Source organism: Mesorhizobium sp. M0816, from assembly GCF_040320005.1.
GTDB lineage: Bacteria > Pseudomonadota > Alphaproteobacteria > Rhizobiales > Rhizobiaceae > Mesorhizobium.
This window is the reverse complement of sequence record NZ_JAMYOT010000008.1, coordinates 278,454-330,278: the sequence shown is the minus strand read 5'-3', so window position 1 is coordinate 330,278 and position 51,825 is coordinate 278,454. Positions and strand designations below refer to the sequence as shown.

Below are 51,825 nucleotides of genomic sequence, written 5' to 3'. Positions count from 1 at the left end.
GGGCCGCGGCAAGTGAATCCACCCCGCCGCTGATCCCCAGCACATAGGTGCTGAGCCCCGATGCACGCAGATACGTGCCGAGAAAGTCGATACGCCGGCGTGCTTCCAGCGCGACGTCAACACTGGGAGCGACGCCCAACGCGTTGATAATCATTTCCTGTTCGGTCATTGGCAGTGGGTGCTCCTGATATCACAGCATTCCGTCTAGTAGCTCTGCACAGAGGATTCGGCGGGTTCGATGGGTTGTAGCGTGGGTAGGATATTGGGTTCGACGAGCAGTTCAATGCTGCGCGCGAGGCCGGGTCGCCTGCGGATCAATCCGGCCCGCTCGAGGATGAGCACCATCTTATGGACAGAAGGCGCGGTGACACCGACCTTGCATAAGGTCAAGGTCACCGAGCGCGCAGCACAAGACTTTGCCACTGCATGCGCGACCTCCTCGATATTCATTACCCCCAGGCCGACCGCGTCAGGGTGGTGCTCGTTAGTCTGCCGACCCACACGCCGCGCTCTATCAGGCCCTGCCGGCGTCAGAGGCGCGACGCATCCTGCGACGGCTGGAGTTCCATGACAGGTCCAAACACGTGAGCCGGCTCAACATGGTCGAGATCGAGATCGGCATCCTGCGTAGCCGGTGCCTCGACCGCCGCATCGAAAGTCGCGACAGCCTGTTTGCCGAGATCGCCGCTTGGGAAAACCAGCGAGGCGCCAGCGGCGCCCGCATCAACGGGATGTTCTCGACCGAACAGGCCCGCCTCAAATTGGCCAAAGCCTATCCTATCCAAAGCCCACCGCCAACGAGTCATAATCCCTGTGCAGAGCCACTAGTAGTCGTCGCAAGCCGCGGTCCAGATGCGGCAGCGGCCGATCAGCATAGCGGGCAAGCTGTCGTTGCCTACCCCCGCACAGCCCGTAGCGCCGCCATGAACGCGGCTCCTTCGGCCGGAACGATGGAGACCGCATTAAGTGCAGTCACCTCAACGACGCGAACGGCCAACGGGGCCGAGCGGGACCGGCGGAAACCGGATCAGGCGGTGCGCAACCCGACGCCATGACAGCCGACATCAATCAGGATGGAAAGGAACGGTGACAAGAGCGGGCATGCATCACACCAGCCCGCGCTTGGCCATCATCGCTTCCGGGGAAGGCATCTTGCCGCGGAAGGCGGTGTAGAGTTCTTCCGGGTCCTTTGAACCGCCGGCGGCGTAGATGTTCTTGCGCAGCCGCTCGGCCAGCGCCGGATTGAAGGGATCGCCGGTTTCCTCGAAGGCGGCGAACGCGTCGGCGTCAAGCACTTCCGACCACATGTAGGAGTAATAGCCGGCAGAATAGCCATCGCCGGCAAAGATATGGCCGAAATGCGGGGTGCGGTGACGCATGGCGATGGTGTCGGGCATATTGAGCTTTTCGAGCGTTTCGGCTTCGAAACGAAGCGGCTGGTCCGGCGCATCCGGGCGTGCGTGATAGGCCATGTCGACCAACGCCGAGGCGGTGAACTCGACGGTGGCGAAGCCGGCGCCGAAGGTGCGCGCCGCCAGCATCTTGTCGACCAGCGCCTTTGGCATCGGCTTGCCGGTCTTGATATGCAGCGCATGCTTTTCCAGCACCGCCGGCACCGTCAGCCAGTGTTCATAGAGCTGCGACGGCAGCTCGACGAAATCGCGGCTGACCGAGGTGCCAGCGACCGACGGCCAAGTGACGTCGGTCAGCATGCCGTGCAGCGCGTGACCGAATTCGTGGAACAGGGTCTTGGCCTCATCGACCGACAGCAAGGCTGCCACGCCGGCCGGCGGCTTGGCGAAATTCATGATGTTGTAGATGACCGGCTTGGAGCCAGGGCCAAGCCTATAACCGGATTTCAGCGCGCTCATCCAGGCGCCGGAGCGCTTCGAGGGCCGCGCGAAATAGTCGGCGAGGAACAGGCCGCGCTCGCTGCCGTCGGCATTCTTCACGACGAAAACACGGGCGTCCGGATGCCAGGTGGCAATGCCCTTCTTTTCTTCGAAAGAAATGCCGAACAATCGTGTCGCCACGTCGAAACAGGCGTCGATGATGCGGTCGAGCTGCAGGTACGGCTTCAGCTCGGCCTCGTCGAAGGCGAATTTCTCTGCGCGCAGCTTCTCCTGATAGAAGCGCCAGTCCCAGGCAGCGAATTTCTCGTTGCTGCCGGCCTCGGCCGCCAGCCGCTGCAATTCGGCCTGGTCGCTTGCGGCCTTTTCCACCGCCTTTTCCCAGACCGGATCGAGCAGCGCGTGCACCGCCTCCGGCGTCTTGGCCATAGTATCGTCGAGCTTCAATGCGGCGTAGGAAGGATAGCCGAGCAGCTTCGCCTTCTCGGCGCGCAGGCGCAGCATATCGCGCACCACTTCGGTGTTGTCGGTGGCGCCGCCATTCTGGCCGCGCATGATGAAGGCGCGGAACGCCGTCTCGCGCAGATCGCGGCGTTCTGAGAAGGTCGAGAACGGCTCGTAGATCGAACGCGACAAAGTGACGGCGTAGCGGCCCTTCTGGCCGCGCATCTCGGCGGCTTCCGCCATCGAGCTTTTCAGGAATTCCGGCAGGCCGGCCAGGTCGGCCTCGTCGAGGAACAACGCCCAGTCGCGCTCGTCGGCAAGCACGTTCTGGCCGAAATTGGTGCCGAGCGACGACAACTCCTCGTTTATCGATGCAAGCCGCTTCTTGCCTTCGGCGTCGAGCCTGGCGCCGGAGCGGACGAAGTTTTTCCAGGTCTTTTCCAAAACCCGCAGCGTTTCGGCATCGAGCTTCAAAGCCTCGCGGCGCTGATAGAGATCGTCGATGCGGGCAAACAGTCGCTCATTCATCGAAATCGCCGAGTAATGCCGCGACATCTTTGGCGAGATGTCGCGCTCCAGCGCCTGGATCGCCTCATTGGTGTGGGCGCCGGCGCGGCACCAGAAGATCGAGGAGACATGGTCGAGCGCCTCGCCGGCAAACTCGAGCGAGGCAAGCGTGTTTTCGATCGTCGGTATCCCGGTGTTGCCGGCAATCGCCTCGATCTCGGCCTCATGCGCCTTCAGGGCCGCGTCGAAGACCGGAGAAAAATCGCCGTCGCCGATGCGCGTGAAATCGGGCAGGCCGAGCGGCCCTTGCCATGCGGTCAGCGGATGGGCGGCGAGGTCGACGGTTGACGGCATGGGCAAACTTTCGCTGGGTGGGCGGGAGAAGCGGATCGTCACCGATGTAAGGCGCCGGCCCGTTGCGCGCAACAGCACGCCTGGTTAACGCCGATGCGTGCCCACGACTCGTATGCGAACCAGGATGCCCACTCGCGCGCAGTGCAGCAAAAAGTGCACTGTAACGGTAATTCCCATCTATAATAATCTAAAATCCATGGTCTCGTTGTAAAATTCAGGCATCATTTCGTTTCCGAGATAGATGACGCTTCCGTGACTATTTCTAATTTTATTTAGGTTAGATTTAGACAACTTGAAAACACGACTAAAGTATGCGTCGTATGCTTTCCTCACATCGCCTTCCGCCCAGTCTAATTTATAGTACATTCTGCCAGGCAACATTACATCGCCGCGCCACAGATTTATATCATATTCAATTACCGGAGATAATCTTGAACTAACTTGCAAACATTTATTTTCAGCGTCACGCTCAAGGACTATGTTGTTTAAAAAATCCTTTGACGATATCAGAACTCTTCTGTTTTTAAAAGACCGTTCTTCTTCTCGGATGGGCTCCCAAAAAATGGGGGTATCGCCATCTTCGATGGACGGCTTGACGAATACTATATTCTCAACACCCTTGGACAAGGCATGGTTGAAAACGATTTCATCTCTGTGCGACAGGAAAAGATTGAATTGCTTGCCCATCATTGCCCTCCAACACATAAGATTTCGAATTCCGATAATAGTGCACTTTTGCAGGGCGCGACCGTCGTTGTGAGTGGATTGACCGCATGGCTTGTCGCATTGGCGTTCCCACCTGCGTAACCACGTGACGTGGACAGGTCCGAATTGACGCCGGCAATTCCAGCGCCTATCCCCCGAGAAGCTCAAGACCAAATTTCGTCAGTAGCCGTCGCAGTTTTCGGCGATCGCGGCTTGCGAACTGGCGGTGATCTGGTCGTTGGCGACTGCAAAGGTCTCCTGCATCAGCATGTCGTTGCTGGGAAAATCATAGCAGGCGATCACAGTGGTGACGCCGCCCTCCGTCTTCTCGATCCGGTGGCGGATTTCGGCCCCGGCGACGGCGCCCTGCCACTCGGCGATCGAGGCGATGAATTCCTGCTTGCTTTGCACGACGCCGAGGTCGTCGAGCTTGATGCGGACGTTGTCGGCGAGCAGGTCCGACAATTCGGTGCGGTCGGCGATCAGCAGGGCCGAATACCAGCGGTCGATGATCGCGCTATCATCGGCGCGGGCGACAGTTATCGGGCACAGCAGTGCCGCCGCCGCGAACGCGATCCGAGCTCGCACCATGCCTCGTCTCCTACTCCGTCTCCGGCCGCTCGAAATCGCCGGTTTCCTTGTTCATCACCCAAAGCTCGCCGGTCGAAATATCGAACCAGGCACCGTGCAGCGACAGTCGCCCCTTGCCTTCGAGGATCGAAACACAAGGGAAGGTACGCAGATTGGCGATGGAATAGCGGATCGAGATGCGCTCCAGCGCCGTCTGGCGCTCGGTCGCGGTCATGAAGGTGCTGGACGATACGGTCTCGGCCGCGGGCGCGATCAGGCTCATCCACTTGCCGATGAAATCGCCCGGCGATAACGGCGCGGCCGTGGTGTCGAGCGCCGCGCGGATGCCGCCGCAGCGGCCGTGGCCCATCACCACGATGTTCTTGACCTTGAGGCTCTGCACGGCAAATTCGAGCGCCGCCGATGTCGAGTGGAACTGATCGTCTGGCGCATAGGGCGGCACCAGATTGCCGACATTGCGCAGCACGAACAGCTCGCCCGGCCCGGCATCGAAGATCGCTTCGGGCGCGGCACGGGAATCGCAGCAGGCGACGATCATCGTTTCCGGTGCCTGGCCCTCTCGCGCCAGCGAGCGATAACGCCCGCTCTCGGTGAGATAGCGGCCATTCATGAAATTGCGGTAGCCGGTGAGAAGATGCTCGGGAAGATGGGGCATGGGCAGCGGTGGGAGCCTTTCCGGGTTAAAGGCACGGTTCAATCCCGAAAGGCTCTAGCGCATCGGCCTGAAAATCGGAACCGATTTTCGGAAGGCGGGATGGCGTGGTTTCGAGGTGGCAGCCCGTATTTTGACACAGGTGAACGAACGCCGCCATTAATCGGCCTCAGAACCGCAGATTGGCGCCGGCGCGCAGTAGGAGCCAGTAGAACAGGCCGGTCGCGCCAACCGCCAGCAGCATCGCCAGGAAGAAGCCGCTGGGACTCTCGGCAAATGGCAGTCCGCCTGTGTTCATGCCGAAAATGCCGACGATCAGGGTTCCTGGCAAAAGCAGCGCGCTCATCACCGCCAGCGCCTTGAGGCTACGGTTCGATTCGTCGGCAAGCTCAGCCGCAAGCTCCTCCTGCAGCAGCCTTGCCCGGTCGTTGATCATGACGACCTCGCGGTCGAGCCGTTCAAGGCGCGCAGCAAGCCGGCGCAGAACTTCATGTGCGCCGGCGGAAAGGTTCCAGGCGGAACGGTCTTCGTCCTGGAAAAGCGCTGCCAGGGCCGAGATCGGCCGATGCAGGGATACGGCAAGGCGGCGCACATCCTTCAGCTGCCGTTTTTCGTCGGCAAGCCGCTCGGTCACGAGATGATCCTCGACTGCATCCAGCCGCTTCGTTGCCGCGGCGAGCCGCAGGCTGGTGGTCTTGCAAAAAGCCATGACTAGCATTTCGAACAGCTCGAATGCCGTGGCCGGCCGCAGCCCCGCGGCAAGGGCCGTGTGCACTTCCTCCACTGCCGCCAGCGGATGCCGGCGGCCGGTGACCAGCAGCCGTTCCGAGACCGCAAAATGCAATCTGCCGATGGTCGTCGACTGATGGGTGATCTCGCCATGCAGATCGGCCGAAATGCCGTGGACGACGCCATTCTCATGCGCCAGCACTAGGCTGTCCTCATGTCCTTCGAGGATTGCATGAGCCGACGCCGGCAGCGCGCAGGCATGGCTGACCCAGGAATGGGCGCGCCGGTCGACAAGGTCGACATGCAGCCAGACCCAGCCGCCCGCTGAGGCCAGCGCGGCCTCTATGTCTCGGGGCGCCAGCGGTTCGGGAGCTTTGCCGGGAGCGGCATGATAGGCCCAGACCAGCCCGGGAGCATGATGCTGGTCGTCCGCGGCAAGCAATGTCAGATGCGATGCGTCATTCATGGCCGCCGCCGAAACGATGCACGTTCAGGTGATCAGGGCGGCGCCGGGGCCGGTGCCGCGACATTCTGGTCAAACCCTGCCCCCGCTCAGAACACCTGGCGGAAGATGACGAACAACACGAAGGCAAGACAGATGGAGACCGGAAGGGTCAGTATCCAGGCCATCAGCATGTTGCGCACCGTCGACCATTGCAGGCCCGAGCCGTTCACCGCCATGGTGCCGGCAACGCCCGAGGACAGCACATGGGTGGTTGAGACCGGCAGGCCGAGATAGTCGGCCGATGCGATCGTCGCCATCGCGACAAGCTCGGCGGACGCACCCTGACCGTAGGTCAAATGGCTTTTGCCGATCTTCTCGCCGACGGTGACGACGATGCGCTTCCAGCCGACCATGGTGCCGAGGCCGAGCGCCAGCGCGATGGCGACCTTGACCCAGAGCGGGATGAACTTCGTCGCGTTGTCGACCGCCTTATGGTAGGTCGTCACCGCCTTCAGGTCGTCTGCCTCCATCGGCAGCAGCTTCTTCTTGTCGATCAGCTTCAGCGCTTCACCGATAAGATAGATGTTGTTGCGGGCGTTGCTGACCAGCGTTGTCGGCAGCTTTTCCACGGACGGATAGGGCGACAACATGGCGCTGGTGTCGTGGATGAAGCTCTGCAGGGCAGGCGTGGTCTCGTCCTTCCAGGTCTTGGTGCGAACGGCGTCGCCGACCGCGGTCGCCGCGTCAGTCACGACGACGCCGGGCTTGACGTATTTGCCGAGTACCGTTTCGACTTGCGTCGCCGCCGATTTGTAAGCTTCGAGATAGTTCACGTCCGGTGTGCGGTTGAGCGCGAACGCGGTCGGCACGACGCCGATCAGGATGAGCATGATGAGGCCCATGCCCTTTTGCCCGTCATTGGAGCCGTGGGCAAAGCTGACGCCGGTGCAGGTGAAAATAAGCAGCGCCCGAATCCACAGCGGCGGCGGCGCGCTCGACTTGGGCGCCTCGTAGAGCTCGCGGTTCCTGACCAGCAGCTTCATCACCAGAAGCAGCAGTGCAGCCAGGCCAAAACCGACCAGCGGCGAGATCAGGAGCGACAGGCCGACATTGGACGCCTGCGACCAGTCGACGCCGCTGGTGACGGAGCCGGCCGGGGCCATGAACTGGTTGGCGAGACCGACGCCGATGATCGAACCGATCAGTGTGTGCGAGCTCGAGGCAGGCAGGCCGAGATACCAGGTTCCGAGATTCCACATGATCGCCGCGACCAGCAGCGCGAAGACCATGGCCAGCCCCGCGCTCGATCCGACCTGAAGGATCAACTCGACCGGCAACAGCGAAATGATGCCGAAGGCGACTGCTCCGCTGGCGGTGAGCACGCCGAGGAAATTGAAGAAGCCGGACCACATCACTGCAAGCTCGGCCGGCATGGAATGCGTGTAGATCACCGTTGCCACCGCATTGGCAGTGTCGTGAAAACCGTTGACGAATTCGAAGCCGAGCGCGATCAGCAGCGCCAGCCCAAGCAGGATCCACGGCACCGCGATGGTGCTGGTCAGGTCCTGGCTGAGCGCGTAGCCGACATAGGCAAGGCCGCCCAGAATGATGACGGCAAAGGCCGGCAGAAACCATTTACCGGTGTCGTTTGGCCGGTCAAGCGGATGCTCCGGCCTTGGAATTCCTGCCTCGCTTGAAACAATATCGACCACACCCCACTCCTCCTGCGTTGCAGCAAAGAATGGGAGGACGCTATGTCGGCACGATGAAGCCTGTGTGACGGCAGGCACTTTGGGTTGACGCAACGGGCGATCGACGCGACCGAGGCAGTTGAACCCGGCCAGCGCATTCCTAGACTATTCCGCGATCTCCAGCAGGGTCGATATCAGCAGCCGGCGCTCTTCGGCGGAGAGAATGTCCGAACCGAACAGGTTCATGCTGCGAAGCCCTTCGATGGCGAGATAGCAGACCAGCAGCGCCCTAAGGTTCGGCGTTTCCTGCTTCAGCCGCTCGAACAGCTGCCGCCTGAACGATTTTATCGGGGTCAGGAAATCGGGATCCTCGGCAATCGCCGAAAATATCCAGGATGCCGACGGTTTCGATTCCTCGGCATGCTCGGCCGACAGCTTGATATAAGTTGCAAGCGGGCTTTCGCCGTTGACGCCGGCCGTGCGGGCGGACTCCAGGGCCTGCTCGAAGGCGCGCAGGTAATCCTCTACCAGCGCCTGCATCAATTTCGCCTTGGTCGGGAAATTGTAGAGAAGACCACCCTTCGACACGCCGGCACGGCTGGCGACCGCATCCAGCGACAGGCTGCCAGGACCCGTCTCGCGCGCCACGGCGGCGGCGGCGGCGAGAATCTTCTCGCGCGAATTTGCTCTGCGGGCCTTCATCAAGCGTTCCCCATTCATTAGCTTAGGCGGAATTGACAAGACCGTCCAGACGGTACAGTAAGATCGCCGTCATTTGAAATTGGGACCAGTCACAGGTATGTGTTCCGGTCGTCCGACCGTTATGCTGGGCCGTGGCCGAGGGGACTGTTCGTGATCAAGCGCTTCATCATCGCCTTCATTCTGCTCGTGCTGGTGTGCGGCGGCATCGTCGGCTTCAACCTGTTTCACGACATGGCAACCAAACAGTTCTTCGCCAGCATGAAGCCGCCGGCCGCGACCGTGTCGACGGTCATCGTCAAACCGATGTCCTGGACGCCCGGCATCGAGGCGATCGGCACTGTCAGTGCCGTACGCGGCGTCGACCTCACCGTCGAAACCGCGGGCATCGTCAAGGACATCCTGTTCCATGCCAATCAGAAGGTCGCCGCCAACGCCGTGCTGCTTCAGCTCGACGATGAAGTCGAGCGAGCCGACCTCGTGGCATCGAAGGCGCAAGCCACATCCGACCAGACGACGCTGATGCGCGCTCTTGAGCTGCAGAAGCGCGGGGTCGGCACCGACGCTACGCTCGACACGGCGCAGGCAGCAGCATCGGTCTCCGCAGCGCAGGTAAACAAGCTGCAAGCGGTGCTCGACCAAAAGCAGTTGACGGCCCCTTTCAAGGGTACCGTCGGTATTCCGAAAATCGACCTTGGCCAGTATCTCACACCCGGCACCGCTGTGGTGACCTTGCAGGACATGGATACGATGCGTGTCGATTTCACCGTGCCGGAGCAGCAGCTTCCGCAGCTGAAGATCGGACAGACGGTGCGGTTGGGCGTCGGCGGCGGCGACATGCCGTTCACCGGCAGCATCCGCGGCATCGATCCGAAGATCGACCCGACCAGCCGGCTGGTGACCGTGAGGGCGGAGGTCGGCAATCCCGAAGGCAAGCTGACGCCCGGCCAGTTCGTCCAGGTGCGCGTCGAACTGCCCGAGGAGAACGACGTGCTGGCGCTGCCGCAGACGGCGCTGACTTCCAGCCTGTACGGCGACTTCGTCTTCGTGGTGCGCCCGGCCAAATCCGCCGAAGCCAACGGCGCGGCGCCCGAGGCAAAGCCGGAAGAAAAGCCGGCTGCAGATGCTGCCAAGCCCGCGGCCGAAGCACCCGCGGCAAAACCCGACGAAAAGCCGGCTGCTACCCCAGCCAAACCGGCAGAGGAGGCCAAGCCGGCAGCGGAAGAACAGAAGCCGCAGCTCGTGCTCGCCCAGGTGTTCGTCAAGCCAGGCCGCCGCAACGCCGGCCTGGTCGAGATCCTGGAGGGCATCGCGCCCGGCGACGAAGTCGTTACCGCCGGCCAGAACCGGCTCTCCAACGGCATGTCCGTTGCCGTCGACAACACGATCGATCCGAGCAAGCCGGGGAACCAGCAGGCAGCCCAGCAATGAGCTTTTCCGACCTCTTCATCCGCCGCCCGGTCCTTTCGACCGTGCTTGCCTGCATGATCCTGCTTCTGGGTTTCCAAGGCATCTTCAACCTTTCGATCCGGCAGTATCCAGAGGTTGAAGAAACGGCCATCACCATCACCACTGCCTATCCCGGCGCCAGCGCCGACCTGATCCAGGGGTTCATTTCCGCGCCGATCGCGCGTGCCGTCGCGTCGACCGAAAACATCGATTATGTCACGTCGGCGAGCCGGCCGTCATCCAGCACCGTGACAGTGCAGATGAAACTCGGCTCCGACCCTGACGTGGCGCTGAACGAAGTCTTGTCGAAGGTCCAGAGCGTGCGCGGCGATCTGCCGGACGAAACCAAAGACCCGGTGATCGTCAAGGGCACCGGCCAGCAGTTCGCGATGATGTACATCTCGATGCAGAACCCGAACATGACGCCGGAACAACTCACCGAATATATCGAGCGCGTCGTGCGGCCGCGTATCTCGACGGTCGAAGGTGTTGCCGACGTGCAGATTTTCGGCGCCGCCGAATACTCGATGCGTGTCTGGATCGACCCGATCAAACTGGCGGCGCGCGGCGTGACGGCGGCGGAAGTGCTGACCGCCATCAACGAATCGAATTTCCTCTCCGCGCCCGGCGATACCGAAAACGAATATGTGGCTTCCTCGATCACGGTTCGCTCGACCCTGCAGACGCCGGAGGCTTTCGCTGCCCTTCCGCTCCGCTCGAAGGACGGCAATGTGGTGAGACTGCGCGACGTGGCCCGCGTCGAGCTCGCCGCGGCGAACACCGACACCAGGGTCACCTTCAACGGCAAGCCCGGCATCTTTCTCGCCATCTTTCCGACGCCGGCCGCCAATCCGCTGACCACCGCGGCGGCAATCCACAAGATCGTGCCGACCATCCAGGAGACGCTGCCGCAAGGCATGACGATGGAGATCGTCTACGATTCAACCGAGCAGATCAGTGCGTCGATCGAGGAGGTGTTCAAGACCATCGGCGAGGCGGTCGCCATCGTCATCGTTGTTATCCTGCTCTTCCTCGGCTCGTTCCGCTCGGTGCTGATGCCGATCGTGACCATTCCGCTGTCGCTGATCGGCGTCTGTTTCCTGCTGTTTTCGGTGGGCTATTCGATCAATCTTTTGTCGTTGCTGGCCATGGTGCTGGCGATCGGCCTCGTCGTCGACGATGCCATCGTGGTGGTGGAAAACATCCACCGCCACATGGAGGAAGATGGCTTGTCACCGATGCAGGCAGCCTTCAACGGCATGCGGGAGATCTCTTCCGCCGTCGTCGCCATGACGATAACACTGGCCGCCGTGTTCGCGCCGCTGGCCTTCACCGGCGGCCTGACCGGCGCGCTGTTTCGCGAATTCGCGGTGACGCTTGCCGGCTCGGTGGTGCTTTCGGGTGTCGTCGCCCTCACCATCACACCGATGATGTCGGCACGTATCCTGAGGTCCGGGTCGCACAGCCGCTTCCAGCGCATTGTCGACAATACGTTCGGGCGCGTCGAACACATCTATGAGCGGCTCGTCACCGGTTCGTTGAACTATCGCCCGGTGACGCTGATGATCGTCCTCGCGCTGGTCGCCACGACCGGTTTCATGTTCACCAAGACCTCGAGCGAACTGGCGCCGGAAGAAGACCAGGGCTTCTTGCTATCTATTGTGAACGCGCCGCGCTATGCGACCTCGGACTACACCGAGACCTATGTGAACCAGATTCTCGGGCTGGTGAATGATATCCCCGAAACCAGGGCGCGGTTCTCCGCCGTCGCGTTCCAAGGCCCGACGAACAGCGCTTTCGTCGGCTTTGCGTTCAAGGACTGGGCCGAGCGCGCGCGCAGCTCGAAGGAACTTCAGGAAGACATCACTGCCCGCCTTGCCAAGGTGGCAGGCGTCGATGCTTTCGTCTTCGCGCCGCCGACGCTGCCCGGATCGGGCGGCGGCCTGCCAATCACAATGGTGGTGCGCTCGACCGGCGAGGCCTCCCGAGTGTACGAGGCGGCCGAGGACATCAAGAACAAGGCGCAGGCCTCCGGTCGCTTCCTCGCCGTGCAGAATTCAATGTCCTATGACGCGCCGCAAGTGACGGTGACGATCGACCGCGACCGCGCAGCCGCGCTCAACCTGCCGATCGCCGACATCGGCCGGACGCTGACGCTTCTGGTCGGTGGTGCCGAGGTGGCGCAGTTCGACCGCGAATCAAACAGCTACGACATCATCCCGCAGGTGCCGCAGAGCTTTCGCGACAACCCTGAAAAGCTGGGCGAGTATTTCGTGCGCAGTGTGTCTGGCGAGATGGTGCCGCTCTCGGCGGTGGTGAAGATCTCGACCAACGCGTCGCCTGCTGTGATCGAGCAGTTCAATCAGTTGAATTCCGCAACAATTTCCGCCCTGCCGCTGCCTGGTGTCACCACCGGCGACGGTTTGAAAGCAATCGAGGATATCGCCAAGGAGAGCCTGCCGGACACTTTCTTTATCGATTATTCCGGCCAATCGCGCCAAGAGAAGGAACAGGGCAACACCATCCTGATCGCCTTCGCGGCGGCGGTGCTGGTCATATACCTGGTGCTGGCCGCGCAGTTCGAAAGCTTCCGCGATCCGCTGATCATCATGATGTCGGTGCCGCTCTCGATCTTCGGCGCCATATTGCCGCTCAACATGATTCCGAATCTCAATTTGATTTTCATGATCAGCGGCTTGCAGTTCAGCATTCCACCCGCGACACTCAACATCTACACGCAGGTTGGCTTGATCACGCTGATCGGCCTCATCACCAAGCACGGCATCCTCCTGGTCGAGTTCGCCAACCAGCAGCGTGAAATGCACGGCATGCGGCGCCGCGATGCGATCATCGCGTCGGCGAGGGTGCGGCTGCGGCCGATCCTGATGACGACGGCGGCGATGGCGCTCGGCGTGGTGCCGCTGATCATCTCCAGCGGCGCGGGTGCCGCGGCACGCTATTCGATGGGCCTGGTGATCTTCACCGGCATCCTGGTCGGAACCATGTTCACGCTGTTCGTTGTGCCGATGTTCTACACCTTTATCGCCAGCAAGGACCTGCCGCATCACGCCGAAAAGCCGGATCCGAACCTGATGCCGGTGATGCCGGATTAGACTGCACTAATAAAGAGGGCCGGATTTCCGGCCTTTTTGTAAGTGATGAGAGCAGCATCGCTCACTTGACGATGACGATGCTGGTGTTGGCCGGGCCGAAGACCTCGACGAGCTGGTAGAAATCGGCGGCGTTGTCCGGATGCAGACGCACGCAGCCATGCGAGGCTGGCTGGCCGAGGCGCTTGATGGCGCTTGTCGCATGTACGGCGTAGCCGCCGCTGAAGAACACCGAATGCGGCATCGGGGCGTTGTCGTATTTCTTCGAATACCACATTTCATGCATGCGGGTCGGCTTGAACGAACCGGTCGGCGTGACGTGCGTCCTGTCGCCGGTCGAGACCTTCCAGGCGAATGTCGGCCGGCCGTCGACCAGGATTTCCATGGTCTGCTGCGATAGCGACACACGCGCGACGATCTTGTTGGCGGCGGCGTGGGCTGCGCCGTTGCCGGCACTGACAAGCAAGGCAGTACCGGTGATCACGGCGGCGGCGATGTTGATGAGCTTGGCGGAAATGGCAGTGTACATGATGTCTCCCCTATTCTGCCGGTCCGGGCCGGCTCAATTCGATGACCGGCTTATCGGGGCGTCATGTTTCAAGCCGATTTCGCTACGTGCTCGTTTGTGTTTCGATTCTGTTTCCTCTGGTTAACAGAAAAGGTCCGTGCAAAGCGGCTTGCAGTTGCACAACGTCGTCTTGGCGGTGGCGTGTTTGCCTAAGCAGATCGGCCAAACCGCGGCGCGAATACGCGATTGCCTTTCGTTTGATAGGAATTCACCTGACTGCGAAACCGAGCTGCAACAAAGCGCAGCCTCGGCGGCATGATCCGGATACAGCGAACAGGCAAAGTTGACCTAACGAAAACAGCGGTCAACGAACGATCGGAAGACAACACTGTTTTCGCTACGGTCTGGATTGGTCTGGACAGTTTCCAGCCTGCGCGTCGACCGGCTCAAGCCCCTCTGGCGGGGGCGGCTTAGGGCCGTTGAGGATGCGCGGCGCCTCCGGCAACTTGCAGCCGAGAGGACCGAAGGCCCGCGCCGCAACGGGGGGCTCCGCTGGCGGCGCGGGCGCTTCGGGGGTTCCCCTGAAGTGCCCGTAAATTCCAATTTTGAGGAACGAACAGGATGAAAACGAAATTCGCCGCTTCCGTGCTTTCCGCCCTGCTTTACGTCCAGGGCCTGCTCGGCATTGCCGGCCTCGCCACCGTGCTGCTGAAGGAACGTGCCCATGCCGGCGAGGTCAGTACGAACAGTGACATGCTGTCCGGCCCGTCGCTTCTCGTGGTGCGCTGAAGAGCATCGGACCCCAAAGTGGAAACCGGTTTTGGGAAAACCCGATGCTCAAGACAAAAGGGTGGCCGTCCTGCCTTCAATCGGCGAATTGCGTGGGCGGATCGAACCGGTAGCCCGCACCCCGTATGGTGGTGATGGTTTCGGTATCGAGCTTGCGGCGCAGCCTCACGATGCGCGAATCGATCGACCGATCGAAGGCTTCGGCATTTTCGGCGGGCGCGGCGGCGATGATGTCGTCCCGCGTCAGCACCTTGCGCGGGCTGGCCAGGAACAGCCTGAGCAGCGCCACCTGCCCGGGGGACAGCTGTTCTTCCGTGCCCGAGCGGTGCATGACGATGGCCGATCGGAGATCGACGGTCGCGTTCTCCAGCACGATCAGTTCCCCGGCGCTCCTGCCGCGCCGAGCCAGAAGGCCGCCTACGCGAGCGGCAAGCTCCCTGACATTGAGCGGGCTTTCGACGACGTCGGCGGCGCCGAGTTCGAGCGCCAAAACCTTGTCGACCAGATCGGCCGGGCGGCAGATCAGGATGAAATCCGGTCCACCTTCGCCGCCATGTCGCCTGAGCAGGTCGCGCCCCTCTGCCTGGCTGACGCTGTCGCCGACAACCACGACATCGATACCCTTTTCCGAAAGCAGCGATTCGGCCTCCCACGGCTGTCGCGCCGCGCGGACGTCATGACCGCGCCGCTCGAGATGATCGGCGAGATCGGTCGCAATTACTTCAGCGACGGAAACAAGCGCGATAACGGATCGTGCAGCCATGTTTTTCTACTCCGCATACGGCAACCCAAGAAGAGTGCTGGACATCATGTTTATACCCAATCTACTTTCCGCTGAAAGCGGGAGCGAAAGCATCGTGCGGGCACGAATTGTCATTGTCGAGGACGAGCCCGACCTGAGGGATGCGGTCGCCGAGTATCTCGGCGCCAGCGGCTATGATGTGGCCACGGCCGAAAGTGCGGCGGCGGCGCGCGACCTTTTGGAAACCCAGTCCTTCCATCTGGCCATTCTCGACATCGCCATGCCGGGCGAGGACGGCCTGTCGCTCGGCCGCTGGATGCGGTCGAAAATGCCGATCGGCATCATCTATGCGACGGCGGCCGGTACCGCGCTGGACCGCATCGTCGGACTGGAGCTCGGCGCTGACGACTACATCGTCAAGCCTTACGAATTGCGCGAAGTGCTGGCCAGGGTGCGCAGCGTGCTGCGCCGCGTTCCGGAGCCGACCGAGCCACAAAAGGCCAAGGCTGAAACATCCGGCGGCCGCCGGTCCGTGAGCTTCGGACCCTTTCACGCCGATCTCGACGGCAGGCTCGTCACCGGCGCCAACGGCGCGGTCATCGACATGGCCAAGAGCGAGTTCGACGTGCTGGAGGTGTTCCTGACGCGCGCCAACCGGCTGTTGACGCGGGCGGCGATCTCCGAGGCGATCGGTTTCGTCGAGGACCCGGAGTCGTCCCGCGCCGTCGACATCCGCATCATGCGGCTGAGAAAGAAGATCGAGGCGGATCCGGCCAATCCGAAATTCCTGCGCACGGTGCGCGGCGAAGGCTATATCTTCTCGCTGCCAGTCGGGGAAAACAACTAAGGCCCGGCGGCTTGAGCAAGCCACGGCCAGGAAATGACGGCTGACCATGACGGCTGAAACAACACGCGCGGACATGCAGGGCGCCAGGCAGGGCGCGGCGATGGCGGCCGTGCATGTGGTTCGCCGGCTGCGCGAAGCCGGCGACTGGCAACGCGAAATGGAGGGTATTCTCCAGACGCTTTGCGAAGCCATGGATTGTCACCGCGGCATCCTGTTTCGCCTGCGCGAACTGCCCGGCCAGGGCTTCGCCCAGTCGGTCGCCGCTTATTGGATCGCTCCCCGGTTTGGCGGCGAACTGGCGTCACCGACCGTCATCATGCAGTCGGTCGTCGATTCGGACCCATTGCTGGAACGGCTGGCGGAGGACGAGCGTCAAGGCAAGATCTTCGCCGGGCACACACGCGATCTCGAAGGCTTTCTGCGGACCGATTTCGAAAAGCAGAACATCAAGTCATTCCTGTCGGTGTCGGTCTTTTCGCACGGCAATTTGTGGGGCACGCTGGCGGTCAACGACTGCATCCACGAACGCGAATGGACCGACCAGGAAGAGGCGGCGCTGCACATGGTGGCACTCGCCATCGGCGATGCCATCGAACGGTCGCCCTCCGACGCGCATGCCAGCGACGTCATTCGCCGCACCATGCTGCAGGCCTCTCTCGACGCCATCATCGTCATCGACGAGACCGGCTCGATCATCGAATTCAATCCGGCCGCCGAAAAGATGTTCGGCTATCGGCGCAGCGATATCCTCGGCAAGGACCTGCTCGACACGGTCGTGCCGGAATATTACCGCAAGGGCTATGCGTCCGGCGCCGAATACATGTCGGGCCGCGGCGCGCCGATGGTCGGCCAGCGGCTCGAAACGGTCACCCAGAACGCCGCCGGCGAGGTTTTTCCGATCGAGCTGACGGCAACCGAGATGCGGGTCGCCGATCGCCAGCTGATCTTCGGCTCTATCCGCGACCTGCGCGACAGATTGCGCGCCGAGGAGGAAATCAACCGCCAGCGCGAAAAACTGCACCAGAACGAGAAGATGGCGGCAATGGGCTCGCTGCTTGCCGGCGTTTCGCACGAGCTCAACAATCCGCTGGCCGTGGTTGTCGCCCAGTCGACGCTGCTGCACGAATTCGCCGCCGATCCGCAGACCAAGGTGCGCGCCGAAAAGGTGCGTGCCGCTGCCGAGCGCTGCGGCCGTATCGTCAAGAGCTTCCTGTCGATGGTCCGCCTGCACCCGGCCGCACAGGCCGAAACCGACCTCAACCAGGTGATCCGCGCCGCACTCGAAGTGACCGCCTATGGCGCACGGTCGAGCGGCATCATCATCGACACCGATTTCGCCAGCGGCCCGCTGCTGGCCATGGCAGATGCCGACCACGTGACGCAGGTGGCCGCCAACTTCCTCATCAACAGCCAGCACGCCTTGGCCGGCGTTGCCGGCGACCGTCGGATCAAGGTCCGGACGTTTCGCAGCGACCGCGGCAATCCCGGATTCTCGGTCGAGGACAACGGGCCAGGCGTGCCGGAAGCGATACGCTCACGCATATTCGAATCCTATTTCACCACCAAGCCGGTCGGTGTCGGTACCGGCATCGGCCTGTCGATCTCGAAATCGATCATCGAGCGGCACAATGGCAATATCTGGTTCGAGGAGGTTTCGCCGAGAGGTGTGCGTTTTGTCGTGCAGCTGCCGGCGATCGCTGCCGGCGCGGCCGCCGCCGGCGAAGCTCCGTCGCGGTCGAGCGGCTTGCGTCACGCGCTGATCATAGACGATGAGCCGGATGTCGCCGCGTCGCTGTCCGATATTCTGGAGCTGATGGGCATCAAGTCGCGGGTCGTGCCGGCCTGGGTCTCGGCCGCCGCGACGCTGAGCGGCCATGTGCCGCCGGACATCGTGTTTTCCGATTTGCGCATGCCCGGCACCAGCGGCATAGCCGCCTATCGCGAGCTACTCGCCGAAATGCCGGGTGTGGCGCGGCGCTTCGTGCTTGTCACCGGCGATCTGATCGGCGCGAAAGGCGAGATCGAAGCGCTGCCGGCGCAGCAGCGACCGCCGATCCTCGAAAAACCGTTCAGCACGCTGGATGTGCGCGGCGTGCTCTCGGCCATTGCCGAGCAGGCCGCTCTGGGCGGCTAGACTCCGCGATCTCGCCCCGGAAGAAAAAGGCTCCCGGCCGACATTGCGGCGGGAGCCTGACTGGAGTGCTGGAGGGCGCTCGCAAAAAAATCAAAAAACGTTCGGCGTATCAGCCAGCGGGGCGGCATTGGCGATCATGCGGACCGGTCGTGCCTTGCCCGACTGGGCAGCGATGACGCGTAGGCATTCCAGGCTCTCGGCGCCCCAGGCCTGCCCCTTGCAGGCAAAATCGATCTCCGGAATCGGCAGGCGCGCCGTCTTGGTGGTGGTCGTCGCGCCATCGATGAGGTTGGCCGGCGGGTTCAGTGAGGCGAAGGCCGGACCGACCGTCGGCGTCAACGCCATGCCGGCAAATGCGGCAGCCGCCAGCAGCATGAACATCGCCATTGGATGATCACTGGCGCGCTGGCGCAGCGCCAGCTTCGGGCGCCGGTCGTTACGCTGGGGACCCTGCTGGCGAAGGTCGGTATCGGTGATCTGGATTTTCGTACGCATCGTCGTTTCCTTCGGTCTTCTTCTTTTCTCTGTTGAAACGAACCTAATCGCACCTTGTAACCGGCCAACGATGATGAATTAACGATTGTGTAACCGGCATGAAACCAAGCCCGCAGCCATTCCTGGGCAAACCGATCAGGCGTAGCTGGCAGCACCGGTGGCATTCTCGTTTTCCGCTACCCACGGCACCAGATCCACGTCGCTTTTCCAGGCCCACAGAGCGTCGGGCGCTCAACACGTGTAAGGGGATTAACGTCTGGAATTCCCGGGATTTTCCCGGCTTCGATCATTCGGACTGGGCTCTCGAATCCCGCTCGATTTCCCGTAAAGAATTCGCCCCATTTTCCCAAGCCATTGCATTTCAACGGAAAATATGCTTTTATTGAACGAGCATTCAATAAATAAAGAGCCTTTTATGAACCCGCATCTGCGTGACGTGGCAATCCCCAACGATTGGGATCGGCGGGGGCTGCCGGGCTGGAGCTATCATTCCGACGCCTTGCTCGAACTCGAGAAAGAGCACGTCTTCCGCAACCATTGGCAGATCGCCGGCCATGTCTGCGACGTGCCGAACGCCGGCGACTATCTGACGATGGATGTGGTCGGCGAGCGGGCGCTGATCGTGCGCGGCAAGGATGGCGTTGTGCGCGCCTTCAACAATATGTGCCGCCACCGCGGCAGTCGCGTCGTTGCCGACAGCCAGGGCACTTGCAAGAATGCGCTGGTCTGCCCCTTTCATGGCTGGGTCTACAATCTCGACGGCACGCTGCGCGGTGCTGCCCGCCCCCGTTCCTTCCCCGACCTCGACAAGACCGAATTCGGCCTGATGCCGCTCGAGCTCGAAATCTGGATGGGCTTCATCTTCATCCGTTTCCGCAAGGGTGGGCCGCAGCCATCGGTGGCCGAGCTGTTGAAGCCGATCGAAGCCGAGATTGCCCATTACGGCGTCGCCGAGATGGTGCCGTCCTGGGGCATCTGGACCCAAAAGACGCCGGTCAACTGGAAATCGGTGCGCGATGTCGACAATGAAGGCTACCACGTCGCCATGGCGCATCCGGCGCTGCAGGACCTTTACGGTGCGACCTATTTCGACGAGCCGTTCGTCAACGGCGTGTCGCGCTCGTTCGCCACCTACAATCCGTATGCCGGACGGCGCTGGAGCGTCGCGCAATACATCAAGCTCGCACCCGAGGCGAAGCACCTGCCGGAACACCTGCGCAAGGCCTGGATCTACTACGGCATCTTCCCGAACAACGCGCTGTCGATCATGCCGGAATCGGTGCAGTTCTATCAGGAATTTCCGCTGTCGACGGGTGAGACGCTGCTGCGCGGCGCCATCTACCGCTATAGCGACGAGACCAGGCGACAGGCGGCAGCCCGCTACCTATCCTACCGCATCGACCGCGACACGTTGGCCGAGGACGTACAGCTTTCGATATGGTCCAACGAATCCATGCTGTCCGAAGCCTTCGGAGGTTTTTACCTCTCCGATCTCGAATATGGCGTGCGCACCCACCACGACCATTTGCGCAAGCAAGTTCCCGTGCTCGGATTGGAGACCGCGCCCGAGGAGAAGGATATGTGGGCACTCAACGAGGCGCTCAGATCACGCTCCTGACGCATGCCGCCCAAAATGTTGGCCCTGGTCCTCAGGCCCAGATGGCGACGGGAATGCCGAAACGATCGGCGAGGGGCGGATCCGGAAACGGCATTGCCTCGCCTTTGACGATGCGGCCGGCAACCAGCATCATCGCAGCGGCATCGAGGAAATCGTCGGCGGCCGCGCCGCGCGGCGGCGTCTGGTCGAGAAAATCCTCGCTATAGCCATGCCGGGCAAGCAGCGCCTTGCGTTCGGCCATGCCGGCCGGATTGATGTTGCCCCTGATCTTCTTTGGCAGGCGCATCGCCCGGTCGCCGTTCAGTTTGCAGAAGGCAACTTCCGGATGCGATTCGAACACGCGGCTGCGTAGTTCGGGGCGCGCGATCAGCAGCGAATCGATCTCACGGATCTTGGCGAAGATGCCGAAGGCCTGGATCGAGACACCGCGCGGCGGATCTGAGGTCGTCTTGGCTACCTCACTTGCCTTGCGATGTGCGGCGTACCAGGCGTCGACCGTGGTGAAGGCTTCGATCTCCGCGTAGAGCGCGGCGCGGGAGGGGATGGCAAAGACACTGGACTGCCGGGCCCCAAGCAGCGGCCGCACCAGCGCCTCCGGGCCGCGACCGCCTCTTTGGGAGAAATCGGGCAGGCCGATTGGCATATCGACCGCTACCAACGAGTCGGCGGGCAGTCGGTCGAGCAACGCCGCGAAGCTTGGGAAAACGGCTGTCGACGGTGCCGCACCGGGATCGCGGCGGACGGCTATCCAGCCGGCCTTGCAACCGTCGACGCCGACAAGCACAACACCCCAGGGCATAACATCGTCGGGCGCAACATCCTTGGGCGCATCATCCTGGGGCACGGCGTCTTCGGCCTGCGTCACGCCCGGCGGTCCCGTTCCGGATGCAGGAGATGGCGAAGCTGCACCATCGCCATCGGGTGCGACAGGCTCTGGGCATCGGTCTCGAGCTGCAACTCGTCGCCGCCGCGCTTGGCGGTCCGCGCCAGGATCTCGTAGACCGCCGCCGTGGTCGATTGCAGCGCCTTGGCGGCCGGCTGGCCGGACAGGATCCGCGCCAGGTAGACGGCCGCCGTCAGGTCGCCGAGCCCATTCGGCGGCTTGTCGATGAGCCGGTGTTCGGCAAGCAGTGCCTCTCTGCCGGCGAGCAGTAAATTGCCGGTGCCGCCGGCCATCATCGCCGGCGCCGATGTGACCAGCATGGCCGGTGGGCCGGCCTGCAGGGCCGCAGCCATTGCCGATTTCAAGTCGGGCAGCGGCGCTCCGGCCATCCATTCCAGCTCATAGCGGTTGGGCGTGGCGATATCGGCGATCGGCATCAGCCGGTCGCGCATGGCGATTGCGGTCGGCTCAGGTACGTAGAGCCCGCCCGAATCGCCCATCACCGGATCGCAGATATAGAGGGCGTCCGGCGTCTTCGCCTTCACTGCGCCGACCAGCGAAGCGACGGCTTCGGCCTGGCCAGCCTCGCCGAGATAGCCGGACAGCACGGCGCCGACCTCGCCCAGCCACGGCGCGCGCTCGAGGTCGGCCATCAGCGCCTTGAACTGCTCCAGCGGCGGCACGATGCGGGTGGCCCGGCCATGGCCTGGATGCCAGGGCAGGATGACGGTCGGTACCGCCCAAACCGGAAAGCCGAGCGTCTCCAGCGCAAAGACAGCGGCACGGTTGCCGACCGAGCCACGGGCGACATGGCTGGAGACGACGATGACCGCGCGCGGCGCCTCGGTTTTTTCGGCACTCATTGATTTTCCTAACTGCCCCTGGTGACGAAAAGCACGAGCCAGATCAACAGGCCGATGGCAATAAGCAAGCCCGCTGCCCGACCGATGCGGGTGCCCCAATATTCGATCGGGTCCGACCGGTCGGCATCGGCCGCGGTGACGTGGTCGCGCGCGCCTTTAGTGGTTCGTGCAAGGAACGAGGTGCCCCCCGGGTCGGTCTCGCGCGCCACCCGTTCGATGATGCGGCGCGATTCCGCGTCGCTGTCGTGGCGTTTCGCCATGGTGATGTCCCGTTTTATGCCGAGCTTAACCCGTTCGCCTCGTCTGTCACAGGGCCCGACGGCGAATGGCAGAAACCAGTAACACTTCTCGGCCGAAGTCATTTTCTTACGCAAGGATTGTGCTAATGCTTCGCCTGCCAATGCTATCGAGGGGACTTATCATGCTTGCCCAGCGCCTTTCTTCGCCGCCAATCTTTCGTAATTTAGCTGCGTTCCTGATCATGGCCGTCATGCTGCCGCTGCTTGCCGGCTGCGGCTACAACACCATTCCGACGGCTGAGGAAAACGCCAAGGCCGCATGGAGCGAGGTGTTGAATCAATACCAGCGCCGCGCCGATCTCATCCCCAATCTGGTCAACACGGTCAAGGGCTACGCCGCGCACGAGAAGGACACGCTCGATGCCGTGGTCGAAGCGCGCGCCAAGGCGACGCAGGTGACCGTGACGCCGGAAACGCTGAACAATCCGGAAGCCTTCAAGAAATTCCAGGACAGCCAGGCCGGCCTGACCAGCGCGCTGTCGCGCCTGCTGGCGGTGGTGGAGAACTATCCCGATCTCAAGGCCAACCAGAACTTTCTGGCGCTGCAAGCACAACTCGAAGGCACCGAGAACCGGATCACGGTCGCCCGCCGCGACTATATCCAGGCAGTGAGAGAGTACAATCTGACGCTGAGGACCTTCCCGTCGGTGATCTGGGCGACCTTGTGGTTCCGCGGCAACCAGCCGTTTGCGAATTTCACCATCGAGGAGGATAAGATGCAGCCGCCGAAGGTCGATTTCGGCACCAACACCACGCAAGGCGGGTGAACGGCGCCTGTTGAGCCTGGGCCTGTTGGCCTTGTATTCCGTCGCGCCCCCCTCTGTCCTGCCGGACATCTCTCCCACTTGGGGGGAGATTGGCAGCTCTTGCCAAGGCGGCCAATCACCGACCTTGGGAGTTGGCGAAAGCGGTCGCGATAGTCGATCTCCCCCCAAGTGGGGGAGATGTCCGGGAGGACAGAGAGGGGCGCGACGGAATACAAACCTGACGCTTCTGAGCGTCACTTTGCTTCTTCTTTGCCTTGGTCTGTTCCTCCCTGTCATCGCCTTCGCCGCCGACCTGCCAACCCTCACCGGACGGGTCGTCGACAATGCCGGCATCATCGAAGCCGCGACCGAGGCGGCGCTGACGCAGAAGCTTGCCGAGTTCGAGACGAAAGGGTCCGACCAGATCGTCGTCGCGACCATCCCCAGCCTCGACGGCGAGGAGATCGAGCCTTACGCCAACCGGCTGTTCCGCGCCTGGAAACTGGGCCAGGCGAAGGAGAACAATGGCGTCCTGCTTCTGGTGGCGCCGAACGACCGCAAGATGCGCATCGAAGTCGGCTATGGGCTGGAAGGCACGCTGACCGACCTGCACACCAAGCTGATCATCGAAAACGACATGGTGCCGGCCTTCCGTGCCGGCGATTTCTCCGGCGGCATCAGCAAGGCCGTAGACGACATGATCATGGTGCTGGAAGGCAATCCCGAAGAACTGGAGGCGCGCGGCGAACGCAACCAGCAGCCGCCGTTCAACAGCGACGATCTGTTCTTCACGATCTTCATAGCCATCTGGGCAATCATCTTTTTCGGCGGCCTCGCAGCCTCCATCCTGCCGCCGATCTTCGGCCAGAAGATCGGTCCCGGCCGCTATCGCTGGCTGGGCATGACCTTCGAGCCAAACCGGCGGTCGTCCGGCGGCTGGTCGGGAGGTTCCGGCGGGGGATGGTCGTCGGGTTCAAGCGGTGGCGGGTTTTCCGGCGGCGGCGGTTCGTCCGGCGGCGGCGGCTCCTCGGGAAGTTGGTGACGAGATGACAAGACACGCCATCAGCCCGGTGAAATCCGGCCGTTTCATCAAAATGATCGGCACCGCGCTGTTGGCCATGGCGGTGCTGCTGGTCGGCTTCGCGGCCTTCGCCGCCGCACTGCCGGTGCTGACCGGACGGGTCGTTGACAATGCCGGCATCATCGATGCCGCGACCGAGGCGGCGCTGACGCAGAAGCTTGCCGAGTTCGAGACCAAAGGGTCCGACCAGATCGTCGTCGCGACCATCCCCAGCCTCGACGGCGAGGAGATCGAGCCTTACGCCAACCGGCTGTTCCGCGCCTGGAGACTCGGCCAGGCGAAGGAGAACAACGGCGTCCTGCTTCTGGTGGCGCCGAACGACCGCAAGATGCGCATCGAAGTCGGCTATGGGCTGGAAGGCACGCTGACCGACCTGCACACCAAGCTGATCATCGAAAACGACATGGTGCCGGCCTTCCGTGCCGGCGATTTCTCAGGCGGCATCAGCAAGGCCGTCGACGACATGATCATGGTGCTGGAAGGCAATCCCGAAGAACTGGAGGCGCGCGGCAAGCGCAACCCGGCGAATGACAATCCTGTCGATCCCATCTTCATGCTGTTCATTGTCCTGTGGGCGACGATGTTCTTCGGCGGCTTGGCAATGGCGTTCCTGCCGCCGATCTTCGGCACGAAACTGTCGCCGGGCGTGTACAAGTGGCTGGGCATGACGTTTCGCTACGGCCGTGGGCCAGCTTCGTCATCCTCCGGTGGCGGTGGCTGGACGTCTGGGACCTCGTCCGGCAGTGGCTGGTCGTCTGGAAGTTCCGGCAGCGGTTGGTCGTCTGGAAGTTCCGGCGGCGGGTTTTCAGGCGGTGGCGGTTCGTCCGGCGGCGGCGGTTCTTCAGGAAGCTGGTGAGACATCAATCATGGCAACACCACCGATCAGCCCCGAGGATCATGAGCGCATCGCCGATGCGATCCGCGCTGCCGAATCAAAGACCGACGGCGAGATCTACTGCGTCGTGGCGCATGCCAGCGACGGCTATTTCTTTCCGGCCGCTTTCATGGCGATGCTCGGCATGCTCGTCGTCAGCCTCGGCGTCGGTTATGGGCTGGAAGCCTGGTGGCTGTCGATCCGCTTGCCGCATTTCGTCATCGCCGAGCTTCTGGCGCTTGCCAGTGTGCTCATCCTGTTGTGGGCATTGCCGGCATTGCGCATCCATTTGGTGCCGAGGCGGCTGCGCTACCAGGCCGCCCACGCCAATGCGATGAAGCAGTTCCTCGCCCGCAACGTCCACCGCACCACGGCGCGCACTGGCGTGCTGGTGTTCGTCTCGATTGCCGAGCGCTACGCCGAGGTGGTCGCCGACAGCGGGATCGATTCTCGTGTCGGCCAGCATGTCTGGGACGGTGTCGTCCGCGACCTTACGGCGCATGCCGGCGACGATCGGCTTGCCGAGGGGTTCGTCAAGGCGATCCAAGCAGTCGGTGCGGTACTGGCCGAGCATTTTCCGGTCTCGACCGGCGACAGCAACGAACTGGACGACCATCTGGTCGAGATTTGATCTCGCCAAAAGCGGTTTCGCAGCGTCTCAAGGACGCACCGTCCGGCTGTGTGAAAGCATCGCGGCGGTTGACCGGACTCTTGCAATCGGGCGCGGCGGGTTTATGGTTAACCAATCATGAATACGCTGAGCATCGACATCAGGAAAGCCGAACCGCGCGATGCAGCCGCCATCGCCGACGTGCATCTCGAGGCCTGGCGCGGCGCCTATTCGGGCATCATCCCGCACCGCACGCTGACATCGATGATCAACCGCCGCGGCGCCGACTGGTGGGCGAATGCCATTCGCCGCGCTGCCACCGTCCTGGTCGTCGAAATCGGCGGCAAAATTGCCGGCTATGCGACGATCGGCAAGAACCGCGCCCGCGAACTCAGGCAGCAGGGCGAGATCTACGAACTTTACCTGCGGCCGGAATATCAAGGCATCGGGCTCGGCAGCCGGCTGTTCTCGGCCGCGCGGGCACGGCTGGCCGACCATGGCCTGAAAGGCATGGTGGTCTGGGCGCTGGAAGACAATCAGAACGCACTTGCCTTCTATGCCGGCGCCGGCGGCCGCGATGTTGCCGAGGGCGTCGAGATCTTCGAGCAGAAGGCGCTGAAGAAGGTCGCTTTCGTCTGGGAATGACGGCCAGCGCATGATCCGGCCGGTTTTCGGTTCGGACGATCTCCCCGTACCATTCGCCGCATTGCACCATTCGCCGTCGCCCGCTATCGATCTCCAATCGAGAGAGGGATAAAGCGATGCGTATCGAAGCGATTGCCAGCGGAAAGAACCCGCCCGAGGACGTCAACGTCATAATCGAGGTGCCGATCGGCGGCGAGCCGATCAAGTACGAGATGGACAAGGAAGCCGGCACCCTGTTCGTCGACCGCTTCCTGCACACGTCGATGCGTTATCCCGGCAATTACGGTTTCGTACCGCATACGCTGTCGGGCGACGGCGACCCGATCGACGTGCTGGTCTGCAACACGCGCGCGCTGGTGCCAGGCTGCGTCATCAATGTGCGGCCGATCGGCGTGCTGGTGATGGAGGACAATGCGGGCCAGGACGAGAAGGTGATCGCGGTGCCTTCACCCAAGCTGACCTTGCGTTACGAGGACGTCCACGAATACACGCAATTGCCCGACATCACCCGCCAGCAAGTGCAGCACTTTTTCGAGCACTACAAGGATCTCGAACCCGGCAAATGGGTCAAGATCGAAGGCTGGTACGATGCGGCCTATGCCAAGAAGATGATCGTCGAGGCAATCGAGCGGGCCAGGCGCAAGTAATTGTCGGGCGCAAATAATCAGTTGTCGACGCGGCCGAAAGCGGGCGCGTCGCCGATCACTACGCGCTTGTCCTTGCCGCAGGCGAAGGTGCGTGCCTTCTCGTCGGCAAGCTTGCGCGCCTGATCGTTGGCGGCGGGATTGCCGGTGGCGAGCACAAGGCCGATCGTGCAGCCTTCGCGGGCGTCAGGCTGGGCAACCTTGGCGACGATCAGCACTTCCGTCGACTTGTTCTCGCCCTCGGTATCGCTGATCGAGCGACGATGAATGACGGCGAAGGGAATGGCAGTTTTGCCGTTGGTTTCGATCCGCCACTCTACTTTGGGTCCAGCCGAATTGAGGCCGGAAAAGCTTTCCCAGACCGTGGTCATATCGCCAGGTGGAAAGCCGTAGAACAGCGATTCCCGCGCATCGTCGTAGGAAACCAGCACCGGGTAACCGCGGTAGCCCGAACAGGCGAGATCGGCCCAGTCCCCGTCGCCTTCTTCCGCTTGGGCATAGGTGACGCAGTCCTTCTCCCAATCGAGATCGGTATAGACGCTGGATATGTCGCCGGCCCGGGCCGCCTGGCAGAAACCGGCGAGGACAAGCGGGATCAAGAGAGCGCGCATGGCGGAACAACTCAGTTTCGGGGGCGCAGCGTACCGTCAAATTTAGCAGCAGCCTAGAGGAAGTCAGGCTGCGCACAGTGGTCTGGCAAAACGGAACACTATTTCTTCAAACTTGCCTCTATCAGAAAATCGGCGTTGCGGGCCACCGACTGCGCCGGTCCGCCGGCACCGAACAGCTGGCCGCTAATATAGGCGCCCTCGATCAGCAGCAGCAGCCCGTCGCCCAGCGTCTCGGCGTCGCCGGCGCCCATCGCCGCCGCCATGGCGCGCAAGCGGCGGCGCAGTTCCTGCTTGTTGGCCTCGCTCACGACGCGGGCCGGATGGCCATGTTCGGGATATTCGACCGCGGCATTGGTCATGCCGCAGCCACGATAATCGGGCCTTTGCGTACGCTTGCCGACACGCGTCAGGAAGGCGACGATCTGCGCGCGCGGATCGCCGGGATGGGCATTCACCGCCTCGTCGAAGCGCTCCCAGAATTCGAGGTCATAGTGCCGGAGATAGGATGCGGCCAGCTCGTCCTTGGACGGAAAGCTGCGGTAGAGGCTGGGCTTGGTGACGCCGGCACGCCGCACGATCTCGTCGACGCCGATCGCCCTGATGCCTTGCCGGTAGAACAGATCGCGCGCCACCTGGAGAATCCGTTCGGCGGCGCGAGGCGGGGGTGCGTCATTCGCCTTGATCGTTGGTTCAATGCTTTTCATGCCTGGTCTGCCGATTAGCTGGTTGACAATGTTACCGGTCGGTACGTATGTTTCGCATTCCTGCAACGTACCGGTCAGTAACATGATAGCTCAATCCCGCCCGTTTGGCCAGCGCTACGCTTTCGTCGTGGTCGCCGTCATCTTCCTTTGCCTGCTGATCGCAGCGGGCCTGCGTTCGGCGCCGGCAGTCATGATGCTGCCGCTGGAGAACAGTTTCGGCTGGCGGCGCGACGTGGTGTCGCTGGCGGCGGCCACCGGCATCTTCCTCTATGGCCTGACCGGGCCGTTTGCCGCGGCGCTGATGGAGCGGATCGGGCTGCGCCGCACCTTGCTTGCCGCGCTGCTGTTGATGTCGGGATCGACCGCGCTCAGCCTGTTGATGACCAAACCGTGGCATCTGCTCCTCACCTGGGGCGTGTTTTCCGGCGTCAGCTCGGGCGCCGTCGCCACCGTGCTCGGCGCGACCATCGTCAACCGCTGGTTCAAGACCAATCGCGGCTTGGTGATGGGACTGATGTCGGCGTCCAGTGCCACCGGGCTGCTGGTCTTCCTGCCGCTGATCGCCGCGCTGGCTCAGTCGGGTGGCTGGAAGCCGGTTGTCATCGCGGTCTCGGTTGCCACCGCCTGCCTGCTGCCGCTGGTCTGGCTGCTGGTGCCGGAGCGGCCGGCCTCCATCGGCATGGTACGCTATGGCGCCGAGCTCGACGACGTGCCGCCGTCACCACCTGCCGCGCAAGGCAATTTCCTCGCGCATACGATGAGCACGCTGCGCCGCGCCGCCGGCACGCGCGTCTTTTGGTATCTGTTCGCCACCTTCTTCGTTTGCGGCTTCACCACCAACGGGTTGGTCGGCACGCACCTGATCGCCTTTTGCGGCGATATGGGCATTGGCGAAGTGCAGGCTGCAGGCCTGCTCTCGATGATGGGCATCTTCGATCTTATCGGCACAACGCTGTCGGGCTGGCTCACCGACCGTTTCGACCCGCGCAAGCTGCTCGGCGTCTATTACGGTATTCGCGGCCTGTCGCTGATCTATTTGCCCTATTCCGGCTTCTCGGCGACCAGCCTGATCATCTTCGCCGTGTTTTACGGACTGGACTGGATCGCCACGGTGCCGCCGACGCTCAGGCTTTCCAACGAGGCGTTCGGCGACCGCAGCGGGCCGATCGTCTTCGGCTGGATCGTCGCCGGCCATCAGGTGGGTGCGGCAACCGCCGCTGCCTTCGGTGGCACCATGCGTGAGCTTCAGGGCAACTATGAGCTTGCCTTCCTGATCGCCGGCATGACGGCAATAGCCGCCGCCTGCATCTCGCTGCTGATCAACACCAGCCGCCCGGCGTTTGATCCGGAACCGCAGCCGGCGTAGGGCGCGATCGGCCGTGCTAATCTCCCCCCTTGAGGGGGAGATGGCCGCGAAGCGGCCAGAGGGGGTCGGTCCGACTGGGCTCGGCCCCTTATCGCCGATGCAAGAGGTCGGTGCTCCATGCGAGACGACCCCCTTCTGTCGCCTTCGGCGACATCTCCCCCTCAAGGAGGGAGATTCGCCAGCCTGTTCACTGTTATCAAACCTTCATCGTTTCGAAATGTGCCTGAAACATTGAAGCTGGAGCTTGGCGGCGACGTTCAATGCCATCCAGGAGACAGCCATGAACAAGATTTCGATGACGCGGCGCGCGTTCGTCACGTCGGCCAGCGCCGTTGGCCTGGTCGGCGCCTCGGGCCTCGCCCTTCCCTATTACTCGCGCGCCAATCAGCGCCCGGCTTTCACCCATGGCATCCAGTCCGGCGACGTCGACGCCACCAGCGGCATGGTCTGGACACGCACCGACCGGCCGTCGCGCGTCATGTTCGAGGTGTCGCCGACCGAAAGCTTCACCAATGCCGTCCGCCTGGCGCCGCTCGATAGCTCGCCGGCCAGCGATTATACGGTGAAGCGGCTGCTTACCGATCTCGCCTCCGACCAGGACATCTTCTACCGCATGGTCGCGGCCGATCTTGCCGACATCAACGCCGTTTCCGAGCCGGTCGTCGGCCGCTTCCGCACGGCACCTGCCTCGAAACGCGACATTCGCTTTGCCTGGTCGGGCGACACCGCCGGCCAAGGCTGGGGCATCGACGAGACCGGCATGAAGACCTACGCCACCATTGCCAAGCACACGCCCGACTTCTTCCTGCATTCGGGCGATACGATCTATGCCGATGGTGCGATGAAGGACGAGGTCGACCTGCCCAACGGCGGCAAGTGGAAAAACAAAGTGCTGATCGATGAGAAGCGCAAGGTTGCCGAGACGCTGGACGAATACCGGGCGCAGTGGAAATACAACATGATGGACAGGCATGTGCTGGCGCTCAGCGCCATCTGTCCGACCTTCTATCAGTGGGATGACCACGAGGTGCTGAACAACTGGTCGGACTCGAAGGACCTGAGCGCCGACGATCGCTACACTGAAAAATCCATCCATGTGCTGGCGGCACGTGCGGCGCGCGCCTTCCACGAAATGACGACGATCCGTTACGAGCCGTCGGAGCCCGGCCGCGTCTACCGCAAGATCGCCTATGGTCCGCTGCTCGACGTGTTCTTCCTCGACATGCGTTCCTACCGCGGCCCCAACGGTCCGGATATGCAGGAGACGATGACGCCGCAATCGCGCATCCTCGGTGAACAGCAGATCAAGTGGCTGAAGCGTGAACTGGCGAATTCCAACGCAACCTGGAAAATCATCGCCGCCGACATGCCGCTCGGCCTCGTCGTCTGGAACGACGGCACCAAGAAGGTAGGGGCCGAGGCGGTCAGCAATGGCGACAATGGCCCGGCCAAAGGGCGTGAGCTGGAAATTGCCGACCTTCTTCGCTATATAAAGAATGCGGGTATCAGCAATACTGTCTGGCTCACCGCAGACGTGCATTACACAGCCGCGCATTACTACAATCCGGACAAGGCGCAGTTCCAGGACTTCAATCCGTTTTGGGAATTCGTTTCGGGTCCGATCCATTCCGGCACGTTCGGGCCTAATGGTTTCGATATGACATTCGGCCCGGAGCTGAAGTTCATAAAGGCACCAACTGCCGAACAGGGTCAAAACCTGGCGCCTTCGGCCGGCCTGCAGTTCTTCGGGCTCGTCGAAATCGATGGCGCCACCGAGCAGTTGACGGTGCGGCTGATGGATCGCGACGACAGCGAACTCTACAAGGTCACGCTCGATCCGGTGCGGTCGGCGTGAGCGACGGCGCCACTACCCTCGGGCCAGCCCGAGGGTAGGACGTATATCAATCGGGATAGCAGACGACGGGAATGTTGGGCCAGACGGCGCTGTCGCATCCGGCATTTTGCTGCCGCTGCTTGAAGGCGGCGCTGACCGGCCCGGTCACCACCGGATCGACGCCATCGGGAGCATCGGCAAAAAGCTGCTCCGCCGACGGCTTGTCGGACGGCAAAGCAGACCGCGTCTCCTTGAACGACGCCGCCGACTGCGCCGCGCCGGCCGCGAGGAGGACGGCGAGCGCGGTACATGCCAAAATCGGCCGGAGTTTGATGCCTATCTCGATCATGAAATTCGAACTGTCCGGACCATGAAAGGTTCCGCCTTGGTTAATAATTCCACTTCACACCAAGACATTTAAGATTTGGTGACTTTATTTGGTGGCTCGCCTCCTCTTTCGCAATTGCGAAAAACCCTGTATGAGCCGCCCAACCGAAAGAGGCAGCGCCTTTTGGCCTGCTGCCTGCAACGCTCCCGAGACCGAAACATGAAAATCCGCAATATCGCGATCATCGCGCACGTCGACCATGGAAAAACCACCCTCGTCGACCAGCTTCTGAAACAGTCCGGCTCGTTCCGCGACAACCAGCGCGTCGCCGAGCGCGCCATGGATTCGAACGACCTCGAAAAGGAACGCGGCATCACCATCCTGGCCAAGGCGACCTCGGTCGACTGGAAGGACACCCGAATCAACATCGTCGACACGCCCGGCCACGCCGACTTCGGCGGCGAGGTCGAGCGCATTCTGTCGATGGTGGATTCGGCCATCGTGCTGGTCGACGCCGCAGAGGGGCCGATGCCGCAGACCAAATTCGTGGTCGGCAAGGCACTCAAGGTTGGACTGAAGCCGATCGTCGTCATCAACAAGATCGACCGGCCAGATGCCCGCCACGTCGAAGTGGTCAACGAGGTGTTCGATCTTTTTGCAGCACTTGACGCTACCGACGAGCAGCTCGACTTCCCTATCCTTTATGGTTCAGGCCGCGACGGCTGGGTTTCGGAAAACCCCGAAGGTCCGAAGGACCAGGCTCTGGCGCCGCTGTTCGACCTCGTCATCAAGCACGTGCCGGCGCCGACCGTTCATCCCGGCCCGTTCCGCATGATCGGTACCATCCTGGAAGCCAATCCGTTCCTCGGCCGCATCATCACCGGCCGTATCGAATCCGGCACGCTGAAATCCAACCAGGCGGTCAAGGTGCTGCACCATGACGGCACCCAGGTCGAAACCGGCCGAATCTCGAAGATCCTCGCTTTCCGAGGGCTCGAGCGCCAGCCCATCGACGAGGCGCAGGCGGGCGACATCGTCGCTATTGCCGGCCTGTCGAAGGGCACCGTCGCCGACACGTTCTGCGACCCGTCGGTGACCGAACCGCTGCATGCGCAGCCGATCGATCCGCCGACCGTGACGATGTCGTTCCTGGTCAATGATTCCCCGCTGGCCGGCACCGAAGGCGACAAGGTGACCAGCCGCGTCATCCGCGACCGCCTGCTGCGCGAGGCTGAAGGCAATGTCGCGCTGAAGATCGAGGAATCGCCGGACAAGGATTCGTTCTTCGTCTCCGGCCGCGGCGAATTGCAGTTGGCCGTGCTGATCGAGACGATGCGCCGCGAAGGTTTTGAGATCGCCGTGTCGCGGCCGCGCGTCGTCATGCAGAAGGGCGACAGCGGCGAATTACTGGAGCCGGTCGAGGAAGTCGTCATCGACGTCGACGAGGAGCATGCCGGCGTCGTCGTGCAGAAGATGTCGGAGCGCAAGGCCGAGATGGTCGAGCTTCGCCCTTCGGGCGGCAATCGCCAGCGCATCGTCTTCCACGCACCGACGCGCGGCCTGATCGGCTACCAGTCGGAACTGTTGACCGACACGCGCGGCACCGCTGTGATGAACCGGCTGTTCCATGCCTATGAACCTTACAAGGGTGAGCTGCCGGGCCGTACCAACGGCGTGCTGATCTCCAATGAACAGGGTGAATCGGTGGCGTACGCCATGTGGAACCTGGAAGACCGCGGCCCGATGGTCATCGACCCCGGCGTCAAGGTCTATCAGGGCATGATCATCGGCATCCATTCCAGGGACAACGACCTCGAAGTCAACGTGCTCAAGGGCAAGAAGCTGACCAACATCCGCGCCGCCGGCAAGGACGAGGCGGTGAAGCTGACACCGCCGATCCGCATGACGCTGGAACGCGCGCTGGCCTGGATCCAGGACGACGAGCTGGTCGAAGTGACGCCGAAGACCATCCGCCTGCGCAAGCTCTATCTCGATCCGAACGAGCGCAAGCGTTTTGAGAAGTCGGCGAAAGTGGTCGGCGCGGCGTAAAAGGCAATACCGCGCAATGAGCGGTAAACTCGTCACGGCTGTCATATACGACAATCGACCCGAGGCCGAAGTTTGCGTGTCGATGCTCGACGCGTATGGAATTTATGCTCTCGCGAATTATCTTCTCGACACGGGCAGGCTTGGCTTGATCCATGTGCAAGTCGCCGACAGCGATCTCGATGCGGCCAAGGGTTTGATTGGCTCGGCCTCCAAAGAGGGCGACTGACCCTTGGCCGTAACTGTCTCTGATTACGGATTCCCTTGCCGTCGCCTCATCCACCTGCAGCCGAAATGATTTCGTCCCGGTCTGGTTCGCCAGACAGGTGGATCCGGATCGCCGTTCCCGCCCGCGCCGGCCGGCGCAAGGCTTTGGCCCCGTCCGGACCAATGACCAGCAATCGTTTCTCTTCCCAAACCTGAAGCCGCGATCGCGAGACACCGAGTTCGCTGGCCAGCAACCGATCGAGCCGCAGCGTTGTCGGCATTTCGAGCCAGAGCTGAAGTTCGAGAGCGCTGGTATTTCCCGGCCTGTCCCCGAGCACCTGCTTATGAACGATGGCTTCAGGAAACTCCTCGACGCGCCCGATCCTGCTTCGCAATGCGGCAACATCGAAAGCATGGCGCCGCGCCAGGACCGGATCATTGCTTTCGAGCGCCTGCAATATTGCCGGTTCGATATCGCGGCGGCTGCAGCGCTCCAGAATGCCGAAATTCCAGGAATTGTCGCAGTCGATGCAGCGGTAGATCAACCAGGCGTCAATGCGCTTGCCGTTGGCATTGACCCGGAATTTGCCGCTGCAGCGATAGGCTTTCAGGCCGCCGCAGCGATTGCAGTTGAGGTGAGGTCGAGGTGCGGTCTTGGGTGTGATCGCCCAGCGGATACGCAGTATCGAAGGCATGCCGAAAAGCCCTTCCCGTCGGGAAGTTCGTCAGATCGGCGATATCGAGAACCCTTGCGGGCACGGCGTGGCGAGAGACTGCGGCAGTTGGAAATCAGGTGTCGCGGGTGGTTATGCGCGACAGCGGTTCAGCAGTGCCAAACCGGCCTCGAACCGCCACCCGAGGAACACATGATGTGAAAACAGGCATCGCGGCTGCGACGCCCTGCTCTGTGTTGGGGGAGTTGACGAGACCGGCGGTTACGCAGGCAAAGTGAAGCTCGGAAAGGATTTCGGAACGACATCTCTAGCCGTGAGGTGCCTGGCCGACAAGCCTTCTTTCGGTAGACGCTACCGTCGCCGGAACAGTTGGGTTATGTTGAACGACCCAAACATTTCAAACGAGACCGCGTCATGCATTTCACGTCGCTGCTGATTTTTGCCGGCGCCCTGCTTGTTGCAGCCGGCTCGCCCGGCCCATCGATCGCCGCTCTTGTGGCGCGGGTCATCTCGAAAGGGTTTCGCGACGTGTTTCCGTTCCTGCTTGCCATGTGGATCGGCGAAGCGATCTGGCTGTCCCTGGCGGTGTTTGGCCTCGCCGTGGTGGCGCAGACGTTCCATTTTGCCTTTGTCGTCGTGAAGTGGGTCGGCGTCGCCTATCTCGCCTGGCTGGCCTGGAAGATGTGGACCGCGCCGGTCGAGGCAAAAGAAGGTTCGCTGCCGCGCGAAGATTCGCCCACCAAGCTGTTCTTTGCCGGCATGGCGGTGACGCTCGGCAACCCGAAGATCATGATGTTCTACCTGGCGCTGCTGCCGACCATCATCGACCTCGGTTCGGTCAGCATGATCGGCTGGGTCGAGCTGACCGCGACCATGGCCGTTGTCCTGGTCGCTATCGATTTGACCTGGGTGCTCGCCGCATCACAGGCGCGCAAGCTGCTCAAAAGCAAGCGGGCGATGAAGATCGCCAACCGCGTCAGCGCCGGAACCATGGCCGGCGCTGCGGCGGCTATCGCGGCGCGGTCCTGAGCCGGCGCGTCAACCCATTTCGATTATCGGCGCAATCTCGACGCTGAAACCCGGGTCCGTCAGGATAGGACAATCCTTGGCTTTGCCGACGGCATCGTCGATGTCTTTCGCTTCGATGATGGTGTAACCGGCGGTCGGATTGCTACCGCCATTGTTCTCGACCTTGCCGCCGGGCAGCAGGGTCTTCGACATGCCGACTGGATTGCCACCGTCGACCACGGCTGAGCCAAGCTTGCCGTACCAGCCGTTCCAGGCATCCATCGCTGCCTTCCGTTCGGCCTCCTCGGTCGGCATCTTGCCCGAGCCATGATAGACGTAGAGAAATTTCGCCATGTTCTCCTCCTTTGATCGGCGGCATCGAACCGGCATGCGGTCATGCCGCATGCCGATCATCGGACCAAACCGGCAAACAAGCAACGAGAATGCGAAGTAGCTAATATAATGTGCGGTTGGCTCGCAACGGCGGTGCCCTATCGCGCCATCGCATGGTATTCATCGTTCGGCCGCATGTCGATTGCCGATGCAAGCCGGTTCGACATGTTGAAGAACGCCGCGGTCGAGGCGACGTCCCAGATGTCGCGGTCGGAAAAGCCGACTTGCCGCAGCGCCGCCCGGTCCGCTTCGACGATCTTTGCCGGCTGCCCGGTCAGCTTCACCGCGAATTCGAGCATGGCGCGTTGCCTGTCCGACAGCTCGGCGGCGCGAAAATTCATCACCATCATCTCGCCGAAGGCCGGGTCGCCGGAAAGCTGGCGCACCGCCGCGCCATGCGCGACCAGGCAATAGTAGCAATGGTTGACCGACGAGACGGCCACCGCGATCATCTCGCGCTCGAGTTTCGACAGGCCGGATTCACCCAGCATCAAATCATTGTACATGTCGGTGAAAGCGCGCAGCTTCTTCTCGTCGAAGGCATAGGCGAGCAGCACATTGGGAACGAGGCCGAGCTTCTCCCGGCACTTGGCGAAATAGGCCTTGGTCGCGTCGCTCAGCTCCGCCGGTGCCAGGTCAAGCGCGGTAATTTTCTCCGTCATGGCGGATTTCTCCTCGTTTTCGCCAGGCTGCCGGTGAATTCCGACATTTCGTCGCAAGCCGTCAAACCTTTGTCGCCAAATACCCGTCATCTGTTAGCATAGCCGCAAAAACATGTGACGGGAGGGACTCATGGCCAGCGTAAAGTCAGCGAGCCGGTTGAAAAAAGCCGGCGTGACGAGGGGTGAAGCCGCGGGTGGCGAAAAGCCCGGCAGGCTTGCCGACTACCTGCTGGCCCGAGCTCCGGCCGAAGATGTCGCCGCCTACGACGTCATCGATCTCGAACGCGCTGCCGAACTCGCCGGCCGCGCAGTGTCCAGGCACAAGAAGGACGACTGCGTCGTTGCCATAGACGTCGATTCCGGTGTCGTCCGCCAGGGCCGGCCGATGACGGTGATCACCGTCGTCAACGACAACATGCCGTTCCTGTTCGATTCCGTCCTCGGCGAGATTACAGAAAGCGCCGGCGAGCCGCTGCTGGTTACCCATCCGGTCATAGTCGTCAGGCACGGCAAGAACGGCGTCGACGAAATCCTCGGCGATGGCGGTTATGCCAAGGGCGACCACAGCCATGACCGACTGAGCGTCATCCATGTCCATATCGGCCGCCTTTCGGCCGAGCAGGCCGAAGGCCTGGCCGCACGCCTGACGAAGCTGCTCGGCCAGGTGCGAGCCGCCGTCACCGACTGGAAGCCGATGCTTGCCCGCCTCGACCAGGCGATCTCGGAATTCCGCTACTCGCCAGTGCCGCTCGACAAGGCCCATGTCACCGAGGCGATCGCCTTCCTCGAATGGCTGCGCGACGACAATTTCACCTTTCTCGGCATGCGCGAATTCAACTACACTGGCGGCGAGACGAGCGGCATGCTCGAGCGCGCCGAAAAGCCCGGCCTCGGCATCCTTTCCGATCCCGACGTGCTGGTGCTCAGGCGCGGCACCGAAGCGGTGAGCACGACGCCGGAAATCCGTGCCTTCCTGCATGGGCCGGAACCGCTGATCGTCACCAAGGCCAACGCCAAGTCATCGGTGCACCGCCGCATCTACCTCGACTACATTGGCGTCAAGACCTACACCGGCAAAGGCGTGCTTTCAGGCGAGCTCCGTATCGTCGGCCTGTTCACCTCGACTGCCTATACGCGCTCGGTGATGAAAATCCCCTACCTGCGCTCGAAGGCGGAAACCGTCATTGCCAAATCCGGCTTCAATCCAAGCGACCATTCCGGCAAAGCTTTGATCAACGTGCTGGAGAGCTATCCGCGCGACGAGCTGTTCCAGGTTCCGGTGCCGATCCTGCGCAAGCATGCCGAAGCCATACTGGGCTTGATCGAGCGACCGCGCGTCAGGGCATTGGTGCGTGTCGACCAGTTCGACCGCTTCGTCTCCGTGCTCGTCTTCGTGCCGCGCGACCGCTACGACAGCGTCGTGCGCGAGAAGATCGGCACCTATCTGAAGACCGTCTTCGAAGGCCGGCTGTCGGCCTATTATCCGGCCTTCCCGGAAGGCGGGCTGGCGCGCGTCCATTTCATCATCGGCCGCTCCGGCGGCAAGACGCCGAAGGTCGAGCAGGCGACGATCGAGGCGGCGATCCGCGACATCGTACGGACGTGGGACGATGCACTGCGCGGGACCGCGACAGAGACCGGCGCCGATGCGAGACTCACGGCCATCGCCTCGCGTTTTTCGGAAAGTTATCGCGACAGTTTTCCGCCGGCCGTGGCGCTGGCCGATGCCGGGCGCATCGCCAAGCTCGATGCGTCAAATCCGATCGCCATCGACTATTACCGTCACACCGTCCAGAAGCCGCATCAGGCGGCGCTGAAGATCTATCACCATGGCAGCCCGGTGGCGCTGTCGCGGCGCGTGCCCGTGCTGGAAAACATCGGTTTCCGCGTCATCAGCGAGCGCACTTTCGAGGTCGGCGACATTCAATCCGGCATGGTCTTCATCCACGACATGGAACTCGAGAACAGCTACGGCAGGCCGATCGACCTCGGCAATGGCGGCGCGCTGTTCGAGGATGCGTTCCTTTCCGTCTGGCGCGGCGATGTCGACAATGACGGCTATAACGGCCTTGCCCAGACCGCCGGCCTGTGGTCGGGCGAGATCACCGTCCTGCGCGCCTATGGCCGCTATCTGCAGCAGGCCGGCATCCCGCAGAGCCAGGATTTCATCGCCGCCGCACTCAACCGTTATCCCGAGATCGCCCGCGGCCTGCATGCGCTGTTTGTCGCCCGCCTCAGCCCGACGGCCGAGACGGAAGGCGTCGTTCAGGCCAAACATCTGAAAGCCAAGATCACGGATGCGCTGGAAGACGTTCCCAACATTGACGACGACACCATCATCCGCCGTTATCTGAATCTGATCGAAGCCTCGCTGCGCACCAATCATTTCGTTGCCGATACGAAACGGAAAGGCCAATCGCTGGCGATCAAGCTCGATTCGCAATCGGTCGACGGGCTGCCGGCGCCGCGGCCATGGCGGGAGATCTTCGTCTACGGCTCCGAGGTCGAGGGTGTGCATCTGCGCTTCGGCCCGGTCGCGCGCGGCGGCCTGCGCTGGTCGGACCGTGCGCAGGACTATCGCACCGAGGTGCTCGGCCTGGTCAAGGCACAGCAGGTCAAGAATGCGGTGATCGTGCCGGTTGGCGCCAAGGGCGGCTTCTACCCGAAAAAGCTGCCGATGAGCGCCGGGCGCGACGCAATTTTCGAGGCCGGCACGGCCGCCTACAAGAATTACGTTTCCAGCCTGTTGTCGATCACCGACAATATCGGGCTGGACGGCGTCATCCCGCCAGCCGGCGTCGTGCGGCGCGATCAGGATGATCCGTATTTCGTCGTCGCCGCGGACAAGGGCACGGCGACCTTCTCGGACATTGCCAACGCCATCAGCGAAAGGCACGGCTTCTGGCTCGACGACGCTTTCGCCAGCGGCGGTTCGGCCGGCTACGACCACAAGAAGATGGGCATTACCGCCAAGGGCGCCTGGGAAGCGGTCAAGCGGCATTTCCGCGAGATGAACCGCGACATCCAAACCACGCCGTTCACCGTCGTCGGCGTTGGCGACATGTCGGGCGACGTGTTCGGCAACGGCATGCTGCTGTCGGAGCAGACCCGGCTGATCGCCGCCTTCGATCATCGCGACATCTTCATCGATCCCGATCCCGACATGGCCGCTTCGATGGCCGAGCGCCGGCGTATGTTCGCTCTCGCCCGCTCAAGCTGGCAGGATTACGACAAGACGAAGCTGTCCGAAGGCGGCATCATCGTCTCGCGCAGCCAGAAGTCGATCACCTTGCCGGCCGCCGCGGCTGCAGCTATCGGCCTCGGCAAGACAACGGCCACGCCGGTCGAGATCATGAATGCCATCCTCAAGGCGCCGGCAGATCTTTTGTGGTTCGGCGGCATCGGCACCTATGTCAGGGCATCGGGCGAGACCAACCAGGACGTCGGCGACCGTGCCAATGACGCGATCCGCATCACCGCGCTCGACCTGCGTGCCAAGGTCATCGGTGAAGGCGCCAATCTCGGCGTCACGCAGCGGGCGCGCATCGAATTCGGATTGAATGGCGGCCGCTGCAACTCAGATGCGATCGACAATTCGGGCGGCGTGAACTGCTCAGACGTCGAGGTCAACATCAAGATCGCGCTGGCTTCCGCCATGCGCAAGGGATCGCTAACGCGGCCGTCGCGCAACAAATTGCTGGCCGAGATGACCGACGAGGTCAGCGCCCTGGTGCTGTCCAACAATTACCAGCAGACGCTGGCGCTGTCCCTTGCTCGCAGGCGCGGCCTTGCCGACATTGCCCATCAGAGCCGCTTCATGGAGGCGCTCGAGGCGCGCGGGCTGCTCGACCGTGCCGTCGAGACGCTGCCGTCGCCGGCGGCTCTTGCCGAGCGCGATGCGCGCGGCGAGCCGCTCACCCGGGCCGAGCTCGGCGTGCTGCTTGCCTATGCCAAGATCGTGCTGTTTTCCGATATCGTCGCCAGCGACGTGCCGGATGATCCGCATTTCGACCGCGACCTGATGGGTTACTTTCCCGACCGCATGGCAAAGAAATATGCGGCGGAAATCCACGGCCATCGCCTGCGCCGCGAGATCATCGCCCGTGTCGTCGCCAATGATCTGGTCAATCGCGGCGGCCCGTCCTTCGTCAACAGGCTGCAGGAAGCGACAGGGCGCAGTGCCGCCGATGTCGTGCGCACCTTCGCCGTGGTGCGCGATGGCTTTGCACTGCCGGCGCTCTATCGCCAGATCGATGCACTCGATAACCAGATCGACGGGCAGATCCAGCTCGACCTCTATCAGGCGGTCAGCCGGCTGATCTATGTGACCAGCGGCTGGCACCTGAAGAACGATGCCGACACTGCACTGCTCGGGCAGCGGATTGCCGAGTTGCAGGATGCGCGCAAGGCGCTGGAGCCGAAGCTCGTTTCGCTGCTGCCGGCCTTCTCGCGCGAGCGGATCGAGGAGCGGCGGCACAGCCTGTCGAAGGGTGGCGCGCCCGAGAGCCTTGCCGAGCAACTGGCGTTGACCGATGTGGCGGAACTCATCCCCGACATAGCGCTGACGGCGCGGACGGCAAATGCCGGCATCGTCGCTGCCGCCAAGGCGTTTTTTGCAGTCAGCGATGTCTTCCGCATCCCGCGCGTCGAAGATGCTGCGCGCTCGATCACGCCCTCGGATTATTACGATCAACTGGCGCTTTCCCGCGTCACCGACACGATCGGCGCGGCCAGGCGCGGCATCGCGGTGGCGGCGCTGACCGGCCATGCCGAGGCGGCGGATCCGGTGTCGGCATGGTTGGAGGCCGGCGGCGAACGGGTCGGACGCATCCGCGAGCGGTTGCAGGCTCTGACCGAGGGCGGCGACATCACCGTGTCGCGGCTGTCGGTGGCATCCGGCCTGATGAGTGATCTGACGCAGCTGTGAGACGTCTTCCATATCGCGCGGGATTGCCGGCAAGAACCGCGCTATAGAGCAAACGGCGCGCTGCTTTGGGGGGCGCCGGACCATGATCCCAAAAAGTGACGATCGGCTTTTGGACAAGATCGTGCTCAACAAGAAGACGGAGCATCATTCCGATTCGATCGGCATGGAGCAAGCTCCAGCGGAGGGGACATGGCTGAGATGGCAGTGCAGCGGGCATCGGGACGCGGCATCTGGGGATGGATGCTGTTCGACTGGGCGGCACAGCCGTTTTTCACGGTCGTTACCACCTTCATCTTCGGTCCTTATTTCGTCTCGCGCATGGCCAGCAATCCGGAGACCGGGCAAGCGGCCTGGGGCTACGGCATTGCCGCCGCCGGCCTCGTCATTGCCGTTTTGTCGCCGGTCCTCGGCTCGATCGCCGATCAGACCGGACCACGCAAACCGTGGATAGCCTTCTTCGCCGCGGTTAAAATCACCTGCCTCACCCTGCTGTGGTTCGCCGCGCCCGGCTCTAATCTTTTTCTGGTCGTGGCGTTGTTCTCGCTGGCGTCGGTCGCGGCGGAATTCTCGACTGTGTTCAATGATTCGATGATGCCCCGCCTGGTGCCGAAGAGCGACATCGGCAGGATCTCGAACATGGCCTGGGGACTCGGCTATCTCGGCGGCATGATCGCACTGATCTTCGTCGTTACCGTCATGGCCGGCTCGCCTGAAACCGGCAAGACCGTCGTTGGGCTCGACCCGATCTTCGGCCTCGACCCCAGGCTCGGCGAGGACGCGCGCGCTACCGGGCCGTTGTCGGCGGGCTGGTATTTCCTGTTCATCCTGCCGATGTTCTTCTTCACGCCTGATGCGATCAAAGGCATTCCAATCGGGCCGGCGGTGCGCGAAGGCCTGTCGGAACTGAAGTCGACGCTGGCCGAAGTGCGCAAGCGCAGCGGCATTTTTCGCTTTCTCGTCGCCCGTATGATCTATCAGGACGGCGTCAATGCACTGCTGGCGCTGGGCGGAACGTTTGCGGCGGCAATGTTCCATTGGTCGATTACCGAGATCGGCCTGTTCGGCATCATCCTCAACGTCGTTGCCATCGTCGGCTGCCTGGTTGCCGCACGCCTCGACACAGCGCTGGGTTCCAAGACCATAGTGATGATTTCGCTGGTCATGCTGAGCATTGCCACGATCGGCATCGTTTCGACCGGACCGGGCTATACGCTGTTCGGCGCCTGGGTGATGCCCGGACTGGATGGTGGCGGATTGTTCGGCACGGCGGCGGAAAAAGCCTACATTTTCTACGGCCTGCTGATCGGGCTTGCTTTCGGCCCGGTGCAGGCATCGTCGCGCTCCTACATGGCGCGCAGCGTCTCCGCTGCCGAATCGGGCCGCTATTTCGGCATCTATGCGCTGGCCGGCCGGGCAACCAGTTTTGCCGCACCCTTCATGGTGGCCACGATCACCCTGGCCAGCGGCTCGGCGCGGCTCGGCATGGCGGCGATCGTGCTGTTCCTTGGCGCCGGCATGGCGATCCTGATCGGCACGCCCTATCCGGCAGATCGGCCGGCGGAGTGAGCTGCTCTTGCCTTCTCCCACAGCGGGAGGGTAACGCGTTCAATGCCGGAAATGCCTCACTCCGGTGAAGACCATGGCAATGCCGTGAGCGTCGGCGGCGGCGATGACATCGTCGTCGCGCATCGAGCCGCCGGGCTGGATGACGGCGGTGGCGCCGGCTTCGATTGCCGACAAAAGCCCGTCCGCGAACGGGAAAAAGGCATCCGAGGCGACGACCGAGCCCCTGGTCAAAGGCTCCGTCAGGCCGGCAGCCTCGGCCGCGTCGAGCGCCTTGCGCGCCGCGATGCGCGAGGAATCGACCCGGCTCATCTGGCCGGCGCCGATGCCGACTGTAGCGCCATCCCTGGCATAGACGATGGCGTTCGACTTGACGTGCTTTGCCACGCGAAAAGCGAATTTCAGATCGGCCAATTCGGCCGGCGTCGGAGCGCGCCTGGTCACCACTTTCAGCTCGAGGTCATCCACCACCGCGTTGTCGCGGCCCTGGACCAGCAAACCGCCAGCAACCGATTTCAAGCCAAGGCCCGCCGCGCGCGGGTCGGGCAGGCCGCCGGTGACCAGCAGGCGTAGGTTCTTCTTGGCGGCAATGATGCGGACTGCTTCTTCGGACGCCTCCGGTGCGATGATCACTTCGGTAAAGGTCTTGACGATCTCTTCGGCGGTTCCGGCATCGAGGATGCGGTTCATGGCGACGATGCCGCCGAAGGCCGAGACCGGGTCGCAGGCCAGCGCCTTGGCATAGGCCGCCTGCAGCGAAGCGTCCTCAGCGACGCCGCACGGGTTGGCGTGCTTGATGATGGCAATTGCTGCGGAGCGCGACGGGTCGAACTCGCCGACCAGCTCGAAGGCAGCGTCGGTGTCGTTGATGTTGTTGTAGGAAAGCTGCTTGCCCTGAAGCTGGCGCGCCGTGGCGACGCCCGGCCGCCTGTCGCCGTTGACATAGAAGCCGGCGCCCTGATGCGGGTTTTCGCCATAGCGCATCACCGACTGCAGCTTGCCGCCGAAGGCGCGCCATGTCGGATGCTCGATCTCAAGCGCCTCGGCGAACCATCCCGAGATCGCCGCATCGTAGGTGGCGGTGCGGGCAAAGGCCTTGGCTGCCAGCTTCTTGCGGAAATCCAGCGACAACGACCCGAAATTCATCTCCAGCGCGTTGAGCACCGAGGCATAGTCATCGGGATCGGTGACGATGCCGACATAGGCGTGGTTCTTGGCCGAGGCACGGATCATCGCCGGGCCGCCGATGTCGATGTTCTCGACGATCGCCGCGTAGTCGGCGCCGGAGCGACGCACCTCTTCGAACGGATAGAGATTGGAGACGACGAGATCGATCGGCTCGATGCCGTGGTCGCGCATCGCTGCGGCGTGCTCGGGATCGTCGCGCACGCCAAGCAGTGCGCCATGCACCGACGGGTGCAGCGTCTTGACGCGGCCGTCCATGATCTCGGGAAAGCCGGTGAGCTCGGACACGTCGCGCACCGCCATGCCCGCCTCGGCAAGGGCCCTTGCGGTGCCGCCGGTCGAGACTAGCTCGACGCCGGCCGAAGCCAGCGCCCTGGCGAAATCGATCAGGCCGGTCTTATCAAAGACGGAAAGGAGCGCGCGACGGATGGGTACAAGGTCGGGCGCGGGAATGTTCTTGGCGGCGACGGCCATGGGCTGGCGGCCTTTCCAGTTCTGGTTGGAGAGCGTCCGCGGGCCGTAGCATATGAGGCCCGGAAATCAAGCCGCAAGACTTGATCAGTGTCTGCCGTTGCCACCGGCTTCAGCTTTTTCCGGACGGCCGGCGATGATGGTGCGCGTCAATTGCCAGTGGACCTCGGAAATTTCCGAGGCCTTGAACGCAAGCACGATCTGGCGGCTGCGGCGCGGGCCGCCAAGCCCTGCGAAATAGATCGATTCCTCGACCTCTGGCACCACTTCGGTAGAGGTAAACACCCAGGTGTCGGCATGGTCGGCGGCCAGCACCAGACGGTCATGCTCATCCTGGAGCAGGCTTATATCGGGATGGACATGGAAACGCACCGTGACGAAGTCACGTCCATTGTTGCGGATAGAAGCGCCGCCCGGGCGCAGGAAACGGTCCCTGCCGGCAAACACATTGCCTTCGGTCGATAATTTCAGCTCGCGCTCATGCAGGAAGCCGAAGCGCGCCACATAGCCGTCATGGCGGGCGATGAAGCCCTGGCTGCCCTTCTGGTCGGTGCGCTTGCAAGGTACATGCTGCGGTCCGCCGATCAAAGGCGTGCCGAGCAGGTCGTTGACGCGCAAGGAGTGATTGAAGCGCGCCGACGACGTGTCGTTGATGGTGGCGGTCGAGTGGGCGGCGGTGGCGCGGGCAAGCGGCCGGAACTCGGCGGCGCCATAAGTATCTATTCCGGCGTTGACGATATAGTGCTGGCGGCCCGACGACAATTCGAAGGCGAGGCATCCGGCGTGAGCGGCATTGGATACGTCGACGGGGGGCGGCGGGCCGGTATCGGCGATCACAGTGACACCGCCCATCGACAGGCGCTCATAACCCGAATGCGGCGCGTGCAGCAACGGTGCGCCGGCGGTGTCGTCGTGATGCAGGATGCTGGCGATACGGTCGTGAATGGTGGCGCCCATGCCGTTGAAGCGGGCAAGGCTGCCGTCCTGATGGCGAAAGAAGCGCAGTGCCGGCAGCATCCGGTCGATGGCGCCGATCAGGGCGGCCGGCGGCGTCTCGGCCTGATTGGCGTATGTCTGGCGCAACGGCAGAAGGTCGGCGAGGATTTCAAGCACGGTCATCGGATTACGCGAGATATGGCCGCCGTCAGGCAGGATCTGGCGGTCGAGCTCCTCGGCGAGATTGCGGGTAGCACCGCGTAGCGCCGAGGCCGGCGCCGGCAGCGACAAAGCGGCAAAGGCCAGCGCAATGCGGGCGCGCAGCCTGTCCTTGCCGTCCGGCATCTCGCGCACCATGGCGCGCAGATAGCGGATCTGGACGGCGAGCGATTTCAAGAACGCGCGGTAGAACGGAAATTCGGCGCCCTGCAACACGATCGAGGAATGCTGCAGCCAGGCAATGACACGCTTGGCCGTCGTGCCGGGCTCCCAGGCGACGCCGGAAATATGGCTGCCATGGATTGCAATCCAGTCGGAAACCAACGCCCGCGCGTTGGCGGCGGCGAGCTCGGTACCGGCGGCACGCATATGGCGCAGCCAGCGAAAGCCATGCAGCGTTTTTTGCCAGCCGGGATTGGGCACGTCGATCTGGAAGGGCGATTTGCCGCCGGTCTCGACCAGATGCCCCGAAAGCGGATAGCGGCCGTAATAGATCTCGAGCGCGATCTGAGGATCGGCGAGCCGCAGGTCCGGTGGGGCGATCAGGACGCGCTCCGGCGTGCGGCCTGAGTAGCGCCAGCGATAGAGTGGCCCGGCGCGCAAGCGCCGGCGCGTCTTGCGCCAGAACTCCCTCGCGACAAGCGTCCACAGACGCGTCGTGTTACCGGCAGCGATTGCCAAAACCCCTCCTGATCGTCCTCACCCAAGCACAAGTTTATATGATTCAAGAACTTGTGCGAAGGCGAATTCCGCGGCGGTGGGGCCGTTCAGCCTGTTTTCCATGCCTCCTCGCCCCATGAAGCCGGACGGCACTTCAAGATCGGCCCTTAGCCGGCTCTGCGCATGCGGGCGGCGAAGAAGCCGTCCAGCCCGGAGCGGCCCGGCGAGCCTAGCTCCAGATCGGCAGGCGTGGTGCGCAACGTGCCTTGCGGCGTCAGAAACGGGTCGATGCCGGCGATCTCACCCGGCCGAAGCGGGTCGTCGACAATCTCCGCATTGCCGGCGAGAAAGTCGCGATAGAGCTCTTCGCCTTCCAGCGGATCGAGCGAACAGTTGGAAAAGACGATGCGTCCACCAGGCTTGACCAGGGTGACGGCGCGGGCAAGCAGCCGGCGTTGCAGGTCGGCCAGTTTTTCGACGTCGGCCGCCGTCTTCGTCCAGGGAACGTCGGGATGCCGCCGCACCGTCCCGGTCGAAGAGCATGGTGGGTCGAGGAGGACGGCGTCGAAGAGGTCCTTCGGCTCGTATTTGAGCAGATCGGCCTGGACGATCTCGGCGGCCAGACCGAGCCGTTCGAGGTTCTGCGTCAGCCGTGCCAGCCGCGTTTTGGACATGTCGAGCGCGGTGACGTGGGCGCCGGCGAGGATCAGCTGGGCGGTCTTGCCGCCCGGCGCGGCACAGAGGTCGGCGATTCGCAAACCATTGATGTCGCCGAACAGCCGGGCCGGCAGGCTGGCCGCTGCATCCTGAACCCACCAGGCGCCTTCCCCAAAGCCGGGCAGTTCGGTCACGGAAGCGCTGAGCTTTTCCACCCGCACCGTGCCGGTCGGCAAGACAAAGCCGCCGAGCCGTTCGGCCCACAGCGCCGGGTCCGACTTGACCGAGAAATCGACCGGTGCCTCATGGCGATGGGCGAGCAGTATCTGCCTGGCCTTGTCGAGGCCGTAGACCGTTTTCAAACGGTCGGAAAACCATTTTGGCGCCTCGTCGGTAGCGGCACGTGCTGCGGCGAGCTCGTCCTGCTTGGCCCGCGCCAGCGTGCGCAGCACGCCGTTGACGAGGCCGGAAAAGCGCGCCGTGCGCGGATCGGACTTGGCGTGTGTCACGGCGAGGTCGACGGCGGCGCTGTCGGGAACATCGAGGAACAGGATCTGCGCTGCCGCCACATGCAAAATGTGCGAAAGCGCCGTGGCGTTGGGCGGCAGCGGCTTTTCCAGGCGACGGGCCAAAAGGCCTGATATGGTCATGCGGTAGCGCAGGGCGGTGACCAGAATGGCGCGCACCAAGGCGCGGTCGCGCAGGTCGAGCGCCTTGTACTGCGGATGGCCGTTCTCTTGGTCGGTCAGCCCGTCGAGCGGCGTCCTCGCGTCTATAACCGCGGCAAGCAGGCGCGCGGCTGCCTTGCGCGCGGCGAGGCCGGCTACGGCCTCGCCGCTCGAATTGTGTTCACGATCGCCTGAAATTCCGTGCCGGCGCTTCGCTGAACTCACGACCACGGACCTTTGGGGCCGGTCGGATTGCGTCCCCAGGGATTGGGTCTCGGCTTGGCCGGCTCAGCCGGCCTCTCGGGCCGCGCGGCCCTGTCCCACGGACCAGACGGCTGCTGCCCGGTCCCTTCCGGCGCCGGCCTTGGCGTCGCGGCCGCTTCGGGTGCGCCGGCCATTTCGCTCGCCATCCTCTGCAACGCGGCGATGCGGTTTTCTGTGCTCGGGTGAGTGGAAAACAAACTGTCCATGCGCTCGCCGGAAAGAGGATTGATGATGAAGAGATGGGCGGTTGCCGGATTGCGCTCGGCATCCGGGTTGCGGATGCGTTCGGCGCCCCGCGCGATCTTGTCAAGTGCCGAGGCGAGCCACAGCGGGTGTCCACAGATTTCGGCACCGCGCCGGTCGGCCTCATATTCGCGGGTGCGGCTCACCGCCATCTGCACGATCATGGCGGCCAGGGGCGCGACTATCATCGCCACCAGCACGCCGACGATGCCAAAGGAATTGTTATTGTCGCGGTTGCCGCCGAAAAAGAAGGCGAAATTGCCGAGCATCGAAATTGCGCCGGCAAAGGTGGCGACGATCGTCATGGTCAGCGTATCGCGGTGCTGCACATGGGCGAGCTCGTGTGCCATCACCGCCGCGACTTCTTCATGCGATAGCCGCTCGAGCAGGCCGGTGCTGGCGGCGACAGCGGCATTTTGCGGATTGCGGCCGGTGGCGAAGGCATTGGGCTGCGGATTGTCGATGAGATAGGTTCTCGGCATCGGCAGGCCGGCACGTTGCGCGAGACCCTTCACGATGGCGTAATATTCAGGCGCGTTGCGTTCGTCGACTTCGATCGCACGGTGCATCGACAGCACCATCTTGTCGGCGTTCCAATAGCTGAACAAATTGGTGCCGGCGGCGATCAGCAACGCGATCATCATGCCGCCGGATCCGCCGATGAGATAGCCGACACCCATGAACAGGGCCGTCATTGCGGCCAAAAGCATGGCGGTGCGAAGGGTGTTCATCGTCTGCTCCGTTCTGGCCCAACAAAGGGGTCGATCCTTGTGGGCCCATCGCTATATGATGGGAAACAGCGGTTCCCGTTTCAATCGGGGCCTGTTTCAATCTAGCGGAAGATCGCATGATCGACAAAACCAGCCAAACGCATGCTAACGGCTCGCCGCAAAAGCCGCTGACCCCGGCAGCCAGGCGCGCCTTGGTCGAGGCCGAGGCCCGGCGGGAGAAATATCGCGAGCAGGAAGCCACGCTGCCGAGGGAGATGGGCGGGCGCGGCGGCAAGGAGCCTGGCCGCTATGGCGACTGGGAGGTCAAGGGCCTGACCAGCGACTTTTAGCCCAGGCAGGGTGCTAGTCAAACAGGCAGCGCGGCCCGCTCCACTCCGATGGCAATCCAGCCGCTGGAATCGACGGCGATGCCGATCGCGTCATAGCCGGCGATGGTGGCATGCGGCGTCTCCAACGGATGCCGGTGCGTGGCGCTGATCACCACGACCGCAGCGCCCGCGGCTTCGGCCGCCGCTATGCCGGCCGGCGCGTCCTCGAAGACGAGGCAGTCGCCCACATCGACGCCGAGCCGTTCGGCCGCCAGCCGGAAGCAGTCGGGCGCCGGCTTGCCGCGCGATACATCCTCCGCCGCAACAATCACGGCGGGAGCCGGAATACCCGCGGCCTGCAGGCGCAGCAGGGCGAGCTCGCGCGGTGCCGAAGTGGCGATCGCCCAGCTTCCAGGCGGCAGCGACGCCAGGAAGGCCGCGGCGCCGGCAATCGGGCGAATGCCCTCGACATCGGCCGCCTCGGCCTGCAAAAGCGAATCGGCTTCGCGGGCAGGATCGACGCCTGGGAGCGCCAGCCGGCCGATGGTCTCGATCGCCCGCACGCCGTGGATGGTCGGCAGGAATGCGGCGACGTCAAGACCTTGCCGATGCGCCCACGCTGCCCAGACCCTTTCCGCTGCGGCGATCGAATTGAGAATCGTGCCGTCCATATCGAACAGGAAGGCCGCGAATTTTCTGCCTGCAAACATCGGTTTCCCGGGGTCATCTTGGAGGGATTATTTCGAAAGACGCGTGTCAATCGACCGTAACGTTGCCGCGTCCGTATGGGAAGCCGCGAGGCGTCGTTTTTGACGACCACAAGGAACCGCCACGCACTGTCCCGCGTTGATCGGCACTATCTTCCATGACGATCGCAGGGGAGGGCGATGCTGATTCGGCTCGGCTATGAAATTGCCATTGAATGCGTTGCAGCAACGCCGGTCGTTTCATTGCTCGATATCCACGGGGATCGCCAGGCCGACATCAAGCGGCAGACGCGCGTGCTGACCTCGCCGTCGGTCCCGACCAGGGTCTACCACGACCTTTTCGGCAATAGCTGCCGCCGCTTCACGGCGCCGGCCGGAAGCTTTCGCATCCTTTATGACGCGGTGGTCGAGGACAGCGGCGAGACGGACGAAGTCAACACGCTGGCGAGAGAAGTCCCGGTTGCCGAATTGCCGGACGAGGTGCTCGGCTATCTGCTCGGCAGCCGTTACTGCGAGACCGACCATCTCGGCGACCTGGCCTGGCAACTTTTCGGCCAGCTTCCACCGGGCTGGGCGCGGGTGCAGGCCATCGTCGACTATGTCCACAACCGCCTGTCCTTCGGCTACGGCTATGCGCGCTCGACCCGCACGGCGGCGCAGGCGCATGAGGAACGCGTCGGCGTCTGCCGCGACTTTGCCCATCTGGCGATCACGCTCTGCCGCTGCATGAACATCCCGGCCCGCTACGTGAACGGCTATCTCGGCGATATCGGCGTGCCCGCCGATCCGGCGCCGATGGATTTCTCGGCGTGGGTGGAAGTGTTCCTCGACGGCAGGTGGTACACTTTCGATCCTCGCCACAATGTGCCGAGGATCGGCCGCGTCGTCATCGCCCGCGGCCGCGACGCCACCGACGTGCCGCTGCTGCACAGTTTTGGCCCGCATCGGCTCACCCTGTTCAAGGTCTGGACGCACGAGCAGGAAGGTAATCTGTTCAAGCCGCCTTGTCGTGGCGTCGACAAGACGGTCAGCGCACGGATGCTGGCCTAGTCTTTCGGGACACATTCACAGTCCGTGTTTCCATTTCCCGCCACCGCGATCGTGCTGAACCGGTTCGATACATCTCGTCTGTACCGGATTGGGACGCAGTCCAGTCGTCCTGAATTGCGAGCCTGTTCGTGGTAAGCGCTTTGTCGACAAAGCCGTGCCGGCGCAGCTTTCGTTTACCCTCTGTTTACCCTGCCGCCGCTCGAAACCGTTTGGAAACAATGACCTGATCGCGGGCCGGTCGCTTTCCCGGGCCTGGCGGCGCGATCCGGCCGGATTCCTGCAATGCGCGTTCGGACAGCTGCAGGCTGTAGCGAATGGAGGCGGAAGGAATGCGGCGTTTCGGGGGTCTTGTTCAGACGATCGGCGGCTTTGCCGGGGATCGCAGCGGAAATTTCGCGG

The 51,825-nt window shown here is 62.9% G+C and carries 47 protein-coding genes and 2 pseudogenes (1 of these 49 cut by a window edge); 23 read left to right on the top strand and 26 right to left on the bottom strand.

Features of this window, described 5'->3' with window-relative positions; all coding sequences use genetic code 11:
- Positions 1-169 (bottom strand): annotated as a pseudogene (locus NKI17_RS15595) (ammonia-dependent NAD(+) synthetase); the annotation flags it as partial.
- 35 nt (positions 170-204) lie between these two features.
- Entirely contained in the window at positions 205-396 is a 192-nt protein-coding gene (locus NKI17_RS15590) for a hypothetical protein (protein ID WP_352470727.1), read from the bottom strand.
- On the opposite strand from NKI17_RS15590, the pseudogene NKI17_RS15585 reads away from it, so the two are divergent.
- Positions 383-779, top strand: a pseudogene (locus NKI17_RS15585) (transposase); the annotation flags it as partial. The gene NKI17_RS15590 and the pseudogene NKI17_RS15585 sit on opposite strands and share 14 nt — an antisense overlap.
- Before the next feature lie 327 nt (positions 780-1,106).
- Here the strand turns inward: NKI17_RS15585 and NKI17_RS15580 are convergent.
- From NKI17_RS15580 to NKI17_RS15550, 7 genes are all read right to left on the bottom strand, one after another.
- The gene (locus tag NKI17_RS15580) at positions 1,107-3,161 is read right to left on the bottom strand and encodes a M3 family metallopeptidase (RefSeq protein WP_352906280.1); all 2,055 of its coding nucleotides are present in this window, start codon (positions 3,159-3,161) and stop codon (positions 1,107-1,109) included.
- Between the two features lie 171 nt (positions 3,162-3,332).
- Positions 3,333-3,842, bottom strand: a complete 510-nt coding sequence (locus NKI17_RS15575; RefSeq protein ID WP_352594110.1) for a hypothetical protein — start codon at positions 3,840-3,842, stop codon at positions 3,333-3,335.
- Positions 3,843-4,040: 198 nt separating this feature from the next.
- Complete coding sequence (locus NKI17_RS15570) at positions 4,041-4,451, bottom strand: nuclear transport factor 2 family protein (RefSeq protein ID WP_352470724.1); 411 nt, start codon at positions 4,449-4,451, stop codon at positions 4,041-4,043.
- Between the two features lie 10 nt (positions 4,452-4,461).
- Positions 4,462-5,106 (bottom strand): carbonic anhydrase, encoded by a 645-nt coding sequence (locus NKI17_RS15565; protein WP_352594109.1) that lies wholly within the window; start codon positions 5,104-5,106, stop codon positions 4,462-4,464.
- A 166-nt stretch (positions 5,107-5,272) separates the two neighbouring features.
- The gene (locus NKI17_RS15560; RefSeq protein WP_352594108.1) at positions 5,273-6,298 is read right to left on the bottom strand and encodes a transporter; all 1,026 of its coding nucleotides are present in this window, start codon (positions 6,296-6,298) and stop codon (positions 5,273-5,275) included.
- Between the two features lie 86 nt (positions 6,299-6,384).
- Positions 6,385-7,989: an inorganic phosphate transporter gene (locus NKI17_RS15555; protein ID WP_352906273.1), complete on the bottom strand. Its 1,605-nt coding sequence runs from the start codon at positions 7,987-7,989 to the stop codon at positions 6,385-6,387.
- A 144-nt stretch (positions 7,990-8,133) separates the two neighbouring features.
- Positions 8,134-8,670 (bottom strand): TetR/AcrR family transcriptional regulator, encoded by a 537-nt coding sequence (locus NKI17_RS15550; protein ID WP_352724370.1) that lies wholly within the window; start codon positions 8,668-8,670, stop codon positions 8,134-8,136.
- A 150-nt stretch (positions 8,671-8,820) separates the two neighbouring features.
- Here NKI17_RS15550 and NKI17_RS15545 point away from each other — a divergent pair, with 150 nt between their 5' ends.
- Positions 8,821-10,098 (top strand): efflux RND transporter periplasmic adaptor subunit, encoded by a 1,278-nt coding sequence (locus tag NKI17_RS15545; protein WP_502894513.1) that lies wholly within the window; start codon positions 8,821-8,823, stop codon positions 10,096-10,098.
- Entirely contained in the window at positions 10,095-13,229 is a 3,135-nt protein-coding gene (locus NKI17_RS15540) for an efflux RND transporter permease subunit (protein ID WP_352696926.1), read from the top strand. The genes NKI17_RS15545 and NKI17_RS15540 overlap by 4 nt, the downstream gene beginning before the upstream one ends.
- A gap of 61 nt (positions 13,230-13,290) precedes the next feature.
- Here the strand turns inward: NKI17_RS15540 and NKI17_RS15535 are convergent, their stop codons facing one another.
- Positions 13,291-13,755 (bottom strand): L,D-transpeptidase, encoded by a 465-nt coding sequence (locus NKI17_RS15535; RefSeq protein WP_352458095.1) that lies wholly within the window; start codon positions 13,753-13,755, stop codon positions 13,291-13,293.
- Between the two features lie 600 nt (positions 13,756-14,355).
- Between NKI17_RS15535 and NKI17_RS15530 the strand changes: the two genes are divergently transcribed.
- On the top strand, positions 14,356-14,523 hold the full coding sequence (locus NKI17_RS15530) for a hypothetical protein (protein WP_352451255.1): 168 nt from the start codon (positions 14,356-14,358) through the stop codon (positions 14,521-14,523).
- A gap of 76 nt (positions 14,524-14,599) precedes the next feature.
- Here the strand turns inward: NKI17_RS15530 and NKI17_RS15525 are convergent, their stop codons facing one another.
- On the bottom strand, positions 14,600-15,286 hold the full coding sequence (locus NKI17_RS15525; protein ID WP_292663715.1) for a response regulator transcription factor: 687 nt from the start codon (positions 15,284-15,286) through the stop codon (positions 14,600-14,602).
- Positions 15,287-15,332: 46 nt separating this feature from the next.
- On the opposite strand from NKI17_RS15525, the gene NKI17_RS15520 reads away from it, so the two are divergent.
- Both NKI17_RS15520 and NKI17_RS15515 read left to right on the top strand, forming a co-directional pair.
- The gene (locus tag NKI17_RS15520) at positions 15,333-16,112 is read left to right on the top strand and encodes a response regulator (RefSeq protein WP_198023578.1); all 780 of its coding nucleotides are present in this window, start codon (positions 15,333-15,335) and stop codon (positions 16,110-16,112) included.
- A 46-nt stretch (positions 16,113-16,158) separates the two neighbouring features.
- Positions 16,159-18,246: a PAS domain S-box protein gene (locus tag NKI17_RS15515; RefSeq protein ID WP_352623023.1), complete on the top strand. Its 2,088-nt coding sequence runs from the start codon at positions 16,159-16,161 to the stop codon at positions 18,244-18,246.
- A gap of 90 nt (positions 18,247-18,336) precedes the next feature.
- Here the strand turns inward: NKI17_RS15515 and NKI17_RS15510 are convergent, their stop codons facing one another.
- On the bottom strand, positions 18,337-18,741 hold the full coding sequence (locus tag NKI17_RS15510; protein WP_352754690.1) for a hypothetical protein: 405 nt from the start codon (positions 18,739-18,741) through the stop codon (positions 18,337-18,339).
- Positions 18,742-19,156: 415 nt separating this feature from the next.
- Between NKI17_RS15510 and NKI17_RS15505 the strand changes: the two genes are divergently transcribed.
- On the top strand, positions 19,157-20,359 hold the full coding sequence (locus NKI17_RS15505; protein ID WP_352594103.1) for an aromatic ring-hydroxylating oxygenase subunit alpha: 1,203 nt from the start codon (positions 19,157-19,159) through the stop codon (positions 20,357-20,359).
- Between the two features lie 31 nt (positions 20,360-20,390).
- Here the strand turns inward: NKI17_RS15505 and NKI17_RS15500 are convergent, their stop codons facing one another.
- From NKI17_RS15500 to NKI17_RS15490, 3 genes are all read right to left on the bottom strand, one after another.
- A complete protein-coding gene (locus NKI17_RS15500) occupies positions 20,391-21,158 on the bottom strand; it encodes a DUF429 domain-containing protein (RefSeq protein ID WP_352623036.1) in 768 nt (255 codons plus the stop codon).
- Between the two features lie 62 nt (positions 21,159-21,220).
- Positions 21,221-22,105: a pyridoxal kinase PdxY gene (pdxY, locus tag NKI17_RS15495; RefSeq protein WP_352906271.1), complete on the bottom strand. Its 885-nt coding sequence runs from the start codon at positions 22,103-22,105 to the stop codon at positions 21,221-21,223.
- An 8-nt stretch (positions 22,106-22,113) separates the two neighbouring features.
- Positions 22,114-22,365, bottom strand: a complete 252-nt coding sequence (locus NKI17_RS15490; protein ID WP_023678142.1) for a hypothetical protein — start codon at positions 22,363-22,365, stop codon at positions 22,114-22,116.
- A gap of 161 nt (positions 22,366-22,526) precedes the next feature.
- Between NKI17_RS15490 and NKI17_RS15485 the strand changes: the two genes are divergently transcribed.
- From NKI17_RS15485 to ppa, 6 genes are all read left to right on the top strand, one after another.
- Positions 22,527-23,171: a LemA family protein gene (locus NKI17_RS15485; protein ID WP_352906269.1), complete on the top strand. Its 645-nt coding sequence runs from the start codon at positions 22,527-22,529 to the stop codon at positions 23,169-23,171.
- 217 nt (positions 23,172-23,388) lie between these two features.
- Complete coding sequence (locus NKI17_RS15480; protein WP_502894517.1) at positions 23,389-24,192, top strand: TPM domain-containing protein; 804 nt, start codon at positions 23,389-23,391, stop codon at positions 24,190-24,192.
- A 52-nt stretch (positions 24,193-24,244) separates the two neighbouring features.
- Positions 24,245-25,087: a TPM domain-containing protein gene (locus NKI17_RS15475; RefSeq protein ID WP_352782355.1), complete on the top strand. Its 843-nt coding sequence runs from the start codon at positions 24,245-24,247 to the stop codon at positions 25,085-25,087.
- 10 nt (positions 25,088-25,097) lie between these two features.
- Positions 25,098-25,736, top strand: coding sequence for a TPM domain-containing protein (locus NKI17_RS15470; RefSeq protein WP_352623026.1), 639 nt, complete (start codon positions 25,098-25,100; stop codon positions 25,734-25,736).
- Between the two features lie 117 nt (positions 25,737-25,853).
- The gene (locus NKI17_RS15465) at positions 25,854-26,360 is read left to right on the top strand and encodes a GNAT family N-acetyltransferase (protein WP_023678138.1); all 507 of its coding nucleotides are present in this window, start codon (positions 25,854-25,856) and stop codon (positions 26,358-26,360) included.
- A gap of 116 nt (positions 26,361-26,476) precedes the next feature.
- Positions 26,477-27,007: an inorganic diphosphatase gene (ppa, locus tag NKI17_RS15460; RefSeq protein WP_352451245.1), complete on the top strand. Its 531-nt coding sequence runs from the start codon at positions 26,477-26,479 to the stop codon at positions 27,005-27,007.
- A gap of 17 nt (positions 27,008-27,024) precedes the next feature.
- Here ppa and NKI17_RS15455 read toward each other — a convergent pair whose 3' ends face one another.
- Both NKI17_RS15455 and NKI17_RS15450 read right to left on the bottom strand, forming a co-directional pair.
- Positions 27,025-27,615 (bottom strand): hypothetical protein, encoded by a 591-nt coding sequence (locus NKI17_RS15455; protein ID WP_352906268.1) that lies wholly within the window; start codon positions 27,613-27,615, stop codon positions 27,025-27,027.
- A 98-nt stretch (positions 27,616-27,713) separates the two neighbouring features.
- A complete protein-coding gene (locus NKI17_RS15450; protein ID WP_352906267.1) occupies positions 27,714-28,319 on the bottom strand; it encodes a TetR/AcrR family transcriptional regulator in 606 nt (201 codons plus the stop codon).
- 82 nt (positions 28,320-28,401) lie between these two features.
- Between NKI17_RS15450 and NKI17_RS15445 the strand changes: the two genes are divergently transcribed.
- Both NKI17_RS15445 and NKI17_RS15440 read left to right on the top strand, forming a co-directional pair.
- Entirely contained in the window at positions 28,402-29,685 is a 1,284-nt protein-coding gene (locus NKI17_RS15445; RefSeq protein WP_352906265.1) for an MFS transporter, read from the top strand.
- Between the two features lie 280 nt (positions 29,686-29,965).
- Positions 29,966-31,540: an alkaline phosphatase D family protein gene (locus NKI17_RS15440; protein ID WP_352906264.1), complete on the top strand. Its 1,575-nt coding sequence runs from the start codon at positions 29,966-29,968 to the stop codon at positions 31,538-31,540.
- A gap of 46 nt (positions 31,541-31,586) precedes the next feature.
- Here NKI17_RS15440 and NKI17_RS15435 read toward each other — a convergent pair whose 3' ends face one another.
- On the bottom strand, positions 31,587-31,868 hold the full coding sequence (locus NKI17_RS15435) for a hypothetical protein (RefSeq protein WP_352451242.1): 282 nt from the start codon (positions 31,866-31,868) through the stop codon (positions 31,587-31,589).
- Between the two features lie 198 nt (positions 31,869-32,066).
- On the opposite strand from NKI17_RS15435, the gene typA reads away from it, so the two are divergent.
- On the top strand, positions 32,067-33,896 hold the full coding sequence (gene typA / locus NKI17_RS15430) for a translational GTPase TypA (RefSeq protein WP_023678130.1): 1,830 nt from the start codon (positions 32,067-32,069) through the stop codon (positions 33,894-33,896).
- 16 nt (positions 33,897-33,912) lie between these two features.
- Positions 33,913-34,122 carry a hypothetical protein gene (locus NKI17_RS15425; protein ID WP_352474675.1) on the top strand — a complete coding sequence of 70 codons (210 nt, stop codon included), beginning with the start codon at positions 33,913-33,915 and terminating at the stop codon, positions 34,120-34,122.
- Between the two features lie 46 nt (positions 34,123-34,168).
- Here NKI17_RS15425 and NKI17_RS15420 read toward each other — a convergent pair whose 3' ends face one another.
- A complete protein-coding gene (locus tag NKI17_RS15420) occupies positions 34,169-34,795 on the bottom strand; it encodes a DUF1062 domain-containing protein (RefSeq protein WP_352474673.1) in 627 nt (208 codons plus the stop codon).
- Positions 34,796-35,188: 393 nt separating this feature from the next.
- Between NKI17_RS15420 and NKI17_RS15415 the strand changes: the two genes are divergently transcribed.
- Complete coding sequence (locus tag NKI17_RS15415) at positions 35,189-35,803, top strand: LysE family translocator (protein ID WP_352458079.1); 615 nt, start codon at positions 35,189-35,191, stop codon at positions 35,801-35,803.
- 9 nt (positions 35,804-35,812) lie between these two features.
- On the opposite strand, the gene NKI17_RS15410 is transcribed toward NKI17_RS15415, so the two are convergent.
- Complete coding sequence (locus NKI17_RS15410) at positions 35,813-36,136, bottom strand: YciI family protein (RefSeq protein ID WP_023678126.1); 324 nt, start codon at positions 36,134-36,136, stop codon at positions 35,813-35,815.
- A gap of 137 nt (positions 36,137-36,273) precedes the next feature.
- On the bottom strand, positions 36,274-36,837 hold the full coding sequence (locus NKI17_RS15405; protein ID WP_352681815.1) for a peroxidase-related enzyme: 564 nt from the start codon (positions 36,835-36,837) through the stop codon (positions 36,274-36,276).
- A 130-nt stretch (positions 36,838-36,967) separates the two neighbouring features.
- Between NKI17_RS15405 and NKI17_RS15400 the strand changes: the two genes are divergently transcribed.
- Positions 36,968-41,764, top strand: coding sequence for an NAD-glutamate dehydrogenase (locus tag NKI17_RS15400; RefSeq protein WP_352906262.1), 4,797 nt, complete (start codon positions 36,968-36,970; stop codon positions 41,762-41,764).
- 189 nt (positions 41,765-41,953) lie between these two features.
- Complete coding sequence (locus NKI17_RS15395) at positions 41,954-43,330, top strand: MFS transporter (protein WP_352696920.1); 1,377 nt, start codon at positions 41,954-41,956, stop codon at positions 43,328-43,330.
- A gap of 39 nt (positions 43,331-43,369) precedes the next feature.
- Here the strand turns inward: NKI17_RS15395 and purH are convergent, their stop codons facing one another.
- The 4 genes from purH to htpX all read right to left on the bottom strand — a co-directional run bounded on the left by purH (position 43,370) and on the right by htpX (position 49,361).
- Positions 43,370-44,986, bottom strand: a complete 1,617-nt coding sequence (gene purH / locus NKI17_RS15390) for a bifunctional phosphoribosylaminoimidazolecarboxamide formyltransferase/IMP cyclohydrolase (protein ID WP_023678122.1) — start codon at positions 44,984-44,986, stop codon at positions 43,370-43,372.
- 84 nt (positions 44,987-45,070) lie between these two features.
- A complete protein-coding gene (locus NKI17_RS15385) occupies positions 45,071-46,819 on the bottom strand; it encodes a heparinase II/III family protein (RefSeq protein ID WP_352906260.1) in 1,749 nt (582 codons plus the stop codon).
- Positions 46,820-46,965: 146 nt separating this feature from the next.
- Positions 46,966-48,354 (bottom strand): RsmB/NOP family class I SAM-dependent RNA methyltransferase, encoded by a 1,389-nt coding sequence (locus NKI17_RS15380; RefSeq protein ID WP_023678120.1) that lies wholly within the window; start codon positions 48,352-48,354, stop codon positions 46,966-46,968.
- Positions 48,345-49,361: a zinc metalloprotease HtpX gene (gene htpX, locus NKI17_RS15375; protein ID WP_023678119.1), complete on the bottom strand. Its 1,017-nt coding sequence runs from the start codon at positions 49,359-49,361 to the stop codon at positions 48,345-48,347. The genes NKI17_RS15380 and htpX overlap by 10 nt, the downstream gene beginning before the upstream one ends.
- A gap of 116 nt (positions 49,362-49,477) precedes the next feature.
- Here htpX and NKI17_RS15370 point away from each other — a divergent pair, with 116 nt between their 5' ends.
- The gene (locus tag NKI17_RS15370) at positions 49,478-49,690 is read left to right on the top strand and encodes a DUF1674 domain-containing protein (protein WP_023678118.1); all 213 of its coding nucleotides are present in this window, start codon (positions 49,478-49,480) and stop codon (positions 49,688-49,690) included.
- Positions 49,691-49,707: 17 nt separating this feature from the next.
- Here NKI17_RS15370 and NKI17_RS15365 read toward each other — a convergent pair whose 3' ends face one another.
- Positions 49,708-50,379 carry an HAD-IA family hydrolase gene (locus tag NKI17_RS15365; RefSeq protein WP_023678117.1) on the bottom strand — a complete coding sequence of 224 codons (672 nt, stop codon included), beginning with the start codon at positions 50,377-50,379 and terminating at the stop codon, positions 49,708-49,710.
- Positions 50,380-50,556: 177 nt separating this feature from the next.
- Between NKI17_RS15365 and NKI17_RS15360 the strand changes: the two genes are divergently transcribed.
- On the top strand, positions 50,557-51,426 hold the full coding sequence (locus tag NKI17_RS15360) for a transglutaminase-like domain-containing protein (RefSeq protein WP_023678116.1): 870 nt from the start codon (positions 50,557-50,559) through the stop codon (positions 51,424-51,426).
- Positions 51,427-51,755: 329 nt separating this feature from the next.
- Positions 51,756-51,825, top strand: the start of a protein-coding gene (locus NKI17_RS15355; protein ID WP_023678115.1) for a pilus assembly protein. It continues 1,292 nt past the right edge of the window; only the first 70 of its 1,362 coding nucleotides appear in the window; it begins with the start codon at positions 51,756-51,758; its stop codon lies beyond the right edge, outside the window.

What these genes read in the sequence shown, in the direction of transcription:
- NKI17_RS15575 (WP_352594110.1), bottom strand. Translation starts at nt 3,842, where the DNA reads ATGGGCAAGCAATTCAATCTTTTCCTGTCGCACAGAGATGAAATCGTT.
- NKI17_RS15570 (WP_352470724.1), bottom strand. Translation starts at nt 4,451, where the DNA reads ATGGTGCGAGCTCGGATCGCGTTCGCGGCGGCGGCACTGCTGTGCCCG.
- NKI17_RS15565 (WP_352594109.1), bottom strand. Translation starts at nt 5,106, where the DNA reads ATGCCCCATCTTCCCGAGCATCTTCTCACCGGCTACCGCAATTTCATG.
- NKI17_RS15560 (WP_352594108.1), bottom strand. Translation starts at nt 6,298, where the DNA reads ATGAATGACGCATCGCATCTGACATTGCTTGCCGCGGACGACCAGCAT.
- NKI17_RS15550 (WP_352724370.1), bottom strand. Translation starts at nt 8,670, where the DNA reads ATGAAGGCCCGCAGAGCAAATTCGCGCGAGAAGATTCTCGCCGCCGCC.
- NKI17_RS15540 (WP_352696926.1), top strand. Translation starts at nt 10,095, where the DNA reads ATGAGCTTTTCCGACCTCTTCATCCGCCGCCCGGTCCTTTCGACCGTG.
- NKI17_RS15535 (WP_352458095.1), bottom strand. Translation starts at nt 13,755, where the DNA reads ATGTACACTGCCATTTCCGCCAAGCTCATCAACATCGCCGCCGCCGTG.
- NKI17_RS15530 (WP_352451255.1), top strand. Translation starts at nt 14,356, where the DNA reads ATGAAAACGAAATTCGCCGCTTCCGTGCTTTCCGCCCTGCTTTACGTC.
- NKI17_RS15525 (WP_292663715.1), bottom strand. Translation starts at nt 15,286, where the DNA reads ATGGCTGCACGATCCGTTATCGCGCTTGTTTCCGTCGCTGAAGTAATT.
- NKI17_RS15520 (WP_198023578.1), top strand. Translation starts at nt 15,333, where the DNA reads ATGTTTATACCCAATCTACTTTCCGCTGAAAGCGGGAGCGAAAGCATC.
- NKI17_RS15515 (WP_352623023.1), top strand. Translation starts at nt 16,159, where the DNA reads ATGACGGCTGAAACAACACGCGCGGACATGCAGGGCGCCAGGCAGGGC.
- NKI17_RS15510 (WP_352754690.1), bottom strand. Translation starts at nt 18,741, where the DNA reads ATGCGTACGAAAATCCAGATCACCGATACCGACCTTCGCCAGCAGGGT.
- NKI17_RS15505 (WP_352594103.1), top strand. Translation starts at nt 19,157, where the DNA reads ATGAACCCGCATCTGCGTGACGTGGCAATCCCCAACGATTGGGATCGG.
- NKI17_RS15500 (WP_352623036.1), bottom strand. Translation starts at nt 21,158, where the DNA reads ATGCCCTGGGGTGTTGTGCTTGTCGGCGTCGACGGTTGCAAGGCCGGC.
- pdxY (WP_352906271.1), bottom strand. Translation starts at nt 22,105, where the DNA reads ATGAGTGCCGAAAAAACCGAGGCGCCGCGCGCGGTCATCGTCGTCTCC.
- NKI17_RS15490 (WP_023678142.1), bottom strand. Translation starts at nt 22,365, where the DNA reads ATGGCGAAACGCCACGACAGCGACGCGGAATCGCGCCGCATCATCGAA.
- NKI17_RS15485 (WP_352906269.1), top strand. Translation starts at nt 22,527, where the DNA reads ATGCTTGCCCAGCGCCTTTCTTCGCCGCCAATCTTTCGTAATTTAGCT.
- NKI17_RS15475 (WP_352782355.1), top strand. Translation starts at nt 24,245, where the DNA reads ATGATCGGCACCGCGCTGTTGGCCATGGCGGTGCTGCTGGTCGGCTTC.
- NKI17_RS15470 (WP_352623026.1), top strand. Translation starts at nt 25,098, where the DNA reads ATGGCAACACCACCGATCAGCCCCGAGGATCATGAGCGCATCGCCGAT.
- NKI17_RS15465 (WP_023678138.1), top strand. Translation starts at nt 25,854, where the DNA reads ATGAATACGCTGAGCATCGACATCAGGAAAGCCGAACCGCGCGATGCA.
- ppa (WP_352451245.1), top strand. Translation starts at nt 26,477, where the DNA reads ATGCGTATCGAAGCGATTGCCAGCGGAAAGAACCCGCCCGAGGACGTC.
- NKI17_RS15455 (WP_352906268.1), bottom strand. Translation starts at nt 27,615, where the DNA reads ATGCGCGCTCTCTTGATCCCGCTTGTCCTCGCCGGTTTCTGCCAGGCG.
- NKI17_RS15450 (WP_352906267.1), bottom strand. Translation starts at nt 28,319, where the DNA reads ATGAAAAGCATTGAACCAACGATCAAGGCGAATGACGCACCCCCGCCT.
- NKI17_RS15445 (WP_352906265.1), top strand. Translation starts at nt 28,402, where the DNA reads ATGATAGCTCAATCCCGCCCGTTTGGCCAGCGCTACGCTTTCGTCGTG.
- NKI17_RS15440 (WP_352906264.1), top strand. Translation starts at nt 29,966, where the DNA reads ATGAACAAGATTTCGATGACGCGGCGCGCGTTCGTCACGTCGGCCAGC.
- NKI17_RS15435 (WP_352451242.1), bottom strand. Translation starts at nt 31,868, where the DNA reads ATGATCGAGATAGGCATCAAACTCCGGCCGATTTTGGCATGTACCGCG.
- typA (WP_023678130.1), top strand. Translation starts at nt 32,067, where the DNA reads ATGAAAATCCGCAATATCGCGATCATCGCGCACGTCGACCATGGAAAA.
- NKI17_RS15425 (WP_352474675.1), top strand. Translation starts at nt 33,913, where the DNA reads ATGAGCGGTAAACTCGTCACGGCTGTCATATACGACAATCGACCCGAG.
- NKI17_RS15420 (WP_352474673.1), bottom strand. Translation starts at nt 34,795, where the DNA reads ATGCCTTCGATACTGCGTATCCGCTGGGCGATCACACCCAAGACCGCA.
- NKI17_RS15415 (WP_352458079.1), top strand. Translation starts at nt 35,189, where the DNA reads ATGCATTTCACGTCGCTGCTGATTTTTGCCGGCGCCCTGCTTGTTGCA.
- NKI17_RS15410 (WP_023678126.1), bottom strand. Translation starts at nt 36,136, where the DNA reads ATGGCGAAATTTCTCTACGTCTATCATGGCTCGGGCAAGATGCCGACC.
- NKI17_RS15405 (WP_352681815.1), bottom strand. Translation starts at nt 36,837, where the DNA reads ATGACGGAGAAAATTACCGCGCTTGACCTGGCACCGGCGGAGCTGAGC.
- NKI17_RS15400 (WP_352906262.1), top strand. Translation starts at nt 36,968, where the DNA reads ATGGCCAGCGTAAAGTCAGCGAGCCGGTTGAAAAAAGCCGGCGTGACG.
- NKI17_RS15395 (WP_352696920.1), top strand. Translation starts at nt 41,954, where the DNA reads ATGGCTGAGATGGCAGTGCAGCGGGCATCGGGACGCGGCATCTGGGGA.
- purH (WP_023678122.1), bottom strand. Translation starts at nt 44,986, where the DNA reads ATGGCCGTCGCCGCCAAGAACATTCCCGCGCCCGACCTTGTACCCATC.
- htpX (WP_023678119.1), bottom strand. Translation starts at nt 49,361, where the DNA reads ATGAACACCCTTCGCACCGCCATGCTTTTGGCCGCAATGACGGCCCTG.
- NKI17_RS15370 (WP_023678118.1), top strand. Translation starts at nt 49,478, where the DNA reads ATGATCGACAAAACCAGCCAAACGCATGCTAACGGCTCGCCGCAAAAG.
- NKI17_RS15365 (WP_023678117.1), bottom strand. Translation starts at nt 50,379, where the DNA reads ATGTTTGCAGGCAGAAAATTCGCGGCCTTCCTGTTCGATATGGACGGC.
- NKI17_RS15360 (WP_023678116.1), top strand. Translation starts at nt 50,557, where the DNA reads ATGCTGATTCGGCTCGGCTATGAAATTGCCATTGAATGCGTTGCAGCA.